Consider the following 57,671-nt stretch of genomic DNA (forward strand, 5'->3'; position numbering starts at 1 on the left):
AAAGAAATATCTAATTGGATTATCATCAACGAGTGCCCACACAGATTGATAGGTCTATATTGTTAAAGAGCTTGCTTTGCGAGAAGTTTTTCTCTCAAAGCGGAGGTGCATTCTAGCGATTTAGTCGTTAGTGTCAAACACTTTTTTAAACTAATTTTTTGTAGAAGCTTTTTACCTCTCCGACCCTGCTGAAGCCTTGTGACGTCTGCCGTGTCGATGGATGCGCATTATAGGGAGAAGATTTTCTTTGGCAATACTAAAAATGCATTTTTTCTAAAAAAACATGCCAAATGGATACTTTCCATCCAACCCTAAAATTACCCAGAAATAACACTCAGGATTTATACAATTTACCCACAAAAAGCTGTGGATAACTACTCATCACTATCAAAGAAATAAGAAATACGCGAACGCGGATTTAGATACTCTTTTACTTTATCCGGTAATTTTGACGGATGAATCGCGTTAACTATCTTTATATCTTTTGAGGCAAGATCAATGATTGGCGCTTGCGTCCTTGGTACTGATGGATCGTAAACCAAGACATTCGGGAATAATAGATGCGATGCATTCACTGAGATAACCAGGCCGACCATATTATTAGAAAGCTGAACTACGGTACCCGGAGGAAACACGCCCATAAACTTAATTAGGATGTTCAGGTTCTCTTCTTTATATAGGTGTTTACAGTTCTTATATAAATGAGAGAGTGCGGTATAAGGAATCTTTTGATCTGAGACTATCGGTGTATGACACAAGTTATCAAACGCATTGGCTACAGCAATAATTTGAGCAAACTCGTTGATCTCATCTCCTTTCAGGCCTTTAGGATAACCAGACCCATCTCTTAGCTCATGGTGCTGCGCAATCACAATTCTCGCGACTTCGGGAAAAGCCTCGATTTGACTCGCAAGATCGACGCCATATTTAGTGTGCAACTTTAAGTAGTTGGTTTCTGGCTCTGTTAGAGGTAGTTGCTTTCTTAATATTGCAGTCGGGATTTTTATTTTCCCGATATCATGGAATAGTGCGGAGAAGGAAAGCTCTTTCAACTGTGCTGCTGAGTACCCTTTAGCACGGCCAATCATCATCGAGATAACAGCCACGTTCAATGAGTGGAAATAAATATCTTCAAACTCATTTTTTCCGTTCATCAGGTGTAACGTAACATTATCATCGCACATTAACTTCTCGACGATATCTTCAATAAGAAGCTTTGCTTCATCAACTGCTGCTGTCGGACGGTTACGGATTTTAGTCATGACTGAACGCATACGTGCCAGAGAGCGCTCAAACTCTTTTTCACACTGAATCACGCGTCGACGGTATGCACTTAACTTTTCTATGCGGTTCTGTTTTTCTTGCCACATTTTTTGAGTTTCATGATCTAACGACGCTTCATTTGTTACTCTGTCAGCTTGTCTTTGATCAACAGGGAGTGGAACGGCATCGCTTTGCTCTGGATTAAAGTAAACGAACTTTACGCCGAGGTGGCGGATCATCTCGACTTGCTCTTGGTCTTTAATCTTAAAGCTATTGAGTAGAAAGGGGTGATCGTTCCACTTTAGCGGAAGACGGATATGTAGTCCGGGTTGAATACGATCGACCGTTAGTTTAATGGCTGCCACTTATTCACTACTGATTTATATTTCTTAAGAGAGTTAGAATACTAGTAAATTTTGTGAATAAATTCATCAGTAACTATCAAAACATCAAACCGTTATTTCTAAGCGACTCACTTAATTAGATAGAAGTAAGCTACTTTAAGGAGCGATCTGCTTTGCGTATTTTAAGCTTGGCCTCGAACACTGGCTTGTCTATTACTTCTTGATCTTTGACTAGCCCCATTAACGTTTGTACCGCTACACGGGCCATGTCACTGATAGGAAAGTGCACTGCTGATACTGTAGGGTAAAGACTTTCACAAAGATCAACACTGTCAAAGCTAGTTAATGAGATTTGCTCTGGTACAGAAATACTGTGCTCGTGTAAGTATTGCATTGCGCCAACCGTCATTTCTTCACTGCATGAAAAGACAGCCGTCACATCAGGGTGTCGTTGTAAAATTGCAGCCATTGCATCATAACCACTTTGCCGGCCATAATTCCCTTCTTCACACCAGCTTTCATCAATATCTATACCAGCATCCTTCATTGCATCAATATACCCAAGCTTTCTCAATACACTGTTATGACGTTGGGATGGACCGGCAATACAAGCAATCTTTCGATGACCACCAGCTAAAAGGTGCTCAACGGCAATACGGCTTGCATGATGATGGTTAAAGGTAACACAACGCTCTTCTATTCCTTCCACGTAGCGATCCAGGAGAACGAAAGGTGTTGGTTGTTTAGCTAATTCACGTAAGTCATCATCTGACAAATAACGACTATGAAGTACATAGCCGTCACAACGTAAATCATTAAAACGCTGAATTGCCTCTTTTTCACCTTGTGCAGAATGATGGCCTTGAGCTGTAATCAAAAACTTCTTATGAATATCCAGCTCGGTCTGAACCTGCTCCATCATCTCGCCAAAGAAGCCCCCCGTATAGTAAGTCACCAATAACCCAACCATATTACTGGATGAGGTTGCGAGTGAACGAGCAATTGCACTGGGACGATAATTCAATTGCGCCATAGCTTGCTCTACTTTTTTTCGAGTTTCCTCGCGAAATTTCCCCTCTCCATTAATAATTCGAGAAACGGTAGAGCGATTTACACCGGCGAGTTCGGCTACATCTTTAATCCTTGCCATAATGCTATTGGGTCCAACTGCAATTGTTATTAAATATTCGTTTGTATAGAACGGCTGCCAGCAATTCGTAAGGTGCTATAGGGGGCGAAGCTGGCAGCCTTTAATCATACACTGACCATTTGATTGGTAGAAACAAGCTCAGAGTAATCCGTGACAGTTATACCATGATGAGCTAACTGTTCTTTTAAAATGGGAGAGGTAAGAACTTGTAACTCTAGCTCTCGCTGAAGCGCATAACCACTCTGTAAGATAAGCGCCTGATCGGCCTCTGCCGGGTGGCACATCACCTCAACCAAGTCATAGTCAGCTTTTAAGCTCAATAGATGTGCCATTAAGCCATCCAAGCTCACTTTTTGATCATAAAACTCATCAGTAAAGATATACCTGATTGTCATCGATTCTTGACACAAGCCAGTGCCCCGCAGTGGCACTCGGTATTCATTCGCTACTTCTTTAATAACGGGCAAAATTTGAGGGTGAGTATGCGCGTGATGATGGCTATCTAAGTGGCTTAGCTCTAACCCAAGCGATAAAAAATGTTCCACCTGAGCTTTTGCTTCATCATAAACGACCTGAGTTTCGAAGTCCTGCTTACTCCAAAGTTCGTCATAGTTGATAAAGTGCGCTCGGCCGTTGGTCAAGTTAGGATGCTTCGTTATAGGCACACCTGCTGTAAACCTAAGATGAACGCCAACTTTCAAGCCTGAATTATGGCGAGCTAGTTCTAAGGCATGTTGCTCAGCATCCATACCCACCATCATGGTGGTTGAATGAACCACACCTTGCTGATGAGCTTTAACGATGCCGTTATTTACACCTCTCGTTAAACCAAAATCATCAGCATTAAAAATGACTTTCATTGGCGTCCTTCCTTAGTACTACAACGTCGTTAGTTTAAATTGAGGTAAATACGGAGCGTTCACCGCTAGGATATCATCCAGGATTGACTTGGCGCGGCCAATGTCAGGCACCAATGGGTTATTGGTTAATGCCATAAGCGCCTTGTCATAATTACCTTCGACAGCAGCTTCTATTGTTAGCTGCTCATACGCTTTAACTTGATGGAGTAATCCTTTGATATTGTTTGACAACTCGCCAACCGCAAGAGGTTTCGCCCCCCAGCTACCAATCACCGCACTACATTCAATCACAGCATCGTCAGGTAGGCCGTTGATCGCTCCATTATTTAAAACGTTAACAACATGAATACTATTACGATTGTTATAAATTGAATCAACTAGGTTCAGTGATGCATCAGAATAATAAGCACCACCCCGCTCCTCTAACTCTTTCGGCTTATGATCGAGGGTAGGATCTTGATAGAGCTTAAACAGCGCATTTTCTGTTTCCATTACCTGCTCAGCACGAGTGCCTTTTTCATCGGCACTTTGTTTCTCTTCAGCAAGCATGGCATCAGTTTGGTAGAAGTAACGATGATAAGGACATGGTATCGCCCCCAGTGCTTTTAGAAATGCCGGATCCCACGGCTCTTCCCAGATATTCTTCATACTGAAGTTGGCACCATCACCGACTTTCTCTAATACCGTTTGAGTAATATCTTCCCCATTGAGCCATGCTTTGTGTACCCACACGAGATGGTTTAACCCAGCAAACTCAAGTTGTAGCTCTTTTGGCTCGCACTCCATCATTTCTGCAATCATCATTTCCATTGAAACGGGCACATTGCATAAACCAATACTCTTTACTTTGGTGTACTTACTGACCGCTTCGGAAACTAAACCCGCTGGGTTGGTGAAATTGAGCATCCATGCGTTTGGAGCCAACTCTTCAATGTCTTTACAGATATCAAGAATGACCGGAATGGTTCGCAGAGCTTTAGCAAAACCACCAGGGCCCGTTGTTTCTTGGCCGATGACGTCGTACTTGATTGGGATTCGCTCATCGTTAGCGCGTGCAGCAAGGCCACCAACACGAAACTGCGTCATCACAAAATCCGCATCTTTTATCGCAGCACGGCGATCGAAACCGGCTTTTATCTCAATTTTTGCGCCGGCTTTATCGACCATTCGCTGAGCCAATCCTTTGATGATCTCAAGCTTCTCAGCTCCTGACTCAATGTCCACAAAATGAATTTTCTTAACGGGTAAATATTCTAAGCGCTTAATAACCCCTTCAACCAATTCCGGGGTATAGCTACTACCACCGCCAATAATGGCAAGTTTGATCGCCTCTCTAGACATTTTCATCCCCCTTTATTTGTTCGAGATTTTTTTGTTCAGTGCGACGATTTCTACAGCCATCTCTTGAGCCAAAATCGTAGTCATTAGGTGATCTTGAGCATGCACCATCACTAACGTCATCGGGACTTTCCCTTCTCCCTGATCTTCTTCAATAAGCTGAGTCTGTATTAAGTGGGCTTTATTAATGCACTCTCTTGCTTGAGAGAGCCTCTCATCAGCCGCTTCAAAATCTTGTTCTCGAGATAAACGCAATGCCTCGTAGCTTAAACTTCTGGCTTCACCAGCATTGCAAATGATCTCCATTACAACCAATTCTTGTTCCATCATTTTCTCTCCGAAAATCGGGCCGCGGTAATTGCGGCCCATTAAGCACAGTTAAGCAGTAACGCCTTCGCCTGACGGCTGCGTATCACCTTTAGTTTCCTTCGTCGTTGGTAGTTCTTGCTCCAACATTTGCTTCTCAAACATTTTGAAGAATGGGAAGTAGATGATTAGATCAAGAATTAATAAACCAATGACGAGCAATACTGGCGCAAAGGTCCAACCGCTACCCCACGAAGCACCTATCAGTGCCGGTGTTGTCCAAGGTGTTGTAGCGACCCCCATACCCACAAAGCCGACATGCACAGCAAAATACGCAATCGTAGCGTTGATGACTGGAGCGAAGACGAACGGGATAAACAAGGTCGGGTTCATCACAACTGGGCTACCGAAGATCACAGGTTCGTTGATTTGGAAAAAGCCAGGCACCACACTCATTCGACCAATGCTCTTAAGGTGAACAGAACGGCTAAACGACATCAGCATAACAAGAGCAAGTGTTGCACCAGAGCCGCCAATAAAGATGTAAAAATCCCAGAACGGTTGAGTAAATACGTTTGGAATCGGTTCACCTGCAACAAAGGCTTCAATGTTGGCACCAATGTTGGTCAAAAAGATTGGAGAAAGCAGTCCAACAACAATTGCAGCACCATGAATACCCGCAAACCAAAGTAGCTGGCAAAGCAATAAAGCGCCAATAATGGCAGGCAATGAGTTAGACGCACTGATTAGCGGTTTAAAGATAGCCATAACAGCATCTGGAATCAGCATGTCGTACTGGGTTTGTACGAAAAGGCTAAGTGGATATAAGGTAATGAATATCGCTAAGACTGGTAGCAATACTTCAAATGATCGCGCAATCGCCGGTGGCACCTGCTCTGGCATGCGAATCGTAATATTGTGCTTTTTCATAAAACGGTAGAGCTCCACCGAGAAAAATGCACACATCACTGCGGTGAAGATCCCGGTTCCGCCCATGTGAGACATAGACAACGCGCCATCTTTAGCTGGGGCCGCAATGAGTAAAAAAGACATTAGTGACAATACAGCACTCGTGATCCCATCCATCTTGTAAGCCTTCGCTAAACTATAAGCAACGCCCAGCGAAACAAAAATGGTCATGATCCCCATCGACATGTTGTAGGGCATCATTATGGTATCAAAATGTGTAGTGGCGAAATCGAGCCAAATTCGACCAAAAGTAAAGGTTGTATCTTCGGCAAATGGGGGGAATGCAAAAATCAAAATGAAACTACCAACAATAATAAACGGCATTGCGACAATAAAACCGTCTCTCATTGCGCGAACATGGGGCTGATTCCCCACTTTAGCTGCTATAGGGGCTATATGCTTTTCGACTGCGCCTATAATTGCGTCATAAAGCTTCATAGAATCCATCCTTATTTTAGGCAAAAGAATCCCGCATCAAATATTTATATTTGATGTACAGTTATCTTTTTTAATTTAAAACTATGGTTTAGTTAATTAATTCTAATGCTTGCTCTAGTACTTCCTCTCCCTTCATCATTCCATAATGCTGAGGAGAAATCGCGTCAATGTTTTTACCATGCTCTTGCGCCGTTTTTCTTAGCTCTTCTAGCTGAAAACGTACTTGAGGCCCGAGAAGACAAACATCGTACTCTTTAATTGCATCTTCAAATGCATTCACTGACATCGCATCAATTTTGCATTCAATTCCTTTATTTTCAGCAGCTTGCTCCATTTTCTTAACAAGCATACTGGTGGACATCCCTGCGCTACAGCATAAAAGGATCTTTTTCATAGCCTTACTCCCGTTGTGTAAATTTCAACCTGCAAAAACTGTAGCAAAAATAACCAAGACAAAAAAGCGCAACCGGTTGCATTATTCGTGAACACAATCCCAATTTAGAAAATACCACCTATTTTTTTGTAATTATTTAGGTCTAGGATAAAAGTCATAAAATAATTTAAGACATCACATTAAGTTTCAAATTATCAATATTTTACTACTGACAACGTCGTTATTAATTTCTTAAAAGGAATAGAGAATGAAATTTAATAAACTGGCTATTGCAACGCTTGTAAGTGCCGCACTATCACAACACTCATTTGCTCAAACCGACTCTAAAGGCACAATTTATCTAACGTTTGATGATGGACCAATCAATGCATCTATTGACGTTATTCAAGTACTTAACCAGGAAGATATCAAAGCGACGTTTTACTTTAATGCTTGGCATTTAGATGGAATTGGTGATGAGAATGAAGACCGTTCCCTAGAAGCCTTAAAGCTCGCATTAGACACTGGTCATATTGTTGCGAACCACAGTTACGATCACATGGTGCACAACTGCGTGGATGAGTTTGGACCGAACAGTGCTGCGGAGTGTAATGCGACCGGGGACCACCAGCTTAACTCGTATCAAGACCCTGTTTACGATGCCTCAATGTTTACGGAAAACTTATCTGTGTTAGCAAAGTATTTGCCGAACATTACAAGCTACCCGAACTACAAGGCAACAGAGTTTGCTAGACTGCCCTACACCAACGGTTGGCGCGTGACGAAAGACTTCAAAGCAGATGGGTTATGTGCCACGTCTGATGACCTGAAACCTTGGGAACCAGGATATGTATGCGATACATCCAACCCATCCAACAGTGTAAAAGCAGCTATCGAGGTTCAAAATATCCTAGCGAATAACGGCTATCAAACTCACGGTTGGGATGTGGACTGGGCACCCGAAAATTGGGGCATTGAAATGCCAGCAAACAGCCTTACAGAAGCAGAAGCATTTCTTGGATATGTGGATTCCGCGTTAAACACTTGTGCACCAACAACGATTAACCCGATCAACTCCAAAGCTCAAGAGTTCCCATGTGGTACACCTTTACACGCAGATAAAGTTATCGTATTAACTCACGAGTTCCTATTTGAAGATGGTAAGCGTGGCATGGGGGCAACGCAAAACCTACCTAAGCTCGCTAAGTTTATACAGTTAGCAAAACAAGCGGGTTATGACTTCGACACAATGGATAACTACACACCGAACTGGCAAGTTGGTCATAACTACGACGCTGGCGATTACGTCTTACACCTAGGTACTGTATACCAGGCTGTAACAAACCATACTGCGCAACAAGATTGGGCACCGTCTCTAACCTCTAGCCTTTGGACAAATGCAGACCCAGCCACTAACTGGACTCAGAATGTTTCCTATAAACAAGGTGATGTGGTGACTTATCAAGGTTTGCGTTATCTAGTTGATGTACCGCACGTGTCCCAAGCAGACTGGACTCCGAACACTCAAAATACCTTGTTCACAGCTCTATAGGCTGTTCCTACTATCACCATGTAGTAGTTTGCGCGAGGCATACCCCTCGCGCTTTTTTTGTTTTGAAGATCCAGATACAACAAAGCCCCGACTTTCATCGAGGCTCTGTCTTAAAATATGGTACCGGTGGACGGAGTTGATTGGACTGGCATTCCTGCCGCCACCGCGAAGGCAACGCTAACTTTCTTTTGATATTTACGAACACCTAAAACGACGAAAGGCCGCTATAAAAGCGACCTTTCTAATATGGTACCGGTGGGCGGACTTGAACCGCCACGCCCGAAGGCAACGGATTTTGAATCCGTCGTGTATACCAATTTCACCACACCGGCATCTTTGGGCTATTGCCCTTTGATGGTTGGCATTATACGTAAGCTTTTGACCTGCGCAAGCAGAAATACCTTAAATAACTATCGTTTGCTGATAATTTCGCCACAAAGTGTGACAAAGCTGTACTCATAAGAAACGTACGCTCCATTTTCTACTACTCTTCCAGATGAAAGTGAGTATACGAAACTCTTTTTAAATTCTATTCACTGTAATATCAGAAACATAACCATTCCCAATGCTCGACAACGCATTATGGAGCATCTCTGCGGCATCTTCTGCTTGCATGAAGTGACTCGTGTCCATCGTATTGCCGCTTGTTTTCCAGAATTCCGTATCCATTCCACCAGGATAAACCGCGATAATTTTCATAGGTTTTCCTTTTAGCTCCAAACGAACCGACTCAATTAATCCTTTGACGGCCCATTTCACTGCACAATACGTAGACTCTTGCGCTTTAGGTTGTTGCGCGGCTGTGGACATGATCATGACCACTTTTATTGGATGATCTTTGTAACGCTTTACTAACTCTCTTAACACATGAATCGCAGAATTCAGGTTGTTATCAATCAACTTTTGAATCTCTTCCGGCTCCTGCTCTTCCAGTAAGCCAAAATAACCACTTCCTGCACTATGAATGACCATTTCAGGCGGCTGTTTCATCCCATCAAAGAGCTGTTTCACACCTTGATGTAATGAGAGGTTGCAAGCTTGATAGCCGACGTTATGAGAGAGTTGTTTTGCTAGTGCGGATAGTTTTTCTGTATTTCTTCCTATTACATACGTCTCTTTGCCTTCCGCATCATAACGCTTTGCTAGTTCCGCCCCTAAGCCGCTACTTGCACCTGTAATTACAATCATGCGCTACCTCTTTTCAATCACATACTTTTAATTCATCTATCAATTAAGGTAACAGAATCGTGGTAATTCACACCTCAAGAGCACCATTCTTTGAAGCAAGCAGCTTTCTTACTTTCGTGATGCATGAAATATCAAGCAGAACGACGGGCATTTAACCTATGCTTAAGCAAGAATAACTTTCTGAATTTTCTATCGACTTTCTAGTGAGAACTGAATAGGAGCAAAGAATGACTGGGTCAAAATGGCAGTGGTTACTGAAACAGATGACACGAAAACTGTGGGTCCGGACGTCACTCTACGCATTACTAGCTGTTGCTACCGCCTTAATGTCGATTGTTTTAAACCAGTTCATTACTCTGCCCCCTGCCATCAACGTCAGCAAGGATTTGTTGAACAACATATTAAATATCCTCGCAACCTCCATGCTTGCAGTGACTACATTCTCTCTCAATATTATGGTCTCAGCATACAGTGCCGCTAGTGCGGGGGTAACGCCACGAGCGACAAAACTGTTGATGGAGGACAGTACAACACAAAATGCCTTAGCAACCTTTCTTGGCTCTTTTCTATTTAGTTTGGTAGGAATTATCGCGCTAGGTATTGGGGCCTATCATCAACAAGCACAAATTTATCTATTCATCGTGACTATCGCCGTAATCGTGATGATCATACTCACTCTGCTACGTTGGATTCAGCACCTTTCCGTACTAGGAAGGGTCAGTGAAACCACTTCATACGTGGAGCAAGCCTTGTTAGATGCGATAAGAAAACGGGGCAAAGAGCGTTGGCTAGGCGCTCACCCATGGAGCCACCCAGAACATAAACCCAGAGGAAGTAAACCTATTTTGAGCCAAGAAATTGGTTACTTACAGCATGTTGATATGCATCATCTCGATAGTATTGCTGAAGCAAACCAATGCACCATCTACCTTGAGCGACAACCGGGAAGTTTTGTGTACGTAGGTCAACCATTGGCTTGGGTTTGTGGAGAGTTGCCAGACGAAAGCGAAATAACGGCAGCCTTCACGATTCGAACGGAGCGTTCATATGATCAGGACCCTCGCTTTGGTTTAGTCGTTATGGCGGAAATCGCCTCACGAGCACTATCTCCGGCTGTAAATGATAATGGCACCGCGATTGACGTTCTTGGGCGTTCTGTACGAGCACTTTCATTATGGGGAGACCTACTCAGTAAGCCGCCTACCAAAACTCGATACCCTAGACTATTTGTGCCCGCATTGAGCTGCCAGGATTTGTTTGATGATGTCTTTTTGCCGATAGCACACGATGGTGCAGCGCAACTCCAAATACAGATTCGCCTACAAAAGGCCTTGCTAGCTCTCTCTAGTATGCACCCTAAGTTATTTTTGTCACCAGCAATCAAGCTGTCAGAAAAAGCTTTAGAGCTTTCATTAAGCCAACATTATACCGAAGATGAGAAACACCAACTCTCTCAACTATCTAATCTGGTCACAGACCAAAGAGCCAATGGTTAAGAGAGTCGAATTCAGTTGAAACATATTGCTGCACGGCCTCGTGTATCATGACATGTGCTGATAACGTAGGGCAGAAAAGTCTCTTCGTTTATACACAATTAAAGACTCTGTGCGTTAGGTCTCTTTTCTCTTGGTGAGGGAATCTATATTCTGACGCACAATTTTTAAGGTAAGTGATGGAATAATGACAACGTCTACAACTCTTCCACCTGCTGGTCTCTTTCGTCGACTTGCAGCGTTGATTTACGACACATTGATTATTATCGCAATTGAAATGATGGCCGCTGGTATTGTTATGGCCGTTGTGTTTGCACTAAATGCAGCAGGATTGTTGAGCTATGGCGAGTACGCTGATGCCGCAGATATGCTCGGAAAGCACCCTGTATTGAGCCCTCTATTTACACTTTATCTTGCTGGTGTGTGGATATATTTCTTTGTGTTCTTCTGGACGCGAGCAGGACAAACTCTTGGGATGCGCGCTTGGAAGCTTCGAGTTCGCAATGCCAAAGACGGAGCACCAATTACGGTAACTCAAGCTCTGATTCGTATTTCGACATCTGGCTTTGGCTTGGCAAATTTGACTGTACCGATTGATCCGAAGAAACGTGGTTTCCACGACATTTGGGCCAAAACAGAGGTTGTTGTATTACCTAAGGCAAACTAACTTGTCTAGGAACACAAAAAAGGAAGGCGTAATGCCTTCCTTTTACATTTGGTTCGGTAAAACTTGGTTTATTCGATGATGCTTCAGTTATAGCTTTCTTCGTAGCAGTGCAATCGCAATAGCTAAGAACACCAAACTCGGGGCCAAAGCACCAAACACTGGGGATATGCCATACACCAAGCTTAATGGACCAAAGAACTCACTGGATATGTAAAAAGTAAACCCGGCAACCACGCCCGACAATACCCTTGCCCCCATGGTCACGCTTCTGAGTGGACCGAAAACAAAAGATAGCGCCATTAACATCATCACAGCAATTGAAAGCGGCTGAGTCAACTTACGCCAAAACGCCAACTCATAGCGAGATGCATCTTGTTCCGATGCTTTCAGGTAAGTCACATAATCATACAAACCGCTCAGTGACAGTTCTTCTGGCTTCACGGTCACCACAGCTAGCTTATCTGGTGCCAAAGAGGTGTGCCACTCCATCTGTTCGATGTCTTGCTTTGAAATTACGTTTTCATTTTCCATGTCCGTTATTTGTACGTAGCGCATCAGCCAGTTGTTATCTTGTTGGTAGTCGACTTCTTCGGCGAAAATAACTTTTTGTAGATTCTTATCATCATCAAAACGCCACATATTTAAAGCATAAAGCTTGTCGTCTTCGACTTTACCGATAAAGATAAAGTCGTTTGCGTCACGAGCCCACACACCTGAGCGCACAGACACAATGCTACCACCTGATATCGCAAACGCACGTAAGTCACGGGCCATCTTCTGGGCCTCAGGAGCGCCCCATTGACCTAACGCCATAACGACAATCATGAGCGGGACGGCCGTTTTTAGTACCGATAACCCGATATCCAGCTTAGAGAAACCAGCAGCTTGCATCACCACCAGCTCAGAGCTTGAAGCCAACATACCTAAGCCGATCAGGGCACCGAGTAATGCCGCCATTGGAAAGAACATTTCGATATCACGCGGCACACTGAGTAACACAAAGTACAACGCATGAGTGAGGTCGTACACACCTCGCCCTACTTTACGTAGCTGTTCTACATATTTGATGATGCCCGATAAGCCAACAAACGTCGCTAAAACCAAGGCAGTGGTAGAGATGATGGTTCTACCGATGTAAAGGTCTAAGATTTTGAACACAGCTTACGCGAGCCTCTTCTTGCGGAATTTGTCTTTTATTCGTCTAGCAGCAACGCTGTCCATCATATTCGCCATGATAGCAACAATCAGCAACATCGCATTGATTGGCCACATACCAATAGCAGCCGGGATGTCACCATCTTCTAATGCAGATTTGGTTGCACTGATCGCCAAGAAATACGCTAGATAGATCAGAATCGCAGGCCCCATTTTGGCAAACCGTCCCTGACGCGGATTCACCGCAGACAAAGGAATAACGAGCATTGTTAAGAGTGGAATACACACAAATAACGAAATTCGCCATTGTAGCTCCGCTTGCGCCTCTGGATCTGGGTGACCTATCAAGTCAACCGTTGGGTATGCTTCCCAGTCTCGCCCTTTCTTTTTGACCTCACGTTGGCCGATAACACCTTCGTATTCATCGAATTTCGTGATCATATATTCAACGCGAGTAGGCACACCTTCATAACGCGTACCTTCTTTCATAGTGATGATCTGACGACCGTCCGAAAGCTCTTTTACTTCACCAGAAGATGAGAACATCACACTCGGTAACACTGAATCTCGAGGGCGCATCTGCGCAACAAAAACGTTGCTCAAGGTATTGTCTTTAATGTCATCGATGAACACAACCGATGAACCGTCTGGTGTACCTTGGAACTGACCTTTTTTAAGTAGGTCAACGCTGTTTTCTGACGCTACCTGCTCATAAAGCTGCTCAACGCGGTCTTGAGACCACGGCGATAGCCACAACGCATTGAAAGCCGCCACCGCTGAAGTAATCAACGCTAGGTATAAGGCCGCTTGAACCAAGAATTTATTACCAATACCTGTCGCGTTCATTACGACAATTTCGCTCTCTGCATACAGACGACCAAATGTGATCAATATGCCGATATACAGACTTAAAGGCAGCATTAACAGACCCATTGCTGGCATGTTCAAACCAACAATCGAGAAAATCAATCCAGCAGGAATATCCCCATCAGAAGCATCAGCAAGAACACTTATGAATTTCTGGCTTACAAACACCAAAAAAAGTACGAAAAAAATCGCAAATTGGCTCTTGAGTGTTTCGCGGATCAAATATCTAACAATAATCACGCTGAAATTACCTATACAAAACTTGTTTTTTTGGTCGAATCACTATAGTTTCCCGTTGAACCATTTATTTTTTTAAAAATTATAAACTAGATGTTAGTCGCTTAATCAGCTCTGCATGTAAGCCTGGAGCTAAAATTCAACAAGTAAGCGATCATTATCTAACATTTAGAGCAATTTGTCTTCAGGATGTAGGAGTACGCATGGAGTTCAGTGTAAAAAGTGGCAGTCCAGAGAAACAACGTAGCGCATGTATCGTTGTTGGTGTGTTTGAACCACGTCGCCTTTCTCCAGTAGCCGAACAACTTGATAAAATCAGTGACGGTTACATCAGTTCACTACTTCGCCGTGGTGATCTAGAGGGTAAACCTGGTCAGATGCTGCTACTGCATCAAGTACCAGGTGTTTTGTCAGAGCGCGTTTTACTTGTCGGTTGCGGCAAAGAGCGTGAACTTGGCGAGCGCCAGTACAAGGAAATCATTCAAAAGACGATCAGCACACTTAACGAGACAGGCTCAATGGAAGCGGTATGTTTCCTAACTGAACTGCATGTTAAGGGTCGTGATACATACTGGAAAGTGCGCCAGGCTGTAGAAGCGACTAAAGATGGTCTATACACATTTAATCAATTCAAGAGCGTGAAACCTGAGACTCGCCGCCCACTGCGCAAGCTTGTTTTCAACGTACCAACGCGTCGTGAATTGAACTTGGGTGAAAAAGCAATCACTCATGGTCTTGCTATCGCATCAGGTGTCAAAGCCTCAAAAGACCTTGGCAACATGCCGCCAAACGTAGCTAATCCAGCTTACCTTGCTTCTCAAGCTCGTCGTCTAGCGGACGATTACGAAACCGTAACCACCAAAATTATTGGTGAGCAAGAGATGGAAAAACTGGGTATGACCTCTTACCTAGCAGTAGGCCGTGGTTCTAAAAACGAATCTATGATGTCTATCATCGAGTACAAAGGTAACCCTGACTCAGATGCAAAACCGATTGTGCTCGTAGGTAAAGGTCTAACCTTCGACTCAGGCGGTATCTCTCTAAAGCCGGGCGAAGGTATGGATGAGATGAAGTACGACATGTGTGGTGCGGCATCGGTATTCGGTACAATGAAAGCGCTAGCGAAGCTAAACCTACCAATCAACGTTATTGGTGTTCTAGCGGGCTGTGAAAACATGCCTGGCAGCAACGCTTACCGTCCAGGTGACATCCTAACGACCATGTCTGGTCAAACTGTAGAAGTTCTGAACACGGATGCTGAAGGCCGTCTTGTTCTTTGTGACGCACTGACTTACGTAGAGCGTTTCGAACCAGACTGCGTGGTTGACGTTGCAACGCTAACTGGTGCTTGTGTTATCGCACTAGGCCACCATATCAGCGGTGTAATCTCTAACCACAACCCTCTTTCTCATGAGCTAGTAAACGCTTCTGAGCAAGCGAGTGACCGTGCATGGCGTCTACCAATGGCAGACGAGTACCACGAACAGTTGAAGAGCCCGTTTGCGGATATGGCAAACATTGGTGGTCGCCCTGGTGGCACAATTACTGCGGGTTGCTTCTTATCTAAGTTCGCGAAGAAGTATAACTGGGCACACGTCGATATCGCAGGTACCGCGTGGAAATCAGGCGCAGCGAAAGGCTCAACGGGCCGTCCTGTCTCAATGCTTGTCCAATTCCTTTTGAACCGCAGCGGCCAAGAGACAGAAGAGTAATTTCTGAACAGAATCTAAAAGGGCCGCAAGGCCCTTTTTTATTATCCTAATTTTCTAAAATGAAAGTGGGACTTAAGATGGTCTTAGGAAGAGACCCAAGGCAAGTGAGAGAATGATGCAAACTGCAACCTTCTACATCATTAACGAAGAGAGCCCGCAAGCAACGGTGGCTGGCTTTGAAGAATACATCGTGTTTTTGGCTCAGCACTTTGCTCGCCAAGGCGCTAAAGTGTATTTAAACTGCCAAGACAAACCACACGCCGAGCAGCTCGCTGAAGCCTTTTGGCAAGTTGATGCAGACAAGTTCATGGCACATAACCTCGTAGGCGAGGGACCGAAATACGCCACCAATATTGAAATCGGCCATGAAGGTGTAAAACCTAATTGGAACCGTCAGCTGGTAATTAATTTGGCGGAAAATGAGACAACCTTTGCGAACAAGTTTGCTCAAGTGGTAGACTTCGTGCCCTGCGAAGAAAAAGCTAAACAACTCGCAAGAGAAAGATATAAAATTTACCGTCAAGCAGGTTACCAGCTGCAAACGATCGAAATTCAATATCCTTAACGGTCAATCCTTATAGTTAAGGCGATCTTGTTAAGATCCCTCACTTATAAAGATTGACTAAGATTCAACCATCAACGTATCCATTAAAAGAGCGCTATGGAAAAGACATACAACCCAACTTCAATCGAACAAGCTCTGTATCAGACTTGGGAAGAGAAAGGCTACTTTAAGCCACACGGTGACACTACTAAAGAATCATACAGCATCATGATCCCGCCACCGAACGTCACTGGTAGCCTACACATGGGCCACGCGTTCCAAGATACGATCATGGATACGCTTATCCGTTGTGAACGTATGAAGGGTAAAAACACCCTTTGGCAAGTAGGTACTGACCACGCTGGTATCGCAACTCAGATGGTTGTTGAGCGTAAGATCGCTGCAGAAGAAGGCAAAACAAAACACGATTACGGTCGTGAAGCTTTCATCGACAAAATCTGGGAATGGAAAGGCGAATCTGGCGGCACTATCACTAAGCAGCTTCGTCGTCTTGGCGCATCTGTAGACTGGGATCGTGAACGCTTTACGATGGACGATGGTCTATCTAACGCCGTTCAAGAAGTCTTCGTACGTCTATACGAAGACGATCTAATCTACCGCGGTAAGCGTCTGGTTAACTGGGATCCAAAGCTACACACAGCGATTTCAGATCTAGAAGTAGAGAACAAAGACACTAAAGGCCACATGTGGCACTTCCGCTACCCACTAGCAGATGGCGCTAGAACAGCCGATGGCAAAGACTACATCGTTGTTGCAACGACTCGTCCAGAGACCGTGCTAGGCGATACGGGTGTTGCAGTTAACCCAGAAGATCCACGTTACAAAGATCTTATCGGTAAAGAAATCATCCTTCCTATCGTTGATCGTCGCATCCCAATCGTGGGCGATGAGCACGCAGATATGGAAAAAGGTACTGGCTGTGTGAAAATCACACCTGCGCACGACTTCAACGACTACGAAGTAGGTAAGCGCCACCAGCTACCAATGATCAACATTCTGACTTTCGACGCAAACATCCGTGATGCTTCTGAAGTATTCAACACCAACGGCGAAGCAAGCGACGCTTACAGCACTGAGCTACCAGCTAAATACCACGGTATGGAGCGTTTTGCCGCTCGTAAAGCTATCGTTGCTGAATTCGACGAGCTAGGCCTACTTGAAGAAGTGAAAGATCACGATCTACAAGTTCCTTACGGCGACCGTGGTGGCGTGGTTATCGAACCAATGCTAACTGACCAATGGTACGTACGTACTGCGCCTCTAGCGAAAACTGCAGTTGAAGCAGTAGAAAACGGCGACATCCAATTTGTTCCTAAGCAGTACGAAAACATGTACTTCTCTTGGATGCGTGACGTTCAAGACTGGTGTATCTCTCGTCAGCTATGGTGGGGTCACCGCATCCCAGCTTGGTACGACAACCAAGGTAATGTTTACGTAGGTCGCACTGAAGAAGAAGTTCGTAAGAACAACAACCTAGAGTCAGTCATTGAACTGCACCAAGACGAAGACGTACTGGATACGTGGTTCTCTTCTGCACTATGGACATTCGGTACTCAAGGTTGGCCAGAGCAAACTGACGACCTGAAAGTATTCCACCCTTCAGACGTTCTAGTAACTGGTTTCGACATCATCTTCTTCTGGGTTGCGCGCATGATCATGATGACCATGCACTTCGTGAAAGACGAAAACGGCAAACCACAAGTACCATTTAAGACGGTTTACGTTACTGGTCTAATCCGTGATGAAAACGGCGACAAGATGTCTAAGTCGAAAGGTAACGTACTTGACCCAATCGACATGATCGATGGTATCGACCTAGAGTCTCTAGTAGAGAAGCGTTGTGGCAACATGATGCAACCTCAGCTAGCGAAGAAGATCGAGAAGAACACTCGTAAGACGTTTGAAAACGGTATCGAAGCATACGGTACAGACGCACTACGTTTCACTCTTGCAGCAATGGCATCAACAGGTCGTGATATCAACTGGGATATGAAGCGTCTTGAGGGTTACCGTAACTTCTGTAACAAACTATGGAACGCAAGCCGTTACGTAATGATGAACACAGAAGAGCAAGATTGTGGCTTCAACGGTGGTGAGATTGAATACTCACTAGCAGACAAATGGATCGAGTCTCAGTTTGAACTTGCAGCGAAAGCGTTCAACAACCATATCGACAACTTCCGTCTAGATATGGCTGCGAACACGCTTTACGAATTCATCTGGAACCAATTCTGTGACTGGTACCTAGAGCTAACTAAACCCGTTCTATGGAAAGGTACTGAAGCGCAACAGCGTGGTACTCGCCGTACACTCATCACGGTTCTTGAGAAGACGCTACGTCTAGCTCACCCAGTGATTCCTTACATCACTGAAACTATCTGGCAAAGCATCAAGCCATTAGTTGAAGGTGTAGAAGGCGAGACAATCATGCTGCAAGCACTGCCTCAATTCGACGAAGCAAACTTCAACCAAGAAGCGCTAGATGATATCGAATGGGTGAAAGCGTTCATTACCAGCATCCGTAACCTACGTGCTGAATACGACATCAACCCTGGTAAGCCGCTCGACGTTATGCTGAAAGCAGCAAACGCAGAAGACGCTGCGCGTCTAGAAGCAAACAAACAAGTACTAATGTCTCTAGCGAAACTAGAATCTGTACGCGTACTTGCTGCTGACGAAGAAACGCCAGCGTGTGCAACAGCATTGGTTGCTAAGTCTGAGCTAATGATCCCAATGGCAGGTCTGATCGACAAAGATGCTGAGCTTGCTCGTCTAGATGGCGAAATCAAGAAGACGCACGGCGAAATCAAGCGTATCGAAGGCAAACTAGGTAACGAAGGCTTCGTAGCGAAAGCTCCTGAAGCAGTTGTTGCTAAAGAGCGTGAGAAGCTTGAAGGCTACAAAGAAACGCTAGCTAAGCTAGAAGAGCAGAAGACAACGATCGCTGCGCTTTAAGCCTCAGTGAAAGAGAAGAATTAACACTTCTCACTTTTTGGTTCAAAAGGTTGGTCATCATGGCCAACCTTTTTTGTATACATTTCACCAAAACCATCATCAATAGCTTCCCCCTATCACAACAATACTCATTACCCATTAGCATTAATGAGAATTATTATCGATAATAAACTCATCGAAACAAACACGATTGAGTAATTATCATGAAAAAGACACTAACTTTCGCAGCACTGCATTTTACTATCGCATTTAGTGTCGCTTACGTACTCACAGGCGACATTCTAATTGGTAGTTTAATTGCCATGATTGAGCCTTCAGTGAACACCGTAGCCTTCTACTTTCATGAAAAGGCATGGGCAAAAGTCCCAGCACTTAAAGCTCGTCAGTGGATGACCAAATTAAAAACCGCAAGCTTTGCGACCGTGCACTTCAGCGTCGCTTTTACCGTGGTTTACTTACTAACAGGTGATGCATTCGTCGGCGGCGTAATGGCGATGCTAGAGCCGAGTTTGAACACGGTGGCTTACTACTTCCACGAGAAAGTATGGATGCGTAAATCATCAGAAAAAGCTCCAGCACCGCAGTTTTGTTTACATCACCACGCTTAAACATGGAGGCTCACTACGTCTCCTAACGAGAAAAATGACATTTACCATTGACAAGGTTGCGCACCGCAATTAATTTAATTGCGGTGCGCAACTTTATTTTTAGAGGTAAGTGATAATGAACGCTCGTCAACTTCGACACTACTCCCGTCAAGCCGTCCGATTGCTTGGTATGCTTGATAAACAATGCGGCGATGTCGCTCTCACTCCAGTGCAAGCACACGCATTGGGTGAAATCCAATTGCAGCCATTGACCATCAATCAGCTGGCACAGCAGCTTAATGTCGACAAGTCCAACGCGAGCCGAACCGTTACTGGTTTGATTAAATTAGGTTTGGTCGAGAGCATCGAAAACCCAAAAGACAAACGTAGTCAACTCGTAGCGATTACAGAGCAAGGCCAACAGGCGTTATCACAACTGGACCAACAGCAAAACCACTTCTTTGAACAACTGCTTACCCAACTCGATGACAGCGAGCAAGAGCAACTCAAACTTGGTCTAGAGACTTACCTAAAAGGGCTAACAAAAGTGTGTCAGTCTGAGGAATACGTTCTTCGACCTCTTACTAAAGCAGACAACCCGCAAGTCGCAGATGTGATTCGTAAAGTCTCTGCAGAATACGGCTTAACCGCAGACAAAGGTTATGGTGTGGCCGATCCAACGCTTGATGATATGTATTCGGTTTACAATCAATGCGGGGCCGCCTATTGGGTCATTGAACATCGCGGAGAGATCATTGGTGGCGGTGGCTTTGCCCCTTTAGCGGGCGAGCCAAATGTGTGTGAACTACAAAAGATGTACTTCTTACCTCAAACACGAGGGCACGGTTTAGCCAAACGCATCGTCGCATTGAGCTTACAACTGGCGAAACAGTTTGGGTATCAGCAGTGCTATTTAGAAACGACAGAATGTCTAAGAGAAGCGGTAGGCTTGTATGAAAAGCTAGGCTTTGAGCATCTCGATGCCCCGCTAGGACAAACGGGGCATGATGCATGTGAAGTCGTGATGCTTAAAACGTTATAGCGCTTTATCCCCAAACTTAAAGTACAAGGTGGGTAACACAGAGCTCTTGGCTAAGTGCCACTTTAAATGCTTGGCGTTGCCCATCTAATTCCACCACGAGTTCGTAGAGATCTTTTGGATCGGGATCATTAAGATCGGCATACTTTGGTGCTTCGATCTGGAATAAAGCACTCGCATGATCCGCTCGGACATCGATAGGAATATGGTAAGTCATGCCATTAAACTTAACCGATGCCGATACTAAGCCCGGCGCAAAAGTTTGATAGTACAAGTCGACTTTAAACTCACAACCACCACCGTGGTGCCAAATCTGCTCGGTTGCTACACGGTCTAAACGCACATTGCGAATAAACTGCAGATACGGTTCTTGCCATACCCCTAAGCGCTCGTCACTCTTTTGGTATTCATGATCCGCAAGTGAGCACAACTCAGGTTTATCCTCATCCAACAGAAGATCTTCTTCTTCCTCAAGGAACAGGATCTCAAAACGGTTACGCCCCATCTGCATGAACGGACGAATGTCTTTCTTGTACACGCTTTGTGAGCCGTCACAGTCAAACAATGCTACCCCGTTCAAACGCACTTCTGCATGGTAATCCACACCACCCAACACCATTTCTACCGCAGGGAATGCCATCATGGATTCGTCCACTTCAATGTCGTGCATCAGGTGCCACTCTTGCTGACGAATCGCTTCTTCAGTCAGTTCAGCAGGCAATACCTGACTCAAAGGAGCAGGGAAAGTAATGTCATCCTGTGGGATAGAAAGGTCCGTCAGTGGAGAGACTTGCCATAAACCGGCGAGTGAGAGTTGCATATACACCTTGAGCTAGATCAATTTTCACGCATTATAGGGAGAAATCCCCTATAAACTCAATGTGAATTATTTATCGCCTCCACATTCGTCAGTTTTTCAAGGTATAAAAAAACCAGCGTTAAACGCTGGTTTTTCCAAAAGTAGTGAGCTTTGATTACTCGTCGTCTTCATCTTCTTCAGGGTAAAGCGCATCTTCGCCTTCGTAGTACGTACCCCAACCGTCATAGATGATGTCGTATTTTTCTGCCAAGTGAATCAATTTTTCAACTTGCGCATCAATCGCTTCTGCGTCTAGTGCGGACTCCATAGTCGCATCACAGCAAAGCAACTTGTTACCATCTTCATCTTCAGTTTCTTCTGCTTCAAGAACTTCAAAGCCCATCTTGAATGCTTCAACTACCGCTTTTTCTAGCGTGTCAAAATCTTCGGCAAACAGGTGGTGCTCAATTTCGTATAGCGAATCTGGATCGCTGCCATCTTCTAGCAATGCTGCAATGATATCGCGAGTCTCTTCCTTTTGAATCTCAATTAATTCTTCTACTGATAGATATTCATCTTCGTGAGACATGTTTTGGCTCCAGATTAGTTACTTGATGGAAACACAATACCCGATACTGAGTATGCTGATCCGGTGAAATATGGCATGGATTGCGATGAAAAGCCACAAACAAACATCATACCACTGCGATTCTTATCGGTTATTTGAATCTAAATATTAAACCGCCCACACAAAGAAACAAAAAATTAACAAAGAATGGCATTTTTTAATATTCAGAACATCCTAATTGACACTTAATGTTGTTATTTTCTCTTTCTATGCGTGTTTATGATGCTTTCTTGAATACACTCACGTGTAAAACGAAGAAGCATAACGAATAAATTCACTTTAATAATGCATGATTTAGAATAAAAATGCACGTTTTATGCACTGTGCGTGTATTCTTTCTCAACGGGAAAATTAGAATAAAAACGCACGCACTCTAATTTTAGCAAAATAGCATTTATATCTAATAATAAATTTAATAAGAACAAAAATAAAAACAAAAAACTCACAAAGTCAAAAATATCAGAATATAAACAAAGCTTGATAACTTGCATCTTTCTAGGAAGCTTGTCATAACTAATGGCTGGAAAATTTGTAAGGATACAAAATGAGCAAGCTGTACGTTGGATCAGAAGTTGGTCAACTTCGACGAGTTCTATTAAATCGCCCTGAACGCGCCCTAACCCACTTAACTCCGTCAAACTGTCATGAGTTGCTATTTGATGACGTTCTTGCTGTAGAAGCGGCAGGTGAAGAGCACGATGCATTCGCACGTACGCTGCGCGAGCAAGACGTTGAAGTGCTTCTCCTCCACGATTTACTGGTCGAAACCCTCGCCGTTCCAGAAGCAAAACAATGGCTGCTGAACACTCAGATTTCTGACTTTCGTTACGGGCCAACCTTTGCGCGAGACCTACGCCAATACTTTTCAGAAATGGATGATGAACACCTTGCCTGCATCTTTTTAGGTGGCTTAGCTTACTCAGAGCTACCGATCTCCTCATCTTCTATGCTGCCAAAAATGAAGCGTCCTCTCGACTTTGTTATTGAGCCACTGCCTAATCACCTCTTTACTCGTGATACCTCATGCTGGGTTTATGGCGGCGTTTCTCTTAACCCGATGATGATGCCTGCACGCCAACGTGAAACAAACCACTTACGTGCGATTTATCGTTGGCACCCAATTTTTGCTGGCCAAGATTTTATCAAATACTTCGGTGACGATGATCTGCATTATGATAATGCGAATGTCGAAGGCGGTGATGTGTTGGTTATTGGTAAAGGTGCAGTTCTTATCGGTATGTCTGAGCGTACGACTGCACAAGGTGTAGAGAACCTTGCAGCAAGCCTATTTAAAGCAGGCCAAGCGACCGAAGTGATTGCAATTGATCTGCCTAAACACCGCTCATGTATGCATTTAGACACCGTGATGACCCATATGGATGTAGATACTTTCTCTGTCTACCCTGAGATCATGCGCAAAGATCTCGACACATGGCGCTTAACACCAAAAGGCAACGGTGAAATGCATGTTGAAGCCTCACATAACTATCTGCACGCGATTGAGTCCGCTCTTGGCTTAGATCAGCTGAAAATCATCACCACTGGTGGCGACAGCTATGAAGCGGAACGCGAACAATGGAATGACGCCAATAACGTTCTAACTGTAAAACCGGGCGTAGTAATTGGTTACGAACGTAACGTATACACCAACGAAAAATACGATAAAGCTGGCATCAAAGTACTGACAGTACCTGGTAACGAGCTTGGTCGTGGTCGCGGTGGCGCTCGCTGTATGAGCTGTCCAATAGAACGAGACGATATATAACTTACTCGTCCCTTTACATTAGGTGAATCAAAACTAAGGTTGATGTGAATACATCAACCTTTTTTAGCTTTAATTAAAAATAATTATTCACAATAAAAGCATTTATATGTTTTAATGAATTCTATTAATCTAATCACATGTACTAAGGGACGAGCTATGGCTTTCAATTTACGTAACCGCAACTTTTTGAAGCTATTGGACTTCTCAACCAAAGAAATCCAGTTTTTGCTCGAACTGTCTACAGAGCTGAAAAAAGCTAAATATGCAGGAACAGAGCAGAAGACACTTCAAGGTAAAAACATCGCACTAATCTTTGAGAAATCTTCGACTCGTACCCGATGTGCGTTTGAAGTCGCTGCCTTTGACCAAGGTGCTCAAGTCTCTTACATCGGCCCTTCTGGCTCGCAGATCGGTCATAAGGAATCGATGAAAGACACCGCTCGTGTTCTTGGTCGTATGTACGACGGGATTGAATACCGAGGCTTTGGCCAATCCATTGTTGAAGAGCTTGGTACTTATGCTGGTGTTCCAGTGTGGAATGGTTTAACGGATGAGTTCCACCCAACCCAGATCCTTGCTGACTTCCTGACCATGCAAGAGCACGGCCGTGGTAAACAGCTACATGAAATAACCTTCGCTTACCTAGGTGATGCACGCAACAACATGGGTAACTCACTTATGGTGGGCGCAGCGAAAATGGGCATGGATATTCGCCTTGTCGCGCCAAAAGCGTTCTGGCCTGAAGAAGAGCTCGTGGCAACTTGTCAAACTATCGCGCAACAAACCGGAGCAAAAATCACGTTAACAGAAAGCGTTGAGGAAGGTGTGAAAGGTTGTGACTTCCTATACACCGACGTTTGGGTGTCTATGGGTGAGTCTGCCGAGGCATGGGATGAACGTGTAGCATTAATGACACCTTATCAAATCAATATTGACGTGATTAAGCAAACGGGTAATCCACATGTGAAATTCATGCACTGCCTTCCAGCTTTCCACAATGATGAAACCACCGTCGGCAAAGAAGTCGCTGAAAAATACGGCATGAAAGGCCTTGAAGTAACAGAAGAGGTATTTGAATCAGAATACTCCATCGTATTCGACGAAGCTGAAAACCGTATGCACACCATCAAAGCCGTGATGGTTGCGACGCTAGGAAGCTAACCAGCGCGCAAAAACAGCCGCTAAAAACCATGATGTAATCGCTTGCGCTCACGAAAGTTAAGCGTATAATGCTCGGCAATTTGTCTGAGGATTAAGAAATGACCACGCTGATTGCTGACGTAAAAACGCGATTTGCTCTCGCTAAGCGACTACGCTTACGTGGTGTTATTTTCGTTAATTCTATTGAATTTTAAAACCTCCCCATTGGGGAGGTTTTTTTATGTCCAAAATTCCTTTCGGTTATTTGGATGTAGTCATCAATGTTATAGGGAAGAAGATCATGGCGAACTCGCTTTACCAGAAGCACATCATCTCTATTCCAGAGCTTTCACGCGAAGAACTGGAACTTATCGTAGAAACAGCAGGTAGCCTTAAAAAAGCACCTCGACCAGAACTGATTAAAAACAAAGTCGTTGCAAGTTGTTTCTTTGAACCATCAACACGTACACGTTTATCGTTTGAAACAGCGATTCAGCGCATTGGTGGTGACGTGATTGGCTTTGATAATGATGGTAATACCTCTCTGGCGAAAAAAGGCGAAACACTCGCAGATTCAGTACAAGTCATCTCTTCTTACGTCGATGCCTTTGTGATGCGTCATCCACAAGAAGGCGCCGCTCGCTTGGCATCTGAATTTTCAAATGGCGTGCCAGTGATCAACGCGGGCGACGGTGCAAACCAACACCCAACTCAAACGCTACTCGACCTATACACCATCGCGGAAACACAAGGGCGTCTAGACAACCTGAACGTCGCATTCGTAGGTGACCTAAAATATGGCCGCACAGTGCACTCACTGACTCAAGCCTTAGCAAAGTTTAACAACATCCGCTTCTTCTTTGTTGCACCAGATGCGCTGGCAATGCCAGATTACATCTGCGAAGAACTAGACGAAGCTGGCATTCAATATAGCCTACACACAGACATGGAAAGTGTGATTCCTGAACTGGATATTCTGTACATGACTCGCGTACAGAAAGAACGCTTTGACGAATCGGAATACGCACATATTAAGTCGGCTTACATCCTAACGGCGGCACTACTAGAAGGCGCGCGTGAGAACTTGAAAGTACTGCACCCACTACCACGTGTGGATGAAATCACAACTGATGTTGATAAAACGCCTCATGCTTACTTCTTCCAGCAAGCTCAAAATGGCGTGTATGCTCGCCAAGCACTGCTGGCGCTTGTTCTAAACGAAACACTGTAATCGAGGGGAAAAATCATGGCTAAAGAGACTCAATTGCAGGTAGAAGCAATCAAAAATGGTACGGTCATCGACCACATCCCTGCGCAAATCGGCATCAAAGTATTAAGACTGTTCGATATGCACAATTCATCACAACGCGTAACGATTGGACTGAACTTGCCATCATCAGCACTCGGTCATAAAGATCTACTCAAAATCGAAAATGTGTTTATCAATGAAGAGCAAGCGAGCAAGCTAGCGTTGTATGCTCCTCACGCGACCGTGAATCAAATCGAGAATTATGAAGTGGTGAAAAAGCTCGCGTTAGAGCTTCCTGAGCGTATCAATGATGTATTTGAATGCCCGAATTCAAACTGTATTTCTCATAATGAACCAGTAGAAAGCAGCTTTAGCGTGTTCGAGAAGAAACAAGAAATCCGCCTAAAGTGTAAATACTGCGAGAAAGTGTTCTCACGCGAGATCGTAACCGAGCGATAAACACGCCGCACGACTAGGCTGTGATACGTTTAAAATACCCTGCAATGTCAGGGTATTTTGCTCTTTACCTACCGAGGGTTTAGAGGCAAACTGAGAATCTTTATTCCCTACAACTGATGGAAAAAATCAAATGACGAAAGTACTTCACACTGAGTCTGCACCAGCAGCAATCGGTCCTTACGTTCAAGGCGTAGATCTAGGTAACATGGTTCTTACTTCAGGCCAAATCCCAGTAAACCCAGCGACAGGTGAAGTGTCTGCTGATATCGCAGAACAAGCTCGTCAGTCTCTAGAAAACGTAAAGGCTGTAGTTGAATCTTCAGGTCTTAAAGTATCTGATATTGTAAAGCTAACGGTTTTTGTTAAAGACCTAAATGACTTTGGCACAGTGAACGAAGTTTACGGCAAGTTCTTTGATGAGCACGGCGTAGCAAACTACCCTGCACGCTCTTGTGTAGAAGTGGCTCGCCTACCAAAAGATGTTGGCATCGAGATTGAAGCAATCGCTGTTCGCAAATAATTGCACTTGCTGACAAACATAAAAAAACGGGTAGCTCAGGCTACCCGCTTTTTATTGTCTTTTCGTGATGATATCGCAGTAAAACTTAAGCAGCGTTGCGCTGTTTGACTTCTTCATCTAACGATTCAAGCTTCTCTTTCATCTGTTCACGACAGGTATTCGCTAACTCGCGAATGCCCTCTTTACCATAGCCTTCAGTGCTGATTGGAGGTAGCATTTCAACAATCACATGACCATTGTTCCAACGGTTCAGCTTAATTTTATTCGTCGAGCTACATACGATAGGAATGATTGGCACACCTGCACCAATTGCCGCATGAAAAGCACCTGTTTTGAATGGAAGCAAACCACGCCCACGAGAACGCGTGCCTTCTGGGAACATCCACACCGAAACATCACTTTCTTTCATGCTGCTCACGACCTGATCGATAGTACCTTTTGCTTTAGAACGATTCGCTCGGTCAATCAGAATGTTACCCGTAAGCCAGTAAAGCTGACCAAACAGTGGCATCCAAGCCAAGCTCTTTTTACCTACTGTCACAACTTTCGGAGTCACAGCCGCAGAAACAGTAAACATGTCCCAGTTGTTCTGGTGGTTAGCAATGTAAACATGTTGGCCGCGTGAATACGCATCTTCAGGGATACGCAACTCTAACTTAATCCCAAACACACGAGACATCTTGGCAAACAAACGGCCAAAAGTGAAAACGTGCTTAGGGTTTCTAGGGCTTAATAGGCAGTAACCACAACCACCAATAAACATAACAATCGCAAAGATAGCGACAGCAAATACACGTAACAGTGCAATCATTCTTGTTCTCCAGGAACCGGCTTTTGCCAGATACAGCTATTAATATCTCTCTTTCCATAAAGGGAAAATATGGTCATGAGAGTGATATAAAAAAGCCGAAACTCAGGTTTCGGCTCTCTTGATATCCAAGTTACCTGCGGTGCAGTTTAACTTGCCTAGCTCACTCGCTCAATATTTGCGCCAAGTGCAGCCAGTTTATTTTCGATTTTGTCGTAACCACGGTCGATATGGTAAATACGATCAACGACGGTTTCGCCTTTAGCAATGCAACCTGCAATAACCAAACTAGCCGAAGCTCGTAGATCGGTTGCCATCACTTGCGCACCGCTGAGTGACTCAACATCACCACAGATAACCGTATTGCCTTCGATCTCAGCTTTAGCGCCCATACGCATGAGTTCTGGTACGTGCATAAAGCGGTTTTCAAAGATAGTCTCAGTGATTACGCCGCCACCTTTCGCCATCATGTTCAGTAGCGTAAATTGAGCTTGCATATCCGTCGGGAAACCAGGATGTGGCGCAGTACGTACACTTACCGCTTTTAGCTCGCGGTCGGTCATATCAACGGAGATCCAATCTTCACCCGTTTCGACAAGCGCGCCAGCTTCTTCCAGCTTGGCGAGAACCGCTTCAAGCAAATGAGCATTAGTGTTGCGACATACCACTTTACCGCCAGATACTGCTGCTGCGACAAGGAATGTTCCCGTCTCAATACGGTCAGCAACCACGTTGTGTTTACAACCGCCTAAGCGCTCAACACCTTCAATCGTAATGGTATCTGTGCCAGCGCCAGAGATTTTTGCGCCAAGCTTATTTAGGAAATCAGCGGTATCGACGATTTCAGGCTCACGCGCAGCGTTATCTAGTGTTGTTGTGCCTTCCGCCAGCGCTGCGGCACACATGATGGTGATCGTCGCGCCTACGCTGACTTTATCCATCACGATGTGCGCGCCTTTTAGACGACCATCCACTTCTGCTTTCACATAACCATCTTCTAATGTAATGGTTGCGCCAAGCTGCTCTAAACCAGAAATATGCAGATCCACAGGACGGGCACCGATGGCACAACCGCCTGGTAAAGAAACCTGACCTTGACCAAAGCGCGCCACCAAAGGACCTAAAGCCCAAATAGAAGCACGCATGGTTTTCACTAAATCATAAGGCGCGCAGTATTCTGTAATACTGCTTGGATCAACATGAACAGAGCCATTGCGGCTTACTTTCGCGCCTAAACGCTTAAGCAATTCCATGGTTGTGTCGATATCACGAAGGTGTGGTACGTTTGCCACTTCTACTGGCTCTTCCGCCAAGATAGACGCAAATAAAATCGGCAGTGCTGCGTTTTTTGCGCCTGAAATGGTCACTTCACCAACTAGTGGTTTATCTGACCCAATAACTCGAAACTTTTCCATCAATAAACCTTAAAGCGACATCAATTTCTTATCACGAGCCCACTCTTCTGGTGTGAACGCTTTGATTGATAATGCGTGAATGTCGTTACGCTGGATGTATTCCATCAGAGGAGCATAAATTAGCTGCTGCTTCTTAACGCGGCTCATTCCATCGAAACAAGCATCAACAGCAACCACTTCATAGTGGCTACCTTCACCTTTCACATGCACTTCTTGAAGGTTTAGTGCTTCTTCTAATAACTGTTGTACTTTTGCGCTATCCACAATTTACCCCTGATAATTCTGTATGTGTTTGGCCACTAAAGATTCAACATTGCTCAGTTGAAACAAAGTGCGCAGTTGCGCCGGCACGAAACTGAGCATTATATGACAGTTTTGCTTTTTTGCATGCTCTAATAAGTGGATTAACATCACCATTCCTGCAGAGTCGACGCGCTCTATCTCTTTTAGCGAGCATTCCAGCTCCGATTGAGCAGGTTGCCATTGCTGTGCATACGCCCACAATGAAGGCACTGTATCTCTATCAAGTGCCCCTGTTAGCTTAAGAATGTTTTGATCCAATTGCCACTGAGCGGGAGTCTGGGCCATTATTTCTTCGCCTCGAAGCGGATCGGTTCTGCGGCCAATTTTTCTAGGTCTTTAGCAACAGATAGAATACCTTCTTGACGAATTTTACTGTTCCATTCAGATTGTTTACTAGAAAGCAAACTAATGCCCTCTGCAATCATATCGAATGCTTCCCACTCACCAGACTGGTTGTCTTTACGCAGTTTAAACTCAAGTTTGATGTTTGGACGCGGAGTATCGATGATATCAACTTTAATGCTTGTAATACGCTTAGAGTCATCAATGCTAGGCTCAGGACCAAACTCAATTTTTTGGTCAGAGTATTGCGTCAACACTTGTGCATAAGACGCAATCAGGTACGCACGAAATGCATCGATAAACTCAAGTACATCTTCACGCTTAGCACCTTTTAAGTTTGGACCAAGAAGTTTTAACCCTGCATAGCGGTAGTTGACGTAAGGCATTAGCTCTTCTTCAACGATCACTTTAAGTAAATTTGGATCTTGTTTGATTTTCGGCTGTTCGGCTTTCAATCTTTCGAACGTGACTTCAGCTACCTGCTTCATCATCTTATAAGGTTCAGTTTTATCCACCTCTGCTGCTGTTGCTCCAAAAACGCTAAACACAGCACAAACTGAAAGTAGTAATCTCGCTAACATAGTTATTCCTTACTTGAGTCGTCTGAACCACCTACGCTGTATAGTACTTGACCAATTAAGTCTTCAAGCACAAGCGCCGATTTGGTGTCTTCGATGGTATCACCATCCACCAGCATGACTTCATCATCAAAAACGAAGCCAGGTACTAAACCAATGTATTGCTCACCAATCAGGCCAGATGTCAAAATTTGTACGCTCGACGTTTCTGGGAACTGATTGTATTTGCTATTGATAGATAGTGTTACAACTGGCAATAAGTTGTCTGGGTTAAGCGAAATACTACTTACTCGACCAATCACAACGCCCCCCACTTTTACGGGAGAACGAACTTTTAAACTGCCAATATTATCGAACTCGGCTTTGAGGGTATAAGTATCACCAGAGCCAATGCTTTTTACGTCAGCAACTTGAAAAATCATCACAAGAATCGCGCAAATTCCCGCTAATACAAAGCTGCCAACCCATAATTCAGTTTTACGTGTTTGTTGCATGATTAATTCCCAAACATCAATGCGGTCAGTACAAAGTCTAATCCTAGTACTGCTAAAGAAGAATGCACAACAGTGCGCGTAGTTGCTCGGCTGATCCCTTCCGATGTTGGAATAGCATCATAACCGTTAAATAGAGCGACCCAAGTAACCGTAATTGCAAACGCAAAACATTTGATCATACTGTTACCAATGTCTTGTCCTAGCTCAACAGAGGACTGCATCGCTGACCAAAAACTACCGTGATCAACGCCTTTCCAGTCAACACCAACAAGCTGAGCGCCCCAAATTCCCACAGCCATGAAAATCATAGCCAGTAAAGGCATTGAGATAACCCCAGCCCAAAACCGTGGTGCAATCACTCGTTTCAATGGGTCTACCGCCATCATTTCAAGGCTAGACAGTTGTTCCGTTGCTTTCATTAGACCTATCTCTGCGGTTAACGCAGAACCGGCACGACCAGCAAACAAAAGTGCAGTAACAACGGGTCCTAATTCACGGAGTAACGAAAGCGCTACCATTTGCCCCAAACTGCCTTCTGCGCCGTAATCCACCAACACAACATAGCCTTGTAGACTCAAAACCATTCCAATGAACAGACCAGATACGACGATGATCGCCAGCGACTGAACACCAACAGAATAAAGTTGCTTAACAAGCAGAGGAAAGCTTCTGATCGGTTGTGGCTTAGAAAATAGCGCCCCAATCAACATGAAAGTCGCACGACCAAATGCTCCGCAAATAGAAAGCGTGCGTCGACCCAGCGAGGCGACAAAGTGAATGAAGTTATCGACCATCAAATAAGTCCTTTTCGATACTTTGAGAAGGGAAACGAAACGGTACAGGACCGTCGGCATCACCTTGTAAGAACTGCTGGACACGAGGATCAGAGTTTTGAGTCAGCTCTTCTGGCGTACCATAGGCGATGATTTTTCCATCGGCCATCAGGTATACCCAGTCAGCAATACTCATGACTTCAGGTACGTCGTGAGAAACCACAATAGAGGTCAAACCTAACGCTTGGTTTAGATTGCTAATTAGCTCAACCAAAACGCCCATAGTGATTGGGTCTTGCCCCACAAACGGCTCATCGTACATGATCAGGTCAGGATCAAGTGCGATTGCACGAGCCAAAGCAGCGCGTCTTGCCATACCACCTGAAAGCTCACTCGGCATTAATTGCGCCGCGCCGCGTAGACCGACAGCTTCGAGCTTGAGTAACACCATGGTGCGAATCAAATCTTCCGATAAATCGGTATGCTCTCTCAATGGAAAGGCGACATTATCAAAAACATTCAAATCAGTGAATAAAGCCCCTGACTGGAACAACATGCTCATTTTCTTTCGAGCATGGTAGAGTTTTTTACGCGAGAGAGAGGGAATATTGTCGCCATCAAACCAGATCTCTCCTTGCTCGGGATACAACTGACCACCAATCAAACGCAGCAGTGTTGTTTTACCAATTCCCGATGGTCCCATAATGGCCGTCACTTTGCCCTCAGGAACATGCAGATCAATATCATCAAAGATCATGCGTTCTCCCCGTGAAAAAGTGAGGTTGTTCACGGTGACTAAATCGTTGTTCGACATATCATCTCTTCTACTGTAGGAGCGTTGCAACTCACGGAATCATCAAGCAGATACTAATCGGAGTTGAATTCTACGTTTAATAAAGTAACGTCGGTACATTTATTAGGCTGCAATCATAAGCACATTGGCGTTGAATTTAAAGCACTGTTCAATTAAATAAAGTCGACTATATCCCTGCAATTTCTCATGGTTTATGACCTAATTAGCACGAAGTGTTTAAATCCTAGACCAGAATTGCTCATTTAAATGAGTGAGATTTACATACATTTTCGTTACTAACCTTTAATTTATTCTTCGTTTATCTTCCATTTTAGGCCGCAAAAGGTCAAAATTAGCGGTTATTCATTTTACTTATTTAATACTTAGGAATTCTCATGCTCGAAGCCGTTGCGTTGCTTATAGTCGGTCTTGTTTTGCTTGTTTGGAGTGCAGATAAACTTGTTTTTGGCTCTGCAGCGATAGCCCGCAACGTCGGTATTTCCCCGCTTGTCATCGGCATGACAATCCTTGCGATGGGCTCATCCGCCCCTGAGATGATGGTATCTGCAACCGCTGCTTGGGATGGCAAAACAGATACAGCGGTGGGTAACGTATTAGGCTCCAACATAGCGAACATTGCGTTAATCCTAGGTATTACAGCGCTGATCAAGCCTTTGTCGATTAGCTCCGCCGTCATCCGCCGAGAACTTCCACTCATGATAGCCGTAACCGTACTCGCTGGTATTCTGCTTTGGAATAGCCATCTCGGTTTTTATGAGGGTGTCTTATTGTTTGTACTCTTTGGGGCATTTTTATTTGCTATGTTGCAAATCAGCCGCAAAGAGCAAAAATCAGGTGATGTTTTTCTTGATGACCAAGAGTCAGAGATCCCAGAAGGCGTCAGTAACCCTAAAGCAATCATGTGGGTGGTTATTGGCTTGATACTGCTTCCTTTGGCAGCCAGCATGCTGGTTGATAACGCGGTAATTATTGCTAAACACTTTGGTATGAGCGACCTTGTTATCGGTCTAACTATTATCGCCATTGGCACTAGCCTGCCTGAACTGGCCGCATCACTTGCGGGAGTTTTAAAGGGTGAAGACGACATGGCTGTCGGTAACATTATCGGTTCGAATGTGTTTAACATTCTGGCGGTAATGGGGATTCCTGGCATCATTAATCCATCGGTGCTCAGTGAGTACGCGATGGGACGTGACTTCTGGGTCATGTTAGGCGTTTCATTGTTACTTGTCGCGATGTGTTTGGGTAAATCACGCAGTATTAACCGTATTGAAGGTGCCATCTTGTTTGTGTGCTTCTTAGGTTACCAAGTGTACTTATTCGCAAACATGACCGCTTAATTACCACGATCAATAAGTAGAGATCTGATATGTCCAATCAATTTGATTTTCGCGCTGCTGCTAAACAAGTTCTTGATATCGAAGTTGCTGCTCTGCAAGAGCTAGATACCTACTTTGATGATCAATTTGAAAAAGCGTGTGAACTTATCCTTTCCAACAACGGCAAAGTTGTCGTTATGGGTATTGGCAAGTCAGGCCATATTGGTAACAAGATTGCCGCCACTCTGGCAAGCACTGGGACTTCGGCGTTTTTCGTTCATCCAGGCGAAGCCGCACATGGTGACTTGGGTATGATTAGCCCTGGTGACATTGTGCTGGCAATTTCTAACTCTGGTGAATCAAACGAAATTCTGTCTCTATTTCCAGTATTAAAGCGCCTGAATATTAAGATCATCAGCATGACAGGTAAGCCAGAATCAAATATGGCCAAGCTGTCTGACTTACACCTGCAAATTACGGTACCTCAAGAAGCTTGTCCGTTAGGCCTGGCGCCAACTAGCAGTACGACTGCCACATTAGTGATGGGAGATGCATTAGCCGTAGCTCTGCTTCAAGCTCGTGGTTTTTCTGCCGAAGATTTTGCCCTATCTCACCCAGGTGGTGCACTGGGGAGAAAACTGCTACTTAAGTTGTCTGATATTATGCACTTTGGAGAAGCGTTACCTAAAGTTTCTCCTGACGCATTAATTCGCGATGCCCTGCTTGAAATTTCAGAAAAGGGGTTAGGCATGACAGCCATCGTCGATGAGCACGATGCTATGCTTGGTATATTCACCGATGGTGATTTACGTCGTACCTTAGACAAGCGTATCGATATTCATACGACGGCAATTGGCGAGGTCATGACGACAAACCCAACCACAGCACACCCTGATATGCTGGCGGTTGAAGGTTTGAACTTGATGCAGAATAAAAACATTAACGCTCTGATTTTATGTAAAGACGAAAAAATTGTGGGTGCACTGAACATGCACGATTTACTAAAAGCTGGCGTGATGTAATATCAGCACAAACATTTAAATCATTTATTAGACGAATAAAGGCAATGGTCAGGGAAGTACTGAGCTAAACGATAGGCCTTCATTATATGAGTTTTACTCGCCTTATTTATTTGCTCTTGATCTTCGTTGTAGCGTGGTGCGGTTATTACCTACTAACCCCTAAAGGCAACGACGCAATTCAAGTAGCACCAGATTCTGAACTGCCTATGTTCAGTGGTTCTGGATTAGAAAACATCACCTACGGTGAAGATGGTGTCCGCAGTTACATCATTCGCTCCACTAACTTAGACCATTATGCTAAGAGTGGAGATACTATTTTTAATAACCCGACTTTGATGGTTTACCGTGAAGGTAGCGTCATTGAATGGAAGGTGACTGCCACAAGAGCAGTGCTAGATGAAGACCAAGTTTTGACTTTATATGACAAAGTCTTAATGCAAAATCTTCTGCCTGGTGCGAGTTTTGATACCATGGCAACAGACAAATTGGTCATTAATCTAACCAATCGTGATTTTAAAGCTGACCAACAAGTGATGTTGGTTGGACCACAATTTGAAACTACTGGAGGCGCAATGCAAGGCAACTTAAAACAGCATACTGCGACTCTGACAGATGAAGTTCAAGGTCGATATGAAACCGTTACACCTTAGCCTACTGGCACTGGTATTGGCGGCGCCTCAAGCGCTGGCACTCAAGTCGGATACTCAACAGCCGGTTTACATAAACTCTGACACCCAACAGGTGGATATGAAGAGTAACCAGGTTGTTTTTGAAGGCGATGTATCTCTTAAGCAAGGGAGCATCAATATCGATGCTGATAGAATCGTGGTAACTCGCGATCCTAAAACCGAAGCAATTAAACAGATTCAAGCATTTGGTAAACCTGCGAAGTTTTCTCAGCTGATGGACGATGGTAAAACACTTAGTGGTCAAGCTACGGAGTTGGATTACCGTATTTCTACAGACGAACTGACCATGAAAGGTCAAGCGCAGCTGGCGCAAGACAACAACACCATCAAAGGTTCTTCGATTCGTTACCAAATTGGTAAACAAAAGCTAGTCGCAGATAGCTCTAAGGAAGAGCGCGTTACGACCATTTTGCAACCCAATCAGATAGAGAACTAATATGGCAGTACTGAGTGCGAAAAACTTGGCGAAAAGCTACAAAAAACGCAAAGTCGTCACTGATGTTAGCTTAGAAGTTGAATCTGGTCAGATTGTTGGGCTGCTCGGTCCAAACGGTGCGGGTAAAACCACCTCGTTTTACATGATTGTCGGCTTAGTACCTCGCGATGAAGGCACCATTACCATTGACGACAATGACATCAGTATTTTGCCGATGCATAGCCGTTCACGACTTGGCATTGGCTATCTTCCGCAAGAAGCGTCGATTTTCCGTAAGCTTTCAGTAGAAGATAACATCATGGCCGTACTTGAAACTCGTCAAGAAATGACGAGGGAAGAGCGCCAAGATAAACTGGAAGATTTGTTGGAAGAATTCCACATCCAGCACATCAGAACCAGTGCTGGTATGGCACTATCAGGGGGTGAGCGACGCAGGGTGGAAATCGCTCGAGCTTTAGCGGCCAACCCTCAGTTCATTTTATTGGATGAACCTTTCGCTGGTGTTGACCCAATTTCGGTTAATGACATCAAGAAAATCATTGAGCATCTGCGCGATCGTGGTCTCGGAGTGTTAATCACTGACCATAATGTACGTGAAACACTGGACGTATGTGAAAAAGCCTATATCGTGAGCCAAGGGCACCTAATTGCATCGGGAACTCCGGCAGAAGTTCTCAATAATGAACAGGTGAAACAAGTTTATCTCGGCGAACAATTCCGTCTATGATTATATTAGGAACGGTAAGATTCTGAGCATTACAAGGTAAGTAACACTGAATGAAACCTTCATTACAACTCAAGCTAGGTCAGCAGTTAGCCATGACGCCACAGTTGCAGCAAGCGATTCGCTTATTGCAATTGTCGACACTCGATCTTCAACAAGAAATCCAAGAAGCGTTGGACTCAAACCCATTATTGGAAGTTGAAGAAGGCCAAGACGAGCCTCTAGCAAACGGTGAAGATAAGTCAGCGGTCGAGGCTGCTGATAGCAACAGTGCTAGCGAACCAACAGAAATTGACGTTCCAGATAGCTCCGATGTGATAGAGAAATCAGAAATTAGCTCTGAACTTGAAATCGACACGACTTGGGATGACGTCTACAGCGCGAATACTGGTAGCACTGGCTTAGCTCTTGATGATGATATGCCCGTCTACCAAGGCGAAACCACTGAATCATTACATGATTACCTCATGTGGCAGCTTGACCTAACACCATTCAGTGAAACCGACCGCACGATTGCATTAGCGATTATTGACGCTGTTGACGACTACGGCTATTTAACTTTGTCGCCTGAAGAGATTCATGAGAGCTTCGATAATGAAGAGATAGAGTTAGACGAAGTAGAAGCCGTTCGTAAACGCATTCAACAATTCGATCCTCTTGGCGTTGCATCGCGTAACTTACAAGAATGTTTGTTACTGCAATTGACGACCTTCCCAGAAGACACGCCATGGCTTGCTGAAGCCAAAATGATACTTGCGGATCATATTGATCACCTAGGCAACCGTGACTACAAGCTCGTCATCAAAGAGACTAAGCTGAAAGAAGCCGATCTGCGTGAAGTCTTAAAGCTTATCCAACAGTTAGATCCTCGTCCAGGTAGTCGCATCACTCCTGATGATACCGAGTACGTAATTCCAGACGTATCCGTTTTTAAAGACAATGGCAAATGGACCGTTTCTATAAACCCGGATAGCGTGCCAAAATTAAAAGTAAATCAACAATATGCTCAATTAGGCAAAGGTAATAGCGCGGATAGCCAGTACATCCGCAGCAATTTGCAAGAGGCAAAATGGTTAATTAAGAGCTTAGAGAGTAGAAACGAGACGCTACTCAAAGTTGCAAGATGTATTGTTGAACATCAACAAGATTTCTTCGAGTATGGTGAGGAAGCCATGAAGCCAATGGTACTCAATGATGTCGCTTTGGCTGTGGACATGCATGAATCCACGATTTCTCGTGTAACAACGCAAAAATTTATGCATACACCACGTGGTATTTTTGAATTGAAGTACTTCTTCTCTAGCCATGTTAGTACTGACAACGGCGGAGAATGTTCGTCAACAGCAATTCGTGCACTCATTAAAAAACTGGTCGCAGCAGAGAATACTGCCAAACCACTGAGTGATAGCAAGATTGCTGCTCTTCTGGCTGACCAAGGGATTCAGGTCGCAAGACGTACGATAGCCAAATATCGCGAATCCTTGGGAATTGCCCCTTCAAGTCAGCGTAAACGCCTATTATAAGGCACTAACTGAAAAGGAAAGTCTATGCAAATCAATATTCAAGGCCATCACGTTGATCTTACCGATTCAATGCAAGACTATGTAAATTCTAAGTTTCAGAAGCTCGAAAGGTTCTTCGACCATATCAATCAAGTGCATGTTGTACTAAAAGTTGAAAAAATTACTCAAATCGCGGAAGCTACGCTTCACATAAATCAAGGCGAAATCCACGCATCAGCCGATGACGAAAATATGTATGCCGCGATCGATTCGCTGGTAGATAAATTGGTTCGCCAACTTAATAAGCACAAAGAAAAACTAAACAGTCATTAATCATGCAACTGAGCGAAATACTGTCATTGGACTGCACCAAAAGTGCGGTCCACTGCACGAGTAAAAAACGCGCCCTTGAAATGATCAGCCGTATCGTGGCTGATCAAACGGGCCAAGATTCTACCGAGCTGTTCGAATGCATGCTCAATAGAGAAAAAATGGGCAGTACCGGTATCGGAAACGGTATTGCGATCCCTCACGCGAGAATGCAATCAAGCGACAAGGCCATTGCTGTCTTACTACAATGTGATGAAGCAATCGAATTTGATGCGATTGACAATCGACCTGTCGATCTTCTTTTTGCGCTCCTTGTACCAGAAGAACAGTGCAAAGAGCACCTCAAGACTCTATCCTCTATGGCAGAACGTCTGAGCGATAAGCAAGTATTAAAACTACTGCGTAATGCTCAGAGTGATGAAGAACTTTACGACATCATGATTCACCAATAAGCAGGACTAACTCCATGCGACTAATCGTTGTTAGCGGGCACTCAGGTGCCGGTAAAAGTATTGCGCTTCGTGTACTGGAAGACTTAGGTTACTACTGTGTTGATAACCTGCCAGTTAACTTGCTGGACGCATTTGTTCATTCTGTTGCTGACAGCAAACAGAATGTTGCAGTCAGCATTGATATTCGTAATATTCCTAAAAAGCTAAAAGAACTGACGAGTACACTAGAACAGTTAAAAACTGAGCTTGATGTGACCGTGCTTTTCTTGGACGCCAATAAAGAAACGCTACTCAAACGCTACAGCGAAACACGCCGAATTCACCCGTTATCTTTAGGTGGCACCTCCCTCTCGCTCGATCAAGCCATCGAGCGTGAGAAGCAAATTTTGACGCCACTCAAAGCGCATGCAGATCTGGTCCTAAATAGTAGTGGGCAGTCTTTGCATGAATTGAGTGAAACCGTGCGTATGCGCGTTGAAGGCAGAGATCGCAAAGGGCTCGTTATGGTATTTGAGTCTTTTGGTTTTAAATACGGCCTGCCTTCCGATGCCGATTACGTATTCGACGTTCGCTTCTTACCTAACCCACATTGGGAACCAGCACTACGCCCGCTTACAGGTCTGGATGCTCCTATCGCCGCATTTTTAGAGCAACACCAATCGGTGTTAAGTTTGAAATATCAAATTGAAAGCTTTATAGAGAATTGGTTACCTCTGCTTGAGAAAAACAACCGCAGCTACCTGACCGTTGCAATCGGTTGTACTGGTGGTAAGCACCGCTCGGTGTACTTAACTCAGCAAATCGGTGAATACTTCGCCAACAAAGGACACCAAGTACAAATTCGCCATACCTCACTAGAGAAAAACGCTAAGGAATAGCCGTGGAGTTAAGTCGTAAAGTATTGATTCAAAACCGCCTTGGCTTACATGCTCGTGCAGCAGTCAAACTGGTCGAACTGGCACAGAGCTTTGAAGCGGTCATCACCATCGACAATGAAGAAGACAAAACCGCCACAGCAGACAGCGTAATGGGCCTGTTAATGCTAGAGTCCGCTCAAGGACAATACGTCACGATCCACGCAACGGGTGGGCAAGCGGAAGAAGCACTGGATGCCGTTTGCCACTTGATCGAAGATAAATTTGATGAAGGCGAGTAGTTTACTCGCTTTTTTCTTACCTCCCATTATCTTTCTCTTCCCTGACCTAATAAATAAATTTGCTTAGTATCATAAGTTGTTATTAAAAGGCGCCTAGAATTAAGTTATTATTCAACGCATTGTAAATATCAGGAATTGGGAGGAATGAATGGCAGAGCAAATTGAATTCGACCAAGCTCACCAAGCCCTCCAAGAAGTCACAGAAGCGCTAGAAAATGGCCGCTTCGTCCATGTTCGTCGTCAATTACAGGACATGGAACCTGAGGATATCGCTCACCTTTTAGAAGCCTCCCCACGTAAGAGCCGTGAAGTTCTTTGGCAACTCACCGACCCTGAAGATTATGGTGAAATCCTTGACGAGCTGAACGAAGACGTCAAAGACAGCCTCGTATCCAAAATGGCACCAGAAGCGCTTGCAGAAGCGACAGAAGGCATGGATACCGATGACGTGGCTTACGTACTGCGTAGCTTGCCTGACAACCTGTCACGCGAAGTCCTGTCGCAAATGGACTCATCTGACCGCCTACGGGTCGAAACCGCCCTATCCTACCCAGAAGACACCGCGGGTGGACTGATGAACACCGACGTCATCACAATTCGTGGTGACGTAGATGTGGACGTAGTTTTGCGTTATCTACGTATGAAAGGCGAGCTTCCAGAAGCTACGGATGCCCTGTATGTGATCGATGAAGAGAGTAAGCTCATCGGTGAACTGCCGATCACGACGCTTATTACCACTCAGCCAGACGTAAAAATCATTGATGTAATGGAAGACGCGGACGAGGCCATCACCGTCGATACTAGCGACTCAGATGTTGCGAGTCTGTTCGAACGCCGTAATTGGGTATCTGCACCTGTTGTTGATGAAAACTTGCATTTGGTCGGTCGTATCACCATCGATGACGTGGTTGACGTTATTCGTGAAGACGCGGAACACTCGATGATGAGTATGGCGGGTATGGACGATGACGAAGATACTTTCGCGCCTGTTGTAAAATCAGCTCGCAAACGCAGTATCTGGCTTGGCGCTAACGTATTAGCCGCCCTTGCTGCTGCTTCCGTTTCTAACATGTTTGAGGCCACATTAGACCAAATGGCCGCCATTGCGGTATTGATGACGATTGTTCCGTCCATGGGTGGTGTCGCTGGTAACCAAACCGTCGCACTAGTGATTCGTGGTCTTGCTCTTGGTCATATCGGTGACTCAAACAAACGCGAACTGTTAATGAAAGAAGCCTCGATCGGCTTACTTAACGGCATCATGTGGGCGCTGATTATTGGTGGTATTGTTGTTGCTTGGAAAGGTAACTGGATGCTCGGAGGAATCATTTCCGCCGCCATGCTGACCAACTTATTGGTCGCAGGTATTGCCGGAGTAACGATTCCAATCCTATTGAAAAAAATGAACATCGATCCCGCTTTAGCTGGTGGTATGGCATTAACAACAGTGACGGATGTGATTGGTTTATCTGTCTTCTTAGGGCTTGCCACAATACTGATTACCTAACAGCAAAAACGAAAAAGCCTGATGAACACATCAGGCTTTTTTGATTCTGAATTGCTAGAAAAGCTTATTCACCCGCCACTTTCATGGTATCCAGTAGGATAGAGCCCGTTTGGATTTGTGAGCGCGTTTCAATATCACTACCAACCGCTACAATCTTGGTGAACATGTCTTTTAGATTACCTGCGATGGTAATTTCTGATACTGGGTATTGGATCTCGCCGTTCTCAACCCAGAAGCCTGCGGCACCGCGAGAGTAATCACCCGTTACCACGTTCACACCTTGTCCCATAACCTCTGTCACTAGAAGACCAGTACCGAGCTCTTTAAGCATTTGCTCGAAGTTTTGGCCTGTCGACTTCACGTACCAGTTATGAATCCCACCAGCGTGACCTGTCGGCGTCATCTTCATTTTACGTGCGGCATAACTGGTTAACAGATAAGTTGCTAGCACACCGTCGGTAATGATCTCACGGTCTTGAGTGTACACACCTTCACTATCGAATGGACTTGATGCCAAACCACGCAATACATGCGGACGTTCTGAGATATTGAACCATTCAGGAAGCACTTGTTTGCCTAGATGGTCAAGTAAGAAAGAAGATTTTCGGTACAGGTTACCACCGCTGATCGCCATAACGAGATGGCCAATCAAGCCTGTCGCAACATCAGCCGCAAACATGATTGGGTATTGACCTGTTTTTAGACGCTGCGCATCTAAGCGGTTAACCGTATTCTCTGCCGCCTTACGACCCACCGTTTCTGGGGTCCATAAGTCATCACGATGACGTGCCACGGTGTAGCTGTAATCACGTTCCATCTCGCCGTTTTGACCAACGCCAATTACACAACAGCTAGTACTATGGCGGCTAGACGCATAACTAGCTAATAAGCCATGGCTATTGCCATACACTTTCACGCCGTAATGACTATCATAACTCGCGCCATCACTTTGTTTGATTGCACTGTTATAACTTAGCGCCTCTTTTTCTGCTGCAATCGCCACATTGGCAGCATAGTCTGGATCGGGTGCGTCAGGGTGGAAAAGATCAAGCTCAGGGATATCTTGCACCATGTATTCTTTCGCTGCAGGGCCTGCAAATGGGTCTTCAGATGTGTAATGTGCAATATCTAGCGCCGCTATAACGGTTTGCTCGATTGCCGCTTCACTTAAATCAGACGTGGAAGCACTGCCTTTGCGTTGACCTCGGTAAACGGTAATGCCCAGCGCACCATCGCTGTTGAACTCGACATTTTCTACTTCACCCATACGAGTTGAAACACTTAAACCAGTGCTTTTAGTAATTGCGACTTCGGCGGCGTCAGATTTTGCCGATGCAAGCTTTAAGGCTCTTGCGACGGCTTGCTCTAGCTCGGTACGTTGCTCAGCAACCTGCTGTTTAATATCCATTGTCTTTCACATCTTGTCTTTGATGAACAATAGGATAACAAGAATTTCGCTTTCTCCCCATGATTCTTGTTAAAATAGTCATAATATTAATCAAAACACAGGCAACTGAAATGGCACGTAAGAATCAAAAAGCGCCATGGGAACCAGAAGAAGAGATCATCTGGGTAAGTAAATCCGAGATGAAGCGAGACATGGAAGAACTGCAAAAGCTAGGTGAGGAGCTTGTCGGCCTCAAACCTTCAGTTCTAGAAAAGTTTCCATTGAGCGAAGATTTGCGAGAAGCAATTGCTGACGCGCAACGCTTTAAAAATGAAGCGCGTCGTCGCCAATTGCAACGTATCGGTAAATTGATGCGTTACGAAGATCCAGAGCCAATCCAAGCCGCACTGGATAAAATTCGTAATAAGCACTCTCAATTAACGGCGGTATTCCACAAACTTGAAGCGTTGCGTGATCGCGTAGTGGAAGAAGGTGACAAAGCCATTGATGACGTAATGGAAATGTACCCAGAAGCGGATCGTCAGCGTCTACGCCAACTTGCTCGCCAAGCAGCGAAAGAGAAAAAAGCTGGGAAACCAGCAAAAGCGTACCGCGAAATCTTTCAGATCCTTAAAGGTCTAAACGAAGAAGAGTTTTAATTCGAGGGCTCACGCAATGAGCATTCGATTTAAACGCAAAAAGCAGACGTCAATGTCTGCTTTTTTTATCTTTGGTTTTACAGTCAGCGTTACACTAAGCGATTAACGCGGTCTCCGCGATCGAAAGCGTTAATGTTCTCAATCAGGATTTCCGCTAAACGTTGGATAGATGAGTCGCTGCCCCATGCAACATGCGGTGTCAGTAACAAATTAGGTAAACTCATATTGGCAATCAGCGGATTGCTCTCATCAGCCGGTTCTTGTGTAAAAACATCAAAACCAGCCGCTGCAATTTCTTGCTGTTTTAAGGCATCCACCAGTGCGCTCTCATCCACCAAACCTCCACGCCCTGTATTAATCAAAATGGCGTTGGACTTCATTTGTTTCAACTCTGCTTGACCAATTAAATTCTGAGTATGATCGTTGAGCGGGCAATGCAAAGTCAGCGCATCGGAGCGTTTTAATACTTCCTCAAACGACACATAACCTGGTCTACATTCTGCCGCCCCTTTACGCTCAGAAAACAAGACGGTCATTCCTAACGCTTGAGCCAGATTCGCCGTCGCTTGCCCTAGTGCCCCGCTACCAACAACACCTAACGTGCTACCACCAATATCCCCGATTGGGTGCGTAAAAAAACAAAACTGCTGGTTACGCTGCCACTCACCTGCGGCAATATCTTGGTGGTACCCAAATAAATTCCGTCTTAAAGCGAATAACATTGCCATCACGTGCTCGGGCACCGAACGCGTCGCGTAACCACGTACATTAGCAACCGCAATATCATGATTAGCACAGTAGTTCACATCGACGTTGTTAAAACCAGTTGCGGCAACCGCGATCATCCGTAATTTTGGTAGTTGCTCTAATACATGTTGGTCAAGCAGGACTTTATTGCTAATCACGATATCGGCATCTGCTAACCTTTCTATTACCTGCCCAGGCGCAGTTAGGTCGTACTCACGCCAGTGGTGCGGAAAGCTAGGTCGTGGGATCTCAATATGTTCTGGGATGGTCGCTCGATCTAAAAATACGATGCTTGGCAAAGACATAACAACTCCTTGTTCACGGCTGAAAGACAGGATACATCAACCACAGTAACGAAATAGCCAAAAATAGCGAACTAGAAAGAACCGCTGTTGAGTGCAATTGGCATTAAGGGTGTGGCAACGTTTTATAATCAGGCAATGTACGCTCTGGCGAAAAATAGTTAAAGATCATCGCCTCGGCTTCAGAATAAAAGTCACAGGGTACAAAAATACTGCTCAGCTGATCCGTAGCTGGATGATAAAAACTTAGCTCCGCAGCGTGCAACTCTAAACGCTCTGAAAACTGATACGCCTCTTCGCTTGCATAAAACTCATCACCCACAATCGCATGACCAATCGCCATCAAATGCACGCGTAACTGATGCGATCGACCAGTAATGGGCAGTAGTCGCACAACGGTTGTATGGGTGCCATCAGGGTGCACTTCACGCTTCACTACTTGGAATAAAGTTTGAGATGGTTTGCCGTCGTCAAAACATACTTTTTGTCGTGGACGATTTGGCCAATCACAAATTAATGGAAGATCAATATTCCCTTCTTGCGACTCAACATGCCCCCAAACACGTGCGTAATACACCTTGTGAGTGAGGCGATATTGGAACTGCTTTTTTAATGCTCGCTCCGCGGGTTTGTTTTTCGCCAGCAACATCAACCCTGATGTCGACATATCCAAGCGATGCACAACTTGAATTTCTGGATGCAACTCTTTGAGGCGGCTCCACATGCTGTCGTAATGCTCTGCAAGGCGACCAGGGACAGACAGCAGCCCTGATGGCTTATTCACTGCCAGAATGTCGTCATCCTCAAAAACGATATCAACCCAAGGGTCGGTGGGAGGGGTATATTCAAGCATTGCCATGGGAGATCTCTACAAAATAAAAACGCCGCGATTATATACCCAAATAGCACCCAGATGCAGGATTCTGAAGAAAAGTTCAACCCAATAAAACAAAGTCAATCCTTTAGCATAAAAACTAAAAATAGCACGTTGTAAATTTAGTTTGACAACAAGACGCATAACTGAATAGAGTGCTAGATGCACACAGCATGATATTCGCAAAGAATACTTAAAATAAATACATCAAAACACAGCATTTAAAAGACATTACCGTTGCGCAGTATAGGGCGAGCGCTCAGTTTGTCATGTACTGCGGTATGTATCTCTTTAGAAAGATACATAAGATAAAAAGGACAATAAGCAATGGACTCCGCCGTTATAGATAAACCCCAATCCAAACTTTCCTTATTTTTTCGTTCACTAGGCCCCGGCATATTAATGGCATCTGCTGCGGTCGGTGGCTCTCACCTCGTGGCATCAACCAAGGCTGGTGCGATTTATGGTTGGCAATTGGCTGCACTGATTCTGCTCGTAAACCTGTTTAAATACCCTTTTTTCCGAGCGGGCGTACAGTACACCATGGGGACAGGGCTCACCTTGGTTGAGGGCTACGCGAAATTAGGTCGGCCTTATCTATGGCTATTTCTATTTCTTAGCGTGGTATCGGCCGTCATCAATACCGCCGCTTTGTTGATGTTTAGCGCTAGCTTGCTGGGCTACTTCATTCCGTTTTCACTATCAATGGCATCACTCAGCATCATTGTGATTGTCACCTGCCTGATCATATTATTTGCTGGCCATTACAAAGCGCTCGATACGCTATCTAAGGTGATCATGTCGGTGTTAACCATCGCGACTTTACTCGCTGTTTCTATCGCCTTTGGTAACCCTGTTGAGCAAGTAGCCAACTTCGAGCCGCCGTCACCTTGGTCTATTGCGGCTATTGGTTTTATCGTCGTGACAATGGGGTGGATGCCTGCACCGATAGAGATCTCCTGTTTAACCTCAGCATGGCTAAAACGCCAATCAAGCCAGCAAGAAGTAACATACCGCTCTGCTCTATTTGACTTTAATGTCGGTTATATTGGCACGGCGTTTCTTGCCATTATCTTTGTATCGCTAGGCTCTTTGATGCTTTATGGTTCTGGCGTTGCGCTTGAAAGCTCTGGCGTTGGCTTCTCCCACCAATTGGTTGGCTTATATGCGGCAACGATTGGCGAATGGTCTCGTTACTTAATCGCGGTAATTGCGTTTTTCTGTATCTTTGGCAGCACGATTACCGTTATTGATGGCTATTCGCGCGTTATTTCGGATTCTCAACGCCTACTGCGCTCACAACCAGACACTAACCCTAAAACCACTTCAGCGATCATGCTGGTAGTCTCCTTACTTGCATTAGGTATTGTGGTTTTCTGGGCTTCTGCGTTATTGCCTATGCTGAACTTTGCGATGATTCTCGCCTTTATGACCACGCCATTCTTTGCTCTGCTAAATTACACCTTAGTGAGCAAAACTGAGTTACCTGAGCCTTTGGCTGTTGGACCTAAACTAAAGTGGTTGTCGATTGCAGGCCTGATTTACTTGTTTGGCTTCTTGGCTGTATTTATCTGGTGGAAGTGGTTGATGTAAATGAGATAGCTATCAGTGATTAATGCATTCCGCATAAAGAAACTAAACCGTAAATAAAGAAAAAGGTCTTCAACTGAAGACCTTTTTTAATGAGCAATAAATACTTACTTAGTTGTGGCTCACCACAATCAAACGCAGCGAGTCGAGCTGAACCTGAGCTTGGTTGATATAACCAGTAAGCTCTTTAATTTGTGCGTCGATAGCTTCAATTTCTTCGTCACGAATATTTGGGTTCACCGCTTTCAGTGCTTGCAAACGCTCAAGTTCTGCATTCAAACTATGCTGCATATCTTGATGAGCTTGCTTGCGTACTTCTTCGACCTTCTCTTCAATAAGAACATCACCAGCTTCAATTAAGCGGTGTACGTCTTTCTGTACCGACGTAACCAACTTGCTACCTAAGTGACGGTTTACAGGGCTGAGCTGGCGGTTAAAGCTTTCAAACTCCACTTGAGCAGACAAATCATTACCACGCGAGTCCATCATTAAACGGATTGGCGTTTTCGGTAAGAAGCGCGCGATACCACTGCGTTTTGGCGCTTGCGCATCTACCGCGTAAATCAACTCAAGAAGAATAGTCCCGACTGGTAACGCTTTGTTTTTCAATAGAGATACCGCAGACGTCCCCACCCCTTCACTCATAAGAAGATCGATACCACCCTGGATCATTGGGTGTTCCCAACTGATAAAGTGCATATCTTCACGAGATAACGCTGTATCACGATCAAACGTGATCGTCGCTCCTTCGTATGGCAGACCTGGGTAGCTTGGCACCATCATGTGCTCAGATGGGGTCACAATCAGGGCGTTTTCACCTTTATCGTCTTGATTCAGGCCAATCGTGTCAAAAAGAGAAAGTGCGAAGGTGACCAGATTGGTATCGCCGTCAGTTGATTCAATTTTCTCAACGATTTGTTGTGCTTTTTCCCCGCCATTCGAATGCATTTCTAATAGGCGATCACGGCCTTGCTCCAATTGGGATTTCAGCTCTTTATTCATTTTTGCTGACGCTTCAATGATCTCATCTAGCGTGCTGGTATCACCAGAGGCAAGAATTTCAATCAGATCATCGGAGTACTTATCGTAAACAGCACGGCCTGTTGGGCAGGTTTCCGCAAAAGCGTTCAGGCCTTCATCGAACCAACGTGCTAAGATCGCTTGCGATGTGCCTTTCAGGTAAGGAACATGAATGTCGATATCGCGATTTTGACCGATACGGTCCAAACGACCAATACGTTGCTCAAGCAAGTCTGGGTTGAATGGCAAGTCGAACATGACAAGTTGGTTGGCAAACTGGAAGTTACGACCTTCAGAGCCGATTTCGCTACAGATAAGAACTTGTGCTCCACCTTCTTCTTGCGCAAAGTAAGCCGCCGCTTTGTCACGTTCAAGAATCGACATACCTTCGTGGAAAACGGTGGCGCGGATACCTTCACGCTCACGCAGTGCTTGCTCCAATTGCAGCGCGGTACTCGCACGAGAAGCAATCACGAGGATTTTCTCGCTGCGCTTCTCTTTTACTTTTTCAAGCAACCAATTCACACGCGAGTCAAACTGCCACCAGCTCGCGTCATCGCCTTCAAATTCTTGGAAAATTTCTTCCGGGTAAAGGTTCTTCATCGCACGTGCTTCAGAACTCATCTTACCGCCAATCATCCCAGCAACACGCATTGATGTAGTGTATTGCGGTGGAATATCCATTGGCATCAGATGCACGTTACGCGTAGGGAAGCCTTTGATGGCCGCGCGCGTATTACGGAACAGAACACGCCCTGTACCATGACGATCCATCAAGTTATCGATCAGCTCTTGGCGTGCCGACGCTTTAGCTTCTTCGTCCGCTTCACTTTCGATAATACGGAAAAGTGGTTCTACGTCTTGTTCAGACAACAACTCAGTGATCTGGTTTTTTGCTTCATTAGGTAGCTTTTCACCGGAAAAGAGTGAAGTAATCGCATCTGCTACGGGCGCGTATTGCTCTTCTTCCTCAACGAACGCTTCGTAATCATAGAAGCGGTCTGGATCCAACAAACGCAGACGAGCAAAGTGACTCTCACGACCAAGCTGCTCTGGCGTTGCAGTCAGTAGCAACACACCTGGAGTACGTTCAGCCAAGCCTTCTACCACTTGGTATTCACGGCTCGGTTTATCTTGGCTCCATTCAAGGTGATGCGCTTCATCGACGACCAGTAGGTCCCATTCACCTTCCAGTGCTTGTTCAAAACGCTTGCGGCTCTTGCGTAGGAAATCCAAAGAACACAGCACATATTGCTGAGTATCAAATGGGTTTTCTGCATCCGCAAAAGCTTCGATACAGCGCTCTTCGTCAAAGATAGAGAAATGCAGATTGAAACGACGCATCATCTCAACCAGCCATTGATGCTGCAGTGTTTCAGGCACCACAATCAAAATGCGTTCGGCACGACCAGACAGAACTTGTTGGTGGATGATCATGCCCGCTTCGATGGTTTTACCCAAACCTACCTCATCCGCCAACAAGACGCGTGGCGCGTGACGACGGCCAACTTCGTGCGCGATGTAAAGCTGATGAGGGATCAAACCTGCACGCATACCACATAGGCCACGCATTGGGCTCTTATGCTGCTCAAACTGGTTGGTTAGCGCACGGTAACGCAGAACAAAGTTGTCCATACGGTCGATTTGACCGGCGTACAACTTATCTTGAGGTTTGTTAAAACGAATTTGGTTGCTAAGGAAAATCTCACGCAGAACAACAGCGGTTTCTTGCGTGTCTTCACGAGTACCGAAATAGGTGTAAAGACCTTCATCTTCCAGTACTTCTTCTACTTTTAGAGACCAACCTTCTTGGCAATCGATGACATCCCCAACATTAAAGGTGACTCGGGTAACAGGTGCATCGTTACGTGCGTAAACTCGGTTTTCCTCTGACGCTGCAAACATCAATGTCACAGTACGAGCATCCATTGCTACAACGGTACCTAAACCTAAATCGCTTTCCGTATCGCTAATCCAGCGCTGCCCCAAAGCAAATGTCATGAATTGACTACCTCGTTATTAGTTCTTGATTCGTATTTCTTGTTGGTCTACTCATGCCCGTGGGCATGGATAATAGTTTAGATCTGATTCTGGCTTCTGCTATGCCGATAGCATTCGTCATTTCAGTATGAACTGAGTATTTTTTAAGCCAGCTCAACATGATAAATCGGACGTAGCCTATACGCAGAAAAAGGTCGCTAATCTTACTTGAAGCTGTGATTTAGGTCACGCCGAAACCGCACCAAGCAGAAACTTTTTTTCCCAAACTCTAAATGCAATCAAATTGTAAAATACTCATGCCAATTATTAAGTTGTAGAACGTAAATATTACGTATACTTCTAATGAGGGGCGTTTAAAACCATTGCATATGATTTAAGCGCGTTAGTACACGATTAGGATCAACACGGGTTTGCAGTAAGTTGTCTTGCTACTCGGTTGCACACTAGCCGACATCAGCCCGACAACCTCTATTGCAAGCAATCAGAGTTAGGTCACTTCACACCTATTTGGAAACGACCTAACAACTCGCATGCAGAGCCGTACTACGGCAAGGAGACGCTATGGGCGATACCGATCGGAAACTGTTTGTACTCGATACCAACATTCTTCTTCATGAACCCTTTGCCATCTTCTCTTTCCAAGAACACGATGTCGTTATCCCCATGACCGTGTTGGAAGAACTCGACCGAATCAAAGACAGCAAGCGCGACGTTGCAAGAGATGCGCGCGTAGCTATTCGCACCTTGGAAGATTTGTTTAAAGAAGCAACGCCAGATGAAATCTCTGAAGGTATTCCTGTTTCTAAAGACAACCCCGACCAAGGTACTATTTCCATTTTGGCGGATTTTGAACTGCAGGAAACCGTCAAAGCCTTCGCCGACAAGGCCGGTGACAACCGTATTCTCAACGCGGTGCTTTATCTGCAAAATAAACGTGCACCACGTGAAGTGGTACTGATCACGAAAGACATCAACATGCGTCTGCGAGCCAAAGGGGCTGGTGTACGCTTTGTTGAGGACTATAGAACCGACCAACTGATTGACGACATTCAATACCTAACCAAAGGCTTTCAATTGCGTGAAGGTGATTTCTGGAGCGGTATTGAGGAAGTAGAAAGCTATGCACTGGGCGGAAAAACTTACCACAAACTCAGTCGCGAACCCTTCGACCCAACCTTTATCAACCAATACGTTATTGATGAAGACAGTGACTTTGCTGGTCGCGTAGAAACCATCAATGAAGACAAGCTAACGCTTCTCGACCTGAGCCGCGAACGTCTAATGCATCGTAAGGCTTGGGACATCACACCTAAAAATATCTACCAGGGAATGGCGTTAGATGCCTTACTCGATCCAGAAATTGACTTGGTGATTCTAACGGGTGCGGCGGGTAGTGGTAAGACATTACTGGCAATGGCAGCAGCATTGGAGCAAACCATTGAAAAAAGCATGTTCGATAAAATTATCGTAACACGTAACACGCCAGATATCGGTGAATCCATCGGCTTCTTACCCGGCTCCGAAGAGGAGAAAATGATGCCGTGGTTAGCGGCGGTGACCGATACCTTGGAAGCACTACATAAACACGATCACTGCACTGAAGGCTCATTGAAGTACATCTGCGATAAAGCCAACATTCAATTTAAATCGATCAACTTTATGCGTGGCCGTTCGATTCAAAATGCGTTTGTACTGCTTGATGAGTGTCAAAACCTCACTGCATCACAAATCAAAACCATCATTACCCGCTGTGGCGAAGGAACCAAAATCGTCTGCTCCGGTAACTTGGCGCAGATTGACTCTCATTACCTCACCCCAGTGACATCAGGATTGACGTACATGGTTGAGCGCTTCAAGAACTTTGAAGGCAGCGCAAATATTCACCTCAACGGCGTGGTTCGTAGCCGCTTGGCGGAATTTGCTGAAGAAAACCTGTAATTGACACCGACTCACAAAGCAAAAGAGCGCTCTAATGAGCGCTCTTTTTATAACGATTCGACTGAGTTACTCCGTGCCACCCACTGTCAGTGAGTCCAGCTTCAAGGTCGGCTGACCAACACCAACTGGCACACTTTGACCTGCTTTACCACATACGCCAACGCCCTTGTCGATACTTAGGTCGTTACCGACCATAGACACTTGCTGCATTGCTTCGATACCTGAGCCAATCAACGTCGCACCTTTAACAGGGCGCGTAATTTTACCGTTTTCAATCAAGTACGCTTCCGATGCAGAGAACACAAACTTACCCGAAGTAATGTCCACCTGGCCGCCACCAAAGTTTGGCGCATACAACCCTTTCTCGACCGTCGAGATAATTTCTTCTGGCGTATGTTCACCTGGAAGCATGTAGGTGTTGGTCATACGAGGCATTGGCAAGTGTGCATACGATTCACGACGACCGTTACCCGTTGGATTTACACCCATTAGCCGCGCGTTTAGCTTGTCTTGCATATAGCCTTTCAGCACACCATTCTCGATAAGCGTGTTGTACTGACCGTTTACCCCTTCATCATCCACATTCAGTGAACCACGAAGGTCTTTTAACGTGCCATCATCGACGATGGTACACAACGAAGACGTCACTTGTTGACCCATTTTGCCAGAGAAAACCGAAGATTCCTTCCGGTTAAAGTCACCTTCTAGGCCATGACCTACCGCTTCGTGTAGCAACACGCCAGGCCAACCTGAGCCCAATACCACTGGCATCATGCCAGCTGGTGCGGCTTCTGCTTCAAGGTTGATTAACGCCATGCGAATCGCTTCGTCTGCGTAATGAAAAGCTTGTTTCACACCATTGCTTTCCGTTAAAAAGAAATCGTAACCGAAACGGCCGCCGCCACCAGCACTACCGCGTTCACGTCGTTCACCTTTTTGTGCGAGCACGCTAATAGACAAACGCACCAAAGGACGAATATCGCCTGCATAAGTACCGTCTGTTGCCGCAACAAGCATCTGCTCATGCACACCGCTGATGCTGATCGAAACTTCTTTAATCAATGGTTCTTTAGTGCGGATGTAAGCATCTAGAGATTTGAGTAATTCTGTTTTTTGCTGCTTTTCCCATTCAGCTAGTGGATTCACAGCCGCGTAGTACGCTTGGTTTTCGGTGCGTTTAAACGCTTGGACTTTGCCATTTTGCCCTTGCTGAGCAATACCGCGCGCCGCCATTGCACTCTGCTTCAGGCCTTCAGGCTGGATTTGATCAGAGTAGGCAAAGCCTGTTTTCTCGCCAGTTACTGCACGGACACCAACACCACAATCAATGTTAAAAGAGCCATCTTTGATGATGCTGTCTTCTAGAACCAGAGACTCATGCCAGCTGGACTGAAAGTAAATGTCCGCATAATCGATCTGGCGCGTCGCAATGCTGGCAAGCGTGTCAGCAATGTCTTGTTCTGTCAGACCATTTGGGGCAAGGAGTGCCTGTTCTATTTGGTTTGTGCTCATAGTTAGCTCTTTTATTTCCGTCTCAATTCATTTTGAAAGCGACTGTGTTGAGTCAGCGGCATATTCTGCCTTACTTGTTGGCTTTGTGACAAATCTATCTCTGTCACCAATAAGCCTACTTCATCCTGAAGCTGTTTATGGATACGTCCCCAAGGGTCAACGACCATTGAGTGTCCCCATGTTTTTCGTCCACATGGATGCGTTCCAGTTTGTCCGCTTGCCAAAATCCAACATTGTGTCTCAATCGCTCTAGCTCGCAATAATACTTCCCAGTGAGCTTGCCCCGTCACAGCGGTAAACGCAGCGGGCACCACAATGATATCCGCCCCTTCTTGACGCAATACTTTATAAAGTTCTGGGAAACGTAAATCATAACAAATACTCAATCCAACACTGCCGATATCAGTTTCCGCAACGACTATTTGATTACCCGCCATAAACGTATCCGACTCACGATAACTACCATAACCATCGGCTACGTCGACATCAAACATATGCAGTTTGTCATAGTGAGCAATGCATTTACCGTGCGGCGGAAATACAAGTGTTGTGGTGGTGACACCTTTTGCGGTTTGAATGGGCATGCTTCCGACAATTAGCGTTAACTGGTTCTTTCTAGCGATTTCACAGAGCCGCTGTTGAATCATGCCACTGCCAAGTGGCTCTGCATGTTGATGATAAGCTTCGCGACTGGAAAATAGCACTGTATTTTCAGGAGTAAGAACAAGTTTGGCACCTTGCTTGCTCGCTAAAGCACACTGTTTTTCAATGAAGTCCAAATTCGCGTTAATATCCGGACCCGAAGTCATTTGAATAATGCCAACACGCTCCATGTGTTTCCTCCCTATTCCATTATATTCGGTGAGTTATTTGGCCTGTTCACGCAGTTTTTCTGGCAGCTTATATTCACCTTTACTTCGCGAAATTTCTTTCACCGTTGGTGAATCTAGTGGGCCTTTCACTTCATAATTGACTTGAGTGAAGACCTCAACCACCGGAGATATCACCGTAGAGATGGCCAAGACATACAAAGCAGTTTGAGGCGCAACGGCAAACGCGGTCAGCATTGGTAGGCCTGATGTGATGTCTGGTGTGAATTTCACTTCCGCATCAACCATTCTGCTGTTCATATTAGCGATGCCGCGGATTTGCATTTCCCCTGCTAACGCATCCATTACGATATCATTGGTGATAAACACACCGTCTTGGATTTTGCCCGTTCCCGTGATCGAGTTGAATGCCATGCCTTTATCGAATACGTCGGTAAAATCGAGCTGCATCTTACGGATGATAGAATCCAAGCTAAACAAGCCTAACAAGCGTGCCGCACCACTAACTTCACTGATCACGCCTTTACCAAATTCCGTTGAGACGTTTCCTTGCAAGGTTTGTGTCTTCATTGACCAAGGTGCGCCGTCCCATTCCATATTGGCATTGATCTCAAATGGTGCTTGTTGAATGCCTGATGTAATACCAAAGCGCTCCATAAGATCGGTGTTGTTATCACCTTTCATTTTCATGGTTAAGTTGGAATGACTACTCTCTTTCGTCAGGTCCCACCAACCACTCATATCAATGCGGTTTTTGCCGCTACTAAAGGTGATATTTTTCCACTCCAAGCGGTTCTGGCGACGCTGCAAATCAACATTCACTTTGCCCACTTTGTAGCCTTGCAGCCAAAAATCATCAATGTTCAAAGTTAAGTTTGGCATCTCAGCGTGAAACTTGCGGTCAAAATTGGTAATCAAAGGTGCGTTTTGATCTTCACTCGCAAAGATTGAGCTGCGCTCTTTGGTCATCTCTTCAAACCCTGGGATGTACAGATGCAAGTGCTCTAAAGAGACCGATAGATCATAGGGTTTCAGATAGTTAGCTTTCCCTTTAACCTCTTGACTGTCCACATCGAGTTGCCAACTCAAATTTTTCTTGCTTGCTGAAAAATCCACATCATGAAACTCAATCCCACCGAGCTGTAAGTTTGGCGTTTCAACTTCAATGCGTGTCGGCAATGGAATGGTCGGCGTTTTCATGCTTGCCAAAACAGACGATGAAGGCTTGCTCTCAGAGACCTGCGCAAGCTCAGCCCATTGGTCTAAATTCAGTTCTTCGACACGCACCGAAGCATCGTGCCCGACAATAGGACTAATCCGGAAGCCACCTTTGCCAACCATTAAATGAGTCGCAGTCAGAACCGGGACATCGCCAGCGATATCTATCTCAGTTTGATACTTCACATTTGGGATCTGTAGTCTTGCTGAAATACTCTCTTGGTTGCCGGATGCTTGCAGTTTCGCTTGCCCAGACTCGCCAATTTGTTTCGCTAAAGGATAAGGATATTGACTAGCCAGACGATTTAGCTGCGCCAGCACTTCAAGCTGATAAGTGAAACCAACATCATTGAGTTGCAAGTCAATGTCCATTTGCCACGGCGCATGGCCAGAAACAAGGTTTAACCAACGCTCACCGACATAGGGTTTGAGAGGCTCGACATCCCAATCTCCTAGTGTATTAATTGTCACGTTGTAGCCTTGCTCCGCACTCTCTCCATGGAAATCAAGAGAGATAGGCTGTTGTAATAATTCGGCCGACAAACCCGATGTGGTAACCACATCATTGTCGAAGGTGATGCGCCCTGTGGCGTTTTCAAGCGTCATTGGCGGCGCTTCAATATCAACACGATTTTCTGTTAAATCTGCATAACCCCAAGCGCGAGACTCTTTCTCAAAATCAAACGGTATATTGAGTTGAAACTCAGAGTAAACGGGACCACTCACTTGCAGCGCTGTCAATGCGGCACCGACTGAATCCACTAATGGCGTCGCCATCATGTAGTCACGGACTTCATTACCCGGCGCGCTTGCTTTCGCTTCAATCTCGATGTGTCCACCTTCTGCCAACTCAGGGATTCGCCCAGTGATACGCTTGGCATGAACGCCATTTAGTGTGGCTGATTTTGAATCCAAATACATGGCATCATTTTCAAACAGCAAGTCTAGCTGCAAATCCGTGATGGTTGGCCATGCCGTATCAAAGCTAAATTTCGCGTCTTTTAATCCAACCCAAGCTTGGAACATGCCATTATGTTCTTTGTAAGGAAAATCACCTAACTCGCCATACCACAACAATTTCGCTGTATTCACTTTTCCGCCCTGAATCGCGGTCGAAAGATAGTCGGTCAAGTCTTGTCCAAGTGCCAGAGTCGGTAGATAGCGCCATGTTTCACCCGCGTTGTAGAGATCCGCTTCGGCATAGAACGATAAAAATGGGCTTTGTTCTTTTGGGAAATCAAGACGAAATGCCCCCAAAACTTGAAGATCAGGCGTTGCTGCCGTCACTTTATCCGACCACAAACGCCAACC

At 45.0% G+C, this 57,671-nt stretch carries 55 protein-coding genes and 1 tRNA gene (1 of these 56 running past the window's edge); 28 read left to right on the forward strand and 28 right to left on the reverse strand.

The window, feature by feature from the left end; genetic code table 11:
• Window positions 1–374 precede the first annotated feature (374 nt).
• From R7F07_RS20280 to R7F07_RS20310, 7 genes are all read right to left on the reverse strand, one after another.
• Entirely contained in the window at window positions 375–1,628 is a 1,254-nt protein-coding gene (locus R7F07_RS20280; protein ID WP_005381029.1) for an HD-GYP domain-containing protein, read from the reverse strand.
• A 130-nt stretch (window positions 1,629–1,758) separates the two neighbouring features.
• Window positions 1,759–2,757 carry a LacI family DNA-binding transcriptional regulator gene (locus R7F07_RS20285; RefSeq protein ID WP_005381031.1) on the reverse strand — a complete coding sequence of 333 codons (999 nt, stop codon included), beginning with the start codon at window positions 2,755–2,757 and terminating at the stop codon, window positions 1,759–1,761.
• A 104-nt stretch (window positions 2,758–2,861) separates the two neighbouring features.
• Entirely contained in the window at window positions 2,862–3,617 is a 756-nt protein-coding gene (gene chbG, locus R7F07_RS20290; protein ID WP_171343289.1) for a chitin disaccharide deacetylase, read from the reverse strand.
• Window positions 3,618–3,635: 18 nt separating this feature from the next.
• Window positions 3,636–4,958: a 6-phospho-beta-glucosidase gene (locus tag R7F07_RS20295; RefSeq protein WP_005381048.1), complete on the reverse strand. Its 1,323-nt coding sequence runs from the start codon at window positions 4,956–4,958 to the stop codon at window positions 3,636–3,638.
• A 12-nt stretch (window positions 4,959–4,970) separates the two neighbouring features.
• The gene (locus tag R7F07_RS20300; RefSeq protein WP_025767646.1) at window positions 4,971–5,282 is read right to left on the reverse strand and encodes a PTS lactose/cellobiose transporter subunit IIA; all 312 of its coding nucleotides are present in this window, start codon (window positions 5,280–5,282) and stop codon (window positions 4,971–4,973) included.
• 51 nt (window positions 5,283–5,333) lie between these two features.
• A complete protein-coding gene (locus R7F07_RS20305; protein ID WP_171343290.1) occupies window positions 5,334–6,668 on the reverse strand; it encodes a PTS sugar transporter subunit IIC in 1,335 nt (444 codons plus the stop codon).
• A gap of 88 nt (window positions 6,669–6,756) precedes the next feature.
• On the reverse strand, window positions 6,757–7,062 hold the full coding sequence (locus R7F07_RS20310) for a PTS sugar transporter subunit IIB (RefSeq protein WP_025767645.1): 306 nt from the start codon (window positions 7,060–7,062) through the stop codon (window positions 6,757–6,759).
• A gap of 247 nt (window positions 7,063–7,309) precedes the next feature.
• Between R7F07_RS20310 and R7F07_RS20315 the strand changes: the two genes are divergently transcribed.
• On the forward strand, window positions 7,310–8,593 hold the full coding sequence (locus tag R7F07_RS20315; protein ID WP_033906214.1) for a carbohydrate-binding protein: 1,284 nt from the start codon (window positions 7,310–7,312) through the stop codon (window positions 8,591–8,593).
• A gap of 247 nt (window positions 8,594–8,840) precedes the next feature.
• Here R7F07_RS20315 and R7F07_RS20320 read toward each other — a convergent pair.
• A tRNA-Leu gene (locus tag R7F07_RS20320) sits at window positions 8,841–8,925 on the reverse strand.
• A 190-nt stretch (window positions 8,926–9,115) separates the two neighbouring features.
• The gene (locus tag R7F07_RS20325; protein ID WP_033906213.1) at window positions 9,116–9,781 is read right to left on the reverse strand and encodes an SDR family NAD(P)-dependent oxidoreductase; all 666 of its coding nucleotides are present in this window, start codon (window positions 9,779–9,781) and stop codon (window positions 9,116–9,118) included.
• A gap of 227 nt (window positions 9,782–10,008) precedes the next feature.
• Between R7F07_RS20325 and R7F07_RS20330 the strand changes: the two genes are divergently transcribed.
• Together R7F07_RS20330 and R7F07_RS20335 are read left to right on the forward strand one after the other, a co-directional pair.
• Window positions 10,009–11,277 carry a DUF2254 domain-containing protein gene (locus R7F07_RS20330; RefSeq protein ID WP_047103613.1) on the forward strand — a complete coding sequence of 423 codons (1,269 nt, stop codon included), beginning with the start codon at window positions 10,009–10,011 and terminating at the stop codon, window positions 11,275–11,277.
• A gap of 184 nt (window positions 11,278–11,461) precedes the next feature.
• The gene (locus R7F07_RS20335) at window positions 11,462–11,941 is read left to right on the forward strand and encodes an RDD family protein (RefSeq protein ID WP_005381070.1); all 480 of its coding nucleotides are present in this window, start codon (window positions 11,462–11,464) and stop codon (window positions 11,939–11,941) included.
• An 87-nt stretch (window positions 11,942–12,028) separates the two neighbouring features.
• Here R7F07_RS20335 and lptG read toward each other — a convergent pair whose 3' ends face one another.
• Together lptG and lptF are read right to left on the reverse strand one after the other, a co-directional pair.
• Entirely contained in the window at window positions 12,029–13,099 is a 1,071-nt protein-coding gene (lptG, locus tag R7F07_RS20340) for an LPS export ABC transporter permease LptG (RefSeq protein WP_005381071.1), read from the reverse strand.
• Window positions 13,100–13,102: 3 nt separating this feature from the next.
• A complete protein-coding gene (lptF, locus tag R7F07_RS20345) occupies window positions 13,103–14,203 on the reverse strand; it encodes an LPS export ABC transporter permease LptF (RefSeq protein WP_005381072.1) in 1,101 nt (366 codons plus the stop codon).
• 200 nt (window positions 14,204–14,403) lie between these two features.
• On the opposite strand from lptF, the gene pepA reads away from it, so the two are divergent.
• From pepA to R7F07_RS20370, 5 genes are all read left to right on the forward strand, one after another.
• Window positions 14,404–15,912, forward strand: a complete 1,509-nt coding sequence (pepA, locus tag R7F07_RS20350; RefSeq protein WP_005381073.1) for a leucyl aminopeptidase — start codon at window positions 14,404–14,406, stop codon at window positions 15,910–15,912.
• Between the two features lie 115 nt (window positions 15,913–16,027).
• Window positions 16,028–16,477, forward strand: a complete 450-nt coding sequence (locus tag R7F07_RS20355; RefSeq protein WP_031777270.1) for a DNA polymerase III subunit chi — start codon at window positions 16,028–16,030, stop codon at window positions 16,475–16,477.
• A 96-nt stretch (window positions 16,478–16,573) separates the two neighbouring features.
• On the forward strand, window positions 16,574–19,432 hold the full coding sequence (locus tag R7F07_RS20360) for a valine--tRNA ligase (protein WP_171343291.1): 2,859 nt from the start codon (window positions 16,574–16,576) through the stop codon (window positions 19,430–19,432).
• Between the two features lie 203 nt (window positions 19,433–19,635).
• Window positions 19,636–20,040: a DUF2061 domain-containing protein gene (locus R7F07_RS20365; RefSeq protein ID WP_005381078.1), complete on the forward strand. Its 405-nt coding sequence runs from the start codon at window positions 19,636–19,638 to the stop codon at window positions 20,038–20,040.
• Window positions 20,041–20,155: 115 nt separating this feature from the next.
• The gene (locus R7F07_RS20370) at window positions 20,156–21,061 is read left to right on the forward strand and encodes a bifunctional helix-turn-helix transcriptional regulator/GNAT family N-acetyltransferase (RefSeq protein WP_080996155.1); all 906 of its coding nucleotides are present in this window, start codon (window positions 20,156–20,158) and stop codon (window positions 21,059–21,061) included.
• Window positions 21,062–21,077: 16 nt separating this feature from the next.
• Here the strand turns inward: R7F07_RS20370 and R7F07_RS20375 are convergent, their stop codons facing one another.
• On the reverse strand, window positions 21,078–21,878 hold the full coding sequence (locus R7F07_RS20375; protein ID WP_050941213.1) for a glycosyl hydrolase 2 galactose-binding domain-containing protein: 801 nt from the start codon (window positions 21,876–21,878) through the stop codon (window positions 21,078–21,080).
• A 154-nt stretch (window positions 21,879–22,032) separates the two neighbouring features.
• Complete coding sequence (gene rraB, locus R7F07_RS20380; RefSeq protein ID WP_005381081.1) at window positions 22,033–22,446, reverse strand: ribonuclease E inhibitor RraB; 414 nt, start codon at window positions 22,444–22,446, stop codon at window positions 22,033–22,035.
• Between the two features lie 583 nt (window positions 22,447–23,029).
• Here rraB and arcA point away from each other — a divergent pair.
• From arcA to R7F07_RS20410, 6 genes are all read left to right on the forward strand, one after another.
• On the forward strand, window positions 23,030–24,250 hold the full coding sequence (arcA, locus tag R7F07_RS20385; protein ID WP_005381082.1) for an arginine deiminase: 1,221 nt from the start codon (window positions 23,030–23,032) through the stop codon (window positions 24,248–24,250).
• Window positions 24,251–24,406: 156 nt separating this feature from the next.
• Window positions 24,407–25,411, forward strand: a complete 1,005-nt coding sequence (locus R7F07_RS20390; RefSeq protein ID WP_005381083.1) for an ornithine carbamoyltransferase — start codon at window positions 24,407–24,409, stop codon at window positions 25,409–25,411.
• Window positions 25,412–25,509: 98 nt separating this feature from the next.
• Window positions 25,510–25,605, forward strand: coding sequence for a hypothetical protein (locus tag R7F07_RS20395; protein ID WP_005381084.1), 96 nt, complete (start codon window positions 25,510–25,512; stop codon window positions 25,603–25,605).
• An 86-nt stretch (window positions 25,606–25,691) separates the two neighbouring features.
• Complete coding sequence (gene pyrB / locus R7F07_RS20400) at window positions 25,692–26,621, forward strand: aspartate carbamoyltransferase (RefSeq protein ID WP_005381085.1); 930 nt, start codon at window positions 25,692–25,694, stop codon at window positions 26,619–26,621.
• Window positions 26,622–26,636: 15 nt separating this feature from the next.
• Window positions 26,637–27,098, forward strand: a complete 462-nt coding sequence (pyrI, locus tag R7F07_RS20405; RefSeq protein WP_005381086.1) for an aspartate carbamoyltransferase regulatory subunit — start codon at window positions 26,637–26,639, stop codon at window positions 27,096–27,098.
• A gap of 130 nt (window positions 27,099–27,228) precedes the next feature.
• Window positions 27,229–27,618, forward strand: coding sequence for a RidA family protein (locus R7F07_RS20410; RefSeq protein ID WP_005381087.1), 390 nt, complete (start codon window positions 27,229–27,231; stop codon window positions 27,616–27,618).
• Between the two features lie 85 nt (window positions 27,619–27,703).
• Here the strand turns inward: R7F07_RS20410 and R7F07_RS20415 are convergent, their stop codons facing one another.
• From R7F07_RS20415 to mlaF, 8 genes are all read right to left on the reverse strand, one after another.
• Entirely contained in the window at window positions 27,704–28,429 is a 726-nt protein-coding gene (locus tag R7F07_RS20415; protein WP_171343292.1) for a 1-acylglycerol-3-phosphate O-acyltransferase, read from the reverse strand.
• A 155-nt stretch (window positions 28,430–28,584) separates the two neighbouring features.
• Window positions 28,585–29,841, reverse strand: coding sequence for a UDP-N-acetylglucosamine 1-carboxyvinyltransferase (murA, locus tag R7F07_RS20420; protein ID WP_005388419.1), 1,257 nt, complete (start codon window positions 29,839–29,841; stop codon window positions 28,585–28,587).
• Between the two features lie 9 nt (window positions 29,842–29,850).
• Window positions 29,851–30,105: a BolA family iron metabolism protein IbaG gene (ibaG, locus tag R7F07_RS20425; protein ID WP_005381092.1), complete on the reverse strand. Its 255-nt coding sequence runs from the start codon at window positions 30,103–30,105 to the stop codon at window positions 29,851–29,853.
• A 3-nt stretch (window positions 30,106–30,108) separates the two neighbouring features.
• Window positions 30,109–30,429: a lipid asymmetry maintenance protein MlaB gene (locus R7F07_RS20430; protein ID WP_005381093.1), complete on the reverse strand. Its 321-nt coding sequence runs from the start codon at window positions 30,427–30,429 to the stop codon at window positions 30,109–30,111.
• Complete coding sequence (gene mlaC, locus R7F07_RS20435; RefSeq protein WP_005381098.1) at window positions 30,429–31,067, reverse strand: phospholipid-binding protein MlaC; 639 nt, start codon at window positions 31,065–31,067, stop codon at window positions 30,429–30,431. The genes R7F07_RS20430 and mlaC overlap by 1 nt, the downstream gene beginning before the upstream one ends.
• A 2-nt stretch (window positions 31,068–31,069) precedes the next feature.
• Window positions 31,070–31,558 (reverse strand): outer membrane lipid asymmetry maintenance protein MlaD, encoded by a 489-nt coding sequence (gene mlaD / locus R7F07_RS20440; protein ID WP_005381099.1) that lies wholly within the window; start codon window positions 31,556–31,558, stop codon window positions 31,070–31,072.
• Between the two features lie 2 nt (window positions 31,559–31,560).
• On the reverse strand, window positions 31,561–32,352 hold the full coding sequence (gene mlaE, locus R7F07_RS20445; RefSeq protein WP_005381100.1) for a lipid asymmetry maintenance ABC transporter permease subunit MlaE: 792 nt from the start codon (window positions 32,350–32,352) through the stop codon (window positions 31,561–31,563).
• On the reverse strand, window positions 32,342–33,145 hold the full coding sequence (gene mlaF / locus R7F07_RS20450; protein ID WP_005388422.1) for a phospholipid ABC transporter ATP-binding protein MlaF: 804 nt from the start codon (window positions 33,143–33,145) through the stop codon (window positions 32,342–32,344). The genes mlaE and mlaF overlap by 11 nt, the downstream gene beginning before the upstream one ends.
• A 374-nt stretch (window positions 33,146–33,519) precedes the next feature.
• Here mlaF and R7F07_RS20455 point away from each other — a divergent pair, with 374 nt between their 5' ends.
• The 11 genes from R7F07_RS20455 (at window position 33,520) to mgtE (ending at window position 42,282) form a co-directional block, all read left to right on the forward strand.
• Window positions 33,520–34,485: a calcium/sodium antiporter gene (locus R7F07_RS20455; RefSeq protein WP_005381102.1), complete on the forward strand. Its 966-nt coding sequence runs from the start codon at window positions 33,520–33,522 to the stop codon at window positions 34,483–34,485.
• A gap of 29 nt (window positions 34,486–34,514) precedes the next feature.
• On the forward strand, window positions 34,515–35,486 hold the full coding sequence (gene kdsD / locus R7F07_RS20460; RefSeq protein ID WP_005381104.1) for an arabinose-5-phosphate isomerase KdsD: 972 nt from the start codon (window positions 34,515–34,517) through the stop codon (window positions 35,484–35,486).
• 86 nt (window positions 35,487–35,572) lie between these two features.
• Entirely contained in the window at window positions 35,573–36,136 is a 564-nt protein-coding gene (gene lptC / locus R7F07_RS20465; RefSeq protein WP_005381106.1) for an LPS export ABC transporter periplasmic protein LptC, read from the forward strand.
• Entirely contained in the window at window positions 36,117–36,611 is a 495-nt protein-coding gene (gene lptA, locus R7F07_RS20470; protein WP_005381109.1) for a lipopolysaccharide transport periplasmic protein LptA, read from the forward strand. The genes lptC and lptA overlap by 20 nt, the downstream gene beginning before the upstream one ends.
• Window position 36,612: 1 nt before the next feature.
• Window positions 36,613–37,338 (forward strand): LPS export ABC transporter ATP-binding protein, encoded by a 726-nt coding sequence (lptB, locus tag R7F07_RS20475; protein WP_005381111.1) that lies wholly within the window; start codon window positions 36,613–36,615, stop codon window positions 37,336–37,338.
• Between the two features lie 50 nt (window positions 37,339–37,388).
• The gene (locus R7F07_RS20480; protein ID WP_005381112.1) at window positions 37,389–38,858 is read left to right on the forward strand and encodes an RNA polymerase factor sigma-54; all 1,470 of its coding nucleotides are present in this window, start codon (window positions 37,389–37,391) and stop codon (window positions 38,856–38,858) included.
• Between the two features lie 24 nt (window positions 38,859–38,882).
• Entirely contained in the window at window positions 38,883–39,170 is a 288-nt protein-coding gene (gene hpf, locus R7F07_RS20485) for a ribosome hibernation promoting factor (protein WP_005381114.1), read from the forward strand.
• A gap of 2 nt (window positions 39,171–39,172) precedes the next feature.
• On the forward strand, window positions 39,173–39,619 hold the full coding sequence (ptsN, locus tag R7F07_RS20490) for a PTS IIA-like nitrogen regulatory protein PtsN (protein ID WP_005381116.1): 447 nt from the start codon (window positions 39,173–39,175) through the stop codon (window positions 39,617–39,619).
• A 14-nt stretch (window positions 39,620–39,633) separates the two neighbouring features.
• Window positions 39,634–40,497 carry an RNase adapter RapZ gene (gene rapZ, locus R7F07_RS20495; RefSeq protein ID WP_005381118.1) on the forward strand — a complete coding sequence of 288 codons (864 nt, stop codon included), beginning with the start codon at window positions 39,634–39,636 and terminating at the stop codon, window positions 40,495–40,497.
• 2 nt (window positions 40,498–40,499) lie between these two features.
• Window positions 40,500–40,775, forward strand: a complete 276-nt coding sequence (locus tag R7F07_RS20500; protein WP_005381120.1) for an HPr family phosphocarrier protein — start codon at window positions 40,500–40,502, stop codon at window positions 40,773–40,775.
• Window positions 40,776–40,923: 148 nt separating this feature from the next.
• Window positions 40,924–42,282 carry a magnesium transporter gene (gene mgtE / locus R7F07_RS20505; protein WP_005381121.1) on the forward strand — a complete coding sequence of 453 codons (1,359 nt, stop codon included), beginning with the start codon at window positions 40,924–40,926 and terminating at the stop codon, window positions 42,280–42,282.
• Between the two features lie 64 nt (window positions 42,283–42,346).
• Here the strand turns inward: mgtE and pmbA are convergent, their stop codons facing one another.
• Window positions 42,347–43,690 (reverse strand): metalloprotease PmbA, encoded by a 1,344-nt coding sequence (pmbA, locus tag R7F07_RS20510; protein ID WP_005381122.1) that lies wholly within the window; start codon window positions 43,688–43,690, stop codon window positions 42,347–42,349.
• Window positions 43,691–43,800: 110 nt separating this feature from the next.
• Between pmbA and yjgA the strand changes: the two genes are divergently transcribed.
• Window positions 43,801–44,328, forward strand: coding sequence for a ribosome biogenesis factor YjgA (gene yjgA, locus R7F07_RS20515; protein WP_005381124.1), 528 nt, complete (start codon window positions 43,801–43,803; stop codon window positions 44,326–44,328).
• A gap of 89 nt (window positions 44,329–44,417) precedes the next feature.
• Here the strand turns inward: yjgA and R7F07_RS20520 are convergent, their stop codons facing one another.
• The gene (locus tag R7F07_RS20520; protein WP_005381126.1) at window positions 44,418–45,380 is read right to left on the reverse strand and encodes a D-2-hydroxyacid dehydrogenase; all 963 of its coding nucleotides are present in this window, start codon (window positions 45,378–45,380) and stop codon (window positions 44,418–44,420) included.
• 103 nt (window positions 45,381–45,483) lie between these two features.
• Window positions 45,484–46,236, reverse strand: a complete 753-nt coding sequence (locus R7F07_RS20525) for a pseudouridine synthase (protein WP_005381128.1) — start codon at window positions 46,234–46,236, stop codon at window positions 45,484–45,486.
• A gap of 342 nt (window positions 46,237–46,578) precedes the next feature.
• Between R7F07_RS20525 and R7F07_RS20530 the strand changes: the two genes are divergently transcribed.
• Complete coding sequence (locus R7F07_RS20530) at window positions 46,579–47,844, forward strand: NRAMP family divalent metal transporter (protein ID WP_005381130.1); 1,266 nt, start codon at window positions 46,579–46,581, stop codon at window positions 47,842–47,844.
• 108 nt (window positions 47,845–47,952) lie between these two features.
• Here the strand turns inward: R7F07_RS20530 and rapA are convergent, their stop codons facing one another.
• Window positions 47,953–50,862 carry an RNA polymerase-associated protein RapA gene (gene rapA / locus R7F07_RS20535; protein WP_005388434.1) on the reverse strand — a complete coding sequence of 970 codons (2,910 nt, stop codon included), beginning with the start codon at window positions 50,860–50,862 and terminating at the stop codon, window positions 47,953–47,955.
• Between the two features lie 561 nt (window positions 50,863–51,423).
• On the opposite strand from rapA, the gene R7F07_RS20540 reads away from it, so the two are divergent.
• Window positions 51,424–52,800: a PhoH family protein gene (locus R7F07_RS20540; RefSeq protein ID WP_005381133.1), complete on the forward strand. Its 1,377-nt coding sequence runs from the start codon at window positions 51,424–51,426 to the stop codon at window positions 52,798–52,800.
• Between the two features lie 66 nt (window positions 52,801–52,866).
• Here R7F07_RS20540 and tldD read toward each other — a convergent pair whose 3' ends face one another.
• The 3 genes in view from tldD to R7F07_RS20555 are tightly spaced (at most 33 nt apart) and all read right to left on the reverse strand, a layout consistent with a single transcriptional unit that may run on beyond the window.
• Window positions 52,867–54,312, reverse strand: a complete 1,446-nt coding sequence (tldD, locus tag R7F07_RS20545) for a metalloprotease TldD (protein WP_005381134.1) — start codon at window positions 54,310–54,312, stop codon at window positions 52,867–52,869.
• Window positions 54,313–54,323: 11 nt separating this feature from the next.
• On the reverse strand, window positions 54,324–55,145 hold the full coding sequence (locus R7F07_RS20550; RefSeq protein ID WP_005381136.1) for a carbon-nitrogen hydrolase family protein: 822 nt from the start codon (window positions 55,143–55,145) through the stop codon (window positions 54,324–54,326).
• A gap of 33 nt (window positions 55,146–55,178) precedes the next feature.
• Window positions 55,179–57,671 carry the 3' portion of a YhdP family protein gene (locus R7F07_RS20555; RefSeq protein ID WP_171343293.1) on the reverse strand. 1,389 nt of this gene lie beyond the right edge of the window, so 2,493 of the gene's 3,882 nt are visible here — the last part of the coding sequence; its start codon lies off the right edge, out of view — the gene reads right to left on this strand; the stop codon is at window positions 55,179–55,181.

This window comes from Vibrio sp. YT-16, assembly GCF_033337405.1.
GTDB lineage: Bacteria > Pseudomonadota > Gammaproteobacteria > Enterobacterales > Vibrionaceae > Vibrio > Vibrio alginolyticus.

Excerpts from the sequence above, each read along its gene's own strand:
- R7F07_RS20285 (WP_005381031.1), bottom strand. The coding sequence starts at position 2,757 with ATGGCAAGGATTAAAGATGTAGCCGAACTCGCCGGTGTAAATCGCTCT.
- chbG (WP_171343289.1), bottom strand. The coding sequence starts at position 3,617 with ATGAAAGTCATTTTTAATGCTGATGATTTTGGTTTAACGAGAGGTGTA.
- R7F07_RS20295 (WP_005381048.1), bottom strand. The coding sequence starts at position 4,958 with ATGTCTAGAGAGGCGATCAAACTTGCCATTATTGGCGGTGGTAGTAGC.
- R7F07_RS20300 (WP_025767646.1), bottom strand. The coding sequence starts at position 5,282 with ATGGAACAAGAATTGGTTGTAATGGAGATCATTTGCAATGCTGGTGAA.
- R7F07_RS20305 (WP_171343290.1), bottom strand. The coding sequence starts at position 6,668 with ATGAAGCTTTATGACGCAATTATAGGCGCAGTCGAAAAGCATATAGCC.
- R7F07_RS20310 (WP_025767645.1), bottom strand. The coding sequence starts at position 7,062 with ATGAAAAAGATCCTTTTATGCTGTAGCGCAGGGATGTCCACCAGTATG.
- R7F07_RS20315 (WP_033906214.1), top strand. The coding sequence starts at position 7,310 with ATGAAATTTAATAAACTGGCTATTGCAACGCTTGTAAGTGCCGCACTA.
- R7F07_RS20325 (WP_033906213.1), bottom strand. The coding sequence starts at position 9,781 with ATGATTGTAATTACAGGTGCAAGTAGCGGCTTAGGGGCGGAACTAGCA.
- R7F07_RS20330 (WP_047103613.1), top strand. The coding sequence starts at position 10,009 with ATGACTGGGTCAAAATGGCAGTGGTTACTGAAACAGATGACACGAAAA.
- R7F07_RS20335 (WP_005381070.1), top strand. The coding sequence starts at position 11,462 with ATGACAACGTCTACAACTCTTCCACCTGCTGGTCTCTTTCGTCGACTT.
- pepA (WP_005381073.1), top strand. The coding sequence starts at position 14,404 with ATGGAGTTCAGTGTAAAAAGTGGCAGTCCAGAGAAACAACGTAGCGCA.
- R7F07_RS20355 (WP_031777270.1), top strand. The coding sequence starts at position 16,028 with ATGCAAACTGCAACCTTCTACATCATTAACGAAGAGAGCCCGCAAGCA.
- R7F07_RS20360 (WP_171343291.1), top strand. The coding sequence starts at position 16,574 with ATGGAAAAGACATACAACCCAACTTCAATCGAACAAGCTCTGTATCAG.
- R7F07_RS20365 (WP_005381078.1), top strand. The coding sequence starts at position 19,636 with ATGAAAAAGACACTAACTTTCGCAGCACTGCATTTTACTATCGCATTT.
- R7F07_RS20370 (WP_080996155.1), top strand. The coding sequence starts at position 20,156 with ATGAACGCTCGTCAACTTCGACACTACTCCCGTCAAGCCGTCCGATTG.
- R7F07_RS20375 (WP_050941213.1), bottom strand. The coding sequence starts at position 21,878 with ATGCAACTCTCACTCGCCGGTTTATGGCAAGTCTCTCCACTGACGGAC.
- rraB (WP_005381081.1), bottom strand. The coding sequence starts at position 22,446 with ATGTCTCACGAAGATGAATATCTATCAGTAGAAGAATTAATTGAGATT.
- arcA (WP_005381082.1), top strand. The coding sequence starts at position 23,030 with ATGAGCAAGCTGTACGTTGGATCAGAAGTTGGTCAACTTCGACGAGTT.
- R7F07_RS20390 (WP_005381083.1), top strand. The coding sequence starts at position 24,407 with ATGGCTTTCAATTTACGTAACCGCAACTTTTTGAAGCTATTGGACTTC.
- R7F07_RS20395 (WP_005381084.1), top strand. The coding sequence starts at position 25,510 with ATGACCACGCTGATTGCTGACGTAAAAACGCGATTTGCTCTCGCTAAG.
- pyrB (WP_005381085.1), top strand. The coding sequence starts at position 25,692 with ATGGCGAACTCGCTTTACCAGAAGCACATCATCTCTATTCCAGAGCTT.
- pyrI (WP_005381086.1), top strand. The coding sequence starts at position 26,637 with ATGGCTAAAGAGACTCAATTGCAGGTAGAAGCAATCAAAAATGGTACG.
- R7F07_RS20410 (WP_005381087.1), top strand. The coding sequence starts at position 27,229 with ATGACGAAAGTACTTCACACTGAGTCTGCACCAGCAGCAATCGGTCCT.
- R7F07_RS20415 (WP_171343292.1), bottom strand. The coding sequence starts at position 28,429 with ATGATTGCACTGTTACGTGTATTTGCTGTCGCTATCTTTGCGATTGTT.
- murA (WP_005388419.1), bottom strand. The coding sequence starts at position 29,841 with ATGGAAAAGTTTCGAGTTATTGGGTCAGATAAACCACTAGTTGGTGAA.
- R7F07_RS20430 (WP_005381093.1), bottom strand. The coding sequence starts at position 30,429 with ATGGCCCAGACTCCCGCTCAGTGGCAATTGGATCAAAACATTCTTAAG.
- mlaC (WP_005381098.1), bottom strand. The coding sequence starts at position 31,067 with ATGTTAGCGAGATTACTACTTTCAGTTTGTGCTGTGTTTAGCGTTTTT.
- mlaD (WP_005381099.1), bottom strand. The coding sequence starts at position 31,558 with ATGCAACAAACACGTAAAACTGAATTATGGGTTGGCAGCTTTGTATTA.
- mlaE (WP_005381100.1), bottom strand. The coding sequence starts at position 32,352 with ATGGTCGATAACTTCATTCACTTTGTCGCCTCGCTGGGTCGACGCACG.
- mlaF (WP_005388422.1), bottom strand. The coding sequence starts at position 33,145 with ATGTCGAACAACGATTTAGTCACCGTGAACAACCTCACTTTTTCACGG.
- R7F07_RS20455 (WP_005381102.1), top strand. The coding sequence starts at position 33,520 with ATGCTCGAAGCCGTTGCGTTGCTTATAGTCGGTCTTGTTTTGCTTGTT.
- kdsD (WP_005381104.1), top strand. The coding sequence starts at position 34,515 with ATGTCCAATCAATTTGATTTTCGCGCTGCTGCTAAACAAGTTCTTGAT.
- lptC (WP_005381106.1), top strand. The coding sequence starts at position 35,573 with ATGAGTTTTACTCGCCTTATTTATTTGCTCTTGATCTTCGTTGTAGCG.
- lptA (WP_005381109.1), top strand. The coding sequence starts at position 36,117 with ATGAAACCGTTACACCTTAGCCTACTGGCACTGGTATTGGCGGCGCCT.
- lptB (WP_005381111.1), top strand. The coding sequence starts at position 36,613 with ATGGCAGTACTGAGTGCGAAAAACTTGGCGAAAAGCTACAAAAAACGC.
- R7F07_RS20480 (WP_005381112.1), top strand. The coding sequence starts at position 37,389 with ATGAAACCTTCATTACAACTCAAGCTAGGTCAGCAGTTAGCCATGACG.
- hpf (WP_005381114.1), top strand. The coding sequence starts at position 38,883 with ATGCAAATCAATATTCAAGGCCATCACGTTGATCTTACCGATTCAATG.
- ptsN (WP_005381116.1), top strand. The coding sequence starts at position 39,173 with ATGCAACTGAGCGAAATACTGTCATTGGACTGCACCAAAAGTGCGGTC.
- rapZ (WP_005381118.1), top strand. The coding sequence starts at position 39,634 with ATGCGACTAATCGTTGTTAGCGGGCACTCAGGTGCCGGTAAAAGTATT.
- mgtE (WP_005381121.1), top strand. The coding sequence starts at position 40,924 with ATGGCAGAGCAAATTGAATTCGACCAAGCTCACCAAGCCCTCCAAGAA.
- pmbA (WP_005381122.1), bottom strand. The coding sequence starts at position 43,690 with ATGGATATTAAACAGCAGGTTGCTGAGCAACGTACCGAGCTAGAGCAA.
- yjgA (WP_005381124.1), top strand. The coding sequence starts at position 43,801 with ATGGCACGTAAGAATCAAAAAGCGCCATGGGAACCAGAAGAAGAGATC.
- R7F07_RS20520 (WP_005381126.1), bottom strand. The coding sequence starts at position 45,380 with ATGTCTTTGCCAAGCATCGTATTTTTAGATCGAGCGACCATCCCAGAA.
- R7F07_RS20525 (WP_005381128.1), bottom strand. The coding sequence starts at position 46,236 with ATGGCAATGCTTGAATATACCCCTCCCACCGACCCTTGGGTTGATATC.
- R7F07_RS20530 (WP_005381130.1), top strand. The coding sequence starts at position 46,579 with ATGGACTCCGCCGTTATAGATAAACCCCAATCCAAACTTTCCTTATTT.
- rapA (WP_005388434.1), bottom strand. The coding sequence starts at position 50,862 with ATGACATTTGCTTTGGGGCAGCGCTGGATTAGCGATACGGAAAGCGAT.
- R7F07_RS20540 (WP_005381133.1), top strand. The coding sequence starts at position 51,424 with ATGGGCGATACCGATCGGAAACTGTTTGTACTCGATACCAACATTCTT.
- tldD (WP_005381134.1), bottom strand. The coding sequence starts at position 54,312 with ATGAGCACAAACCAAATAGAACAGGCACTCCTTGCCCCAAATGGTCTG.
- R7F07_RS20550 (WP_005381136.1), bottom strand. The coding sequence starts at position 55,145 with ATGGAGCGTGTTGGCATTATTCAAATGACTTCGGGTCCGGATATTAAC.